This window comes from Pseudomonas sp. MD330_10 (genome assembly GCF_042610415.1).
Lineage (GTDB): Bacteria > Pseudomonadota > Gammaproteobacteria > Pseudomonadales > Pseudomonadaceae > Aquipseudomonas > Aquipseudomonas rhodesiae.
The window spans coordinates 284,810-337,208 of sequence record NZ_JBHGZU010000003.1; the positions used below are offsets into that span (position 1 = coordinate 284,810).

At 58.1% G+C, this 52,399-nt stretch carries 65 protein-coding genes and 3 pseudogenes (2 of these 68 cut by a window edge); 13 read left to right on the forward strand and 55 right to left on the reverse strand.

Annotated elements, in window-relative coordinates:
* The 4 genes from ACFZPT_RS06705 to ACFZPT_RS06720 form a co-directional block, all read left to right on the forward strand.
* On the forward strand, positions 1-541 hold the 3' portion of the coding sequence (locus tag ACFZPT_RS06705; RefSeq protein WP_034113597.1) for a protein-glutamate O-methyltransferase CheR. 269 nt of this gene lie to the left of the window's left edge; the window shows 541 of its 810 coding nt (coding positions 270-810); its start codon lies beyond the left edge, outside the window; the stop codon is at positions 539-541.
* Positions 538-1,071, forward strand: a complete 534-nt coding sequence (gene cheD, locus ACFZPT_RS06710) for a chemoreceptor glutamine deamidase CheD (protein ID WP_034097638.1) — start codon at positions 538-540, stop codon at positions 1,069-1,071. Before ACFZPT_RS06705 ends, cheD begins: the two co-directional genes overlap by 4 nt.
* A complete protein-coding gene (locus ACFZPT_RS06715) occupies positions 1,034-2,116 on the forward strand; it encodes a chemotaxis response regulator protein-glutamate methylesterase (RefSeq protein ID WP_034138321.1) in 1,083 nt (360 codons plus the stop codon). The genes cheD and ACFZPT_RS06715 overlap by 38 nt, the downstream gene beginning before the upstream one ends.
* A 219-nt stretch (positions 2,117-2,335) precedes the next feature.
* Positions 2,336-2,854, forward strand: coding sequence for an isochorismatase family protein (locus tag ACFZPT_RS06720; RefSeq protein WP_034113592.1), 519 nt, complete (start codon positions 2,336-2,338; stop codon positions 2,852-2,854).
* 52 nt (positions 2,855-2,906) lie between these two features.
* On the opposite strand, the gene ACFZPT_RS06725 is transcribed toward ACFZPT_RS06720, so the two are convergent.
* From ACFZPT_RS06725 to gabP, 3 genes are all read right to left on the reverse strand, one after another.
* A complete protein-coding gene (locus ACFZPT_RS06725; RefSeq protein ID WP_034113590.1) occupies positions 2,907-3,104 on the reverse strand; it encodes a hypothetical protein in 198 nt (65 codons plus the stop codon).
* A gap of 108 nt (positions 3,105-3,212) precedes the next feature.
* Positions 3,213-4,295 carry a GlxA family transcriptional regulator gene (locus tag ACFZPT_RS06730; RefSeq protein WP_034113588.1) on the reverse strand — a complete coding sequence of 361 codons (1,083 nt, stop codon included), beginning with the start codon at positions 4,293-4,295 and terminating at the stop codon, positions 3,213-3,215.
* Entirely contained in the window at positions 4,292-5,701 is a 1,410-nt protein-coding gene (gene gabP / locus ACFZPT_RS06735) for a GABA permease (RefSeq protein ID WP_034113586.1), read from the reverse strand. The genes ACFZPT_RS06730 and gabP overlap by 4 nt, the downstream gene beginning before the upstream one ends.
* A 307-nt stretch (positions 5,702-6,008) precedes the next feature.
* Between gabP and ACFZPT_RS06740 the strand changes: the two genes are divergently transcribed.
* Complete coding sequence (locus ACFZPT_RS06740; protein WP_244192377.1) at positions 6,009-6,260, forward strand: hypothetical protein; 252 nt, start codon at positions 6,009-6,011, stop codon at positions 6,258-6,260.
* A gap of 244 nt (positions 6,261-6,504) precedes the next feature.
* On the opposite strand, the gene ACFZPT_RS06745 is transcribed toward ACFZPT_RS06740, so the two are convergent.
* Positions 6,505-7,401: a LysR family transcriptional regulator gene (locus tag ACFZPT_RS06745; RefSeq protein ID WP_034097631.1), complete on the reverse strand. Its 897-nt coding sequence runs from the start codon at positions 7,399-7,401 to the stop codon at positions 6,505-6,507.
* Between the two features lie 214 nt (positions 7,402-7,615).
* On the opposite strand from ACFZPT_RS06745, the gene dld reads away from it, so the two are divergent.
* Positions 7,616-9,370, forward strand: coding sequence for a D-lactate dehydrogenase (dld, locus tag ACFZPT_RS06750; protein WP_034113584.1), 1,755 nt, complete (start codon positions 7,616-7,618; stop codon positions 9,368-9,370).
* 108 nt (positions 9,371-9,478) lie between these two features.
* Here the strand turns inward: dld and ACFZPT_RS06755 are convergent, their stop codons facing one another.
* The 4 genes from ACFZPT_RS06755 to ACFZPT_RS06770 all read right to left on the reverse strand — a co-directional run bounded on the left by ACFZPT_RS06755 (position 9,479) and on the right by ACFZPT_RS06770 (position 11,396).
* Entirely contained in the window at positions 9,479-9,820 is a 342-nt protein-coding gene (locus ACFZPT_RS06755) for a hypothetical protein (RefSeq protein WP_236238698.1), read from the reverse strand.
* Between the two features lie 22 nt (positions 9,821-9,842).
* The gene (locus tag ACFZPT_RS06760) at positions 9,843-10,445 is read right to left on the reverse strand and encodes a hypothetical protein (protein ID WP_034113582.1); all 603 of its coding nucleotides are present in this window, start codon (positions 10,443-10,445) and stop codon (positions 9,843-9,845) included.
* Positions 10,446-10,567: 122 nt separating this feature from the next.
* A complete protein-coding gene (locus ACFZPT_RS06765) occupies positions 10,568-10,894 on the reverse strand; it encodes a DUF2388 domain-containing protein (protein WP_034113580.1) in 327 nt (108 codons plus the stop codon).
* A gap of 121 nt (positions 10,895-11,015) precedes the next feature.
* Positions 11,016-11,396 (reverse strand): hypothetical protein, encoded by a 381-nt coding sequence (locus ACFZPT_RS06770; RefSeq protein ID WP_034113578.1) that lies wholly within the window; start codon positions 11,394-11,396, stop codon positions 11,016-11,018.
* Between the two features lie 257 nt (positions 11,397-11,653).
* On the opposite strand from ACFZPT_RS06770, the pseudogene ACFZPT_RS06775 reads away from it, so the two are divergent.
* Positions 11,654-11,939 (forward strand): annotated as a pseudogene (locus ACFZPT_RS06775) (DNA cytosine methyltransferase); the annotation flags it as partial.
* A 284-nt stretch (positions 11,940-12,223) separates the two neighbouring features.
* Here ACFZPT_RS06775 and ACFZPT_RS06780 read toward each other — a convergent pair.
* The 3 genes from ACFZPT_RS06780 to ACFZPT_RS06790 all read right to left on the reverse strand — a co-directional run bounded on the left by ACFZPT_RS06780 (position 12,224) and on the right by ACFZPT_RS06790 (position 14,117).
* Complete coding sequence (locus ACFZPT_RS06780; protein ID WP_256593227.1) at positions 12,224-12,844, reverse strand: hypothetical protein; 621 nt, start codon at positions 12,842-12,844, stop codon at positions 12,224-12,226.
* 212 nt (positions 12,845-13,056) lie between these two features.
* Positions 13,057-13,578 (reverse strand): DUF2846 domain-containing protein, encoded by a 522-nt coding sequence (locus ACFZPT_RS06785; protein WP_034113573.1) that lies wholly within the window; start codon positions 13,576-13,578, stop codon positions 13,057-13,059.
* A gap of 65 nt (positions 13,579-13,643) precedes the next feature.
* On the reverse strand, positions 13,644-14,117 hold the full coding sequence (locus ACFZPT_RS06790) for a hypothetical protein (protein WP_232925122.1): 474 nt from the start codon (positions 14,115-14,117) through the stop codon (positions 13,644-13,646).
* A gap of 230 nt (positions 14,118-14,347) precedes the next feature.
* Between ACFZPT_RS06790 and ACFZPT_RS06795 the strand changes: the two are divergent.
* Positions 14,348-14,571 (forward strand): annotated as a pseudogene (locus ACFZPT_RS06795) (transposase); the annotation flags it as partial.
* 42 nt (positions 14,572-14,613) lie between these two features.
* Here the strand turns inward: ACFZPT_RS06795 and ACFZPT_RS06800 are convergent.
* Positions 14,614-15,168 (reverse strand): annotated as a pseudogene (locus ACFZPT_RS06800) (integrase arm-type DNA-binding domain-containing protein); the annotation flags it as partial.
* A 512-nt stretch (positions 15,169-15,680) separates the two neighbouring features.
* On the opposite strand from ACFZPT_RS06800, the gene ACFZPT_RS06805 reads away from it, so the two are divergent.
* Both ACFZPT_RS06805 and ACFZPT_RS06810 read left to right on the forward strand, forming a co-directional pair.
* A complete protein-coding gene (locus ACFZPT_RS06805; protein ID WP_034097568.1) occupies positions 15,681-15,890 on the forward strand; it encodes a hypothetical protein in 210 nt (69 codons plus the stop codon).
* An 86-nt stretch (positions 15,891-15,976) separates the two neighbouring features.
* Positions 15,977-16,702 carry a hypothetical protein gene (locus ACFZPT_RS06810; RefSeq protein ID WP_286800734.1) on the forward strand — a complete coding sequence of 242 codons (726 nt, stop codon included), beginning with the start codon at positions 15,977-15,979 and terminating at the stop codon, positions 16,700-16,702.
* Here the strand turns inward: ACFZPT_RS06810 and ACFZPT_RS06815 are convergent.
* The gene (locus ACFZPT_RS06815; RefSeq protein ID WP_379555048.1) at positions 16,681-16,890 is read right to left on the reverse strand and encodes a hypothetical protein; all 210 of its coding nucleotides are present in this window, start codon (positions 16,888-16,890) and stop codon (positions 16,681-16,683) included. The two genes, ACFZPT_RS06810 and ACFZPT_RS06815, sit on opposite strands and share 22 nt — an antisense overlap.
* A gap of 83 nt (positions 16,891-16,973) precedes the next feature.
* On the opposite strand from ACFZPT_RS06815, the gene ACFZPT_RS06820 reads away from it, so the two are divergent.
* Entirely contained in the window at positions 16,974-17,654 is a 681-nt protein-coding gene (locus ACFZPT_RS06820) for an SOS response-associated peptidase family protein (RefSeq protein WP_379555047.1), read from the forward strand.
* On the opposite strand, the gene ACFZPT_RS06825 is transcribed toward ACFZPT_RS06820, so the two are convergent.
* From ACFZPT_RS06825 to ACFZPT_RS06975, 31 genes are all read right to left on the reverse strand, one after another.
* Positions 17,651-18,445: a DNA adenine methylase gene (locus ACFZPT_RS06825; RefSeq protein WP_181081220.1), complete on the reverse strand. Its 795-nt coding sequence runs from the start codon at positions 18,443-18,445 to the stop codon at positions 17,651-17,653. The genes ACFZPT_RS06820 and ACFZPT_RS06825 overlap by 4 nt on opposite strands.
* 67 nt (positions 18,446-18,512) lie before the next feature.
* The gene (locus tag ACFZPT_RS06830; protein ID WP_286800728.1) at positions 18,513-19,031 is read right to left on the reverse strand and encodes a lysis system i-spanin subunit Rz; all 519 of its coding nucleotides are present in this window, start codon (positions 19,029-19,031) and stop codon (positions 18,513-18,515) included.
* Positions 19,028-19,561, reverse strand: a complete 534-nt coding sequence (locus ACFZPT_RS06835) for a glycoside hydrolase family 19 protein (protein WP_286800726.1) — start codon at positions 19,559-19,561, stop codon at positions 19,028-19,030. The genes ACFZPT_RS06830 and ACFZPT_RS06835 overlap by 4 nt, the downstream gene beginning before the upstream one ends.
* A gap of 56 nt (positions 19,562-19,617) precedes the next feature.
* Complete coding sequence (locus ACFZPT_RS06840) at positions 19,618-20,169, reverse strand: tail fiber assembly protein (RefSeq protein WP_379555046.1); 552 nt, start codon at positions 20,167-20,169, stop codon at positions 19,618-19,620.
* Positions 20,170-20,171: 2 nt separating this feature from the next.
* Entirely contained in the window at positions 20,172-20,912 is a 741-nt protein-coding gene (locus ACFZPT_RS06845) for a hypothetical protein (protein WP_379555044.1), read from the reverse strand.
* Positions 20,913-20,951: 39 nt separating this feature from the next.
* A complete protein-coding gene (locus ACFZPT_RS06850) occupies positions 20,952-21,830 on the reverse strand; it encodes a hypothetical protein (RefSeq protein WP_286800721.1) in 879 nt (292 codons plus the stop codon).
* Positions 21,831-22,136: 306 nt separating this feature from the next.
* Positions 22,137-25,997: a DUF1983 domain-containing protein gene (locus ACFZPT_RS06855; protein WP_379555043.1), complete on the reverse strand. Its 3,861-nt coding sequence runs from the start codon at positions 25,995-25,997 to the stop codon at positions 22,137-22,139.
* A gap of 59 nt (positions 25,998-26,056) precedes the next feature.
* Entirely contained in the window at positions 26,057-26,668 is a 612-nt protein-coding gene (locus ACFZPT_RS06860) for a tail assembly protein (RefSeq protein ID WP_379555042.1), read from the reverse strand.
* Between the two features lie 60 nt (positions 26,669-26,728).
* Positions 26,729-27,079, reverse strand: a complete 351-nt coding sequence (locus ACFZPT_RS06865) for a hypothetical protein (RefSeq protein ID WP_379555041.1) — start codon at positions 27,077-27,079, stop codon at positions 26,729-26,731.
* Positions 27,080-27,233: 154 nt separating this feature from the next.
* Complete coding sequence (locus ACFZPT_RS06870) at positions 27,234-27,659, reverse strand: hypothetical protein (protein ID WP_181079773.1); 426 nt, start codon at positions 27,657-27,659, stop codon at positions 27,234-27,236.
* A gap of 185 nt (positions 27,660-27,844) precedes the next feature.
* A complete protein-coding gene (locus ACFZPT_RS06875) occupies positions 27,845-28,609 on the reverse strand; it encodes a C40 family peptidase (protein ID WP_379555040.1) in 765 nt (254 codons plus the stop codon).
* A 2-nt stretch (positions 28,610-28,611) separates the two neighbouring features.
* Positions 28,612-29,364: a phage minor tail protein L gene (locus tag ACFZPT_RS06880; protein WP_379555038.1), complete on the reverse strand. Its 753-nt coding sequence runs from the start codon at positions 29,362-29,364 to the stop codon at positions 28,612-28,614.
* 11 nt (positions 29,365-29,375) lie between these two features.
* The gene (locus ACFZPT_RS06885; protein ID WP_024075282.1) at positions 29,376-29,714 is read right to left on the reverse strand and encodes a phage tail protein; all 339 of its coding nucleotides are present in this window, start codon (positions 29,712-29,714) and stop codon (positions 29,376-29,378) included.
* On the reverse strand, positions 29,714-32,770 hold the full coding sequence (locus ACFZPT_RS06890; RefSeq protein ID WP_379555037.1) for a phage tail tape measure protein: 3,057 nt from the start codon (positions 32,768-32,770) through the stop codon (positions 29,714-29,716). The genes ACFZPT_RS06885 and ACFZPT_RS06890 overlap by 1 nt, the downstream gene beginning before the upstream one ends.
* A gap of 27 nt (positions 32,771-32,797) precedes the next feature.
* Positions 32,798-33,121, reverse strand: coding sequence for a DUF1799 domain-containing protein (locus tag ACFZPT_RS06895; protein WP_379556198.1), 324 nt, complete (start codon positions 33,119-33,121; stop codon positions 32,798-32,800).
* On the reverse strand, positions 33,118-33,498 hold the full coding sequence (locus ACFZPT_RS06900; RefSeq protein ID WP_379555036.1) for a phage tail assembly chaperone: 381 nt from the start codon (positions 33,496-33,498) through the stop codon (positions 33,118-33,120). Before ACFZPT_RS06900 ends, ACFZPT_RS06895 begins: the two co-directional genes overlap by 4 nt.
* Positions 33,499-33,500: 2 nt before the next feature.
* On the reverse strand, positions 33,501-34,172 hold the full coding sequence (locus ACFZPT_RS06905; RefSeq protein WP_379555035.1) for a phage tail protein: 672 nt from the start codon (positions 34,170-34,172) through the stop codon (positions 33,501-33,503).
* Between the two features lie 69 nt (positions 34,173-34,241).
* A complete protein-coding gene (locus ACFZPT_RS06910; protein WP_379555034.1) occupies positions 34,242-34,661 on the reverse strand; it encodes a phage tail terminator-like protein in 420 nt (139 codons plus the stop codon).
* Positions 34,658-35,242, reverse strand: a complete 585-nt coding sequence (locus ACFZPT_RS06915; protein ID WP_379555033.1) for a hypothetical protein — start codon at positions 35,240-35,242, stop codon at positions 34,658-34,660. The genes ACFZPT_RS06910 and ACFZPT_RS06915 overlap by 4 nt, the downstream gene beginning before the upstream one ends.
* Before the next feature lies 1 nt (position 35,243).
* Positions 35,244-35,636: a hypothetical protein gene (locus ACFZPT_RS06920; RefSeq protein WP_379555032.1), complete on the reverse strand. Its 393-nt coding sequence runs from the start codon at positions 35,634-35,636 to the stop codon at positions 35,244-35,246.
* A gap of 2 nt (positions 35,637-35,638) precedes the next feature.
* Positions 35,639-36,016: a hypothetical protein gene (locus tag ACFZPT_RS06925; protein ID WP_379555031.1), complete on the reverse strand. Its 378-nt coding sequence runs from the start codon at positions 36,014-36,016 to the stop codon at positions 35,639-35,641.
* A 10-nt stretch (positions 36,017-36,026) separates the two neighbouring features.
* Positions 36,027-36,332 carry a HeH/LEM domain-containing protein gene (locus ACFZPT_RS06930; protein ID WP_379555030.1) on the reverse strand — a complete coding sequence of 102 codons (306 nt, stop codon included), beginning with the start codon at positions 36,330-36,332 and terminating at the stop codon, positions 36,027-36,029.
* A gap of 56 nt (positions 36,333-36,388) precedes the next feature.
* The gene (locus ACFZPT_RS06935; protein ID WP_012724055.1) at positions 36,389-37,366 is read right to left on the reverse strand and encodes a major capsid protein; all 978 of its coding nucleotides are present in this window, start codon (positions 37,364-37,366) and stop codon (positions 36,389-36,391) included.
* A 3-nt stretch (positions 37,367-37,369) separates the two neighbouring features.
* Positions 37,370-38,107: a hypothetical protein gene (locus tag ACFZPT_RS06940; protein ID WP_266249222.1), complete on the reverse strand. Its 738-nt coding sequence runs from the start codon at positions 38,105-38,107 to the stop codon at positions 37,370-37,372.
* Between the two features lie 87 nt (positions 38,108-38,194).
* Entirely contained in the window at positions 38,195-38,938 is a 744-nt protein-coding gene (locus tag ACFZPT_RS06945; RefSeq protein WP_379555028.1) for a hypothetical protein, read from the reverse strand.
* A 53-nt stretch (positions 38,939-38,991) separates the two neighbouring features.
* A complete protein-coding gene (locus ACFZPT_RS06950; protein WP_379555027.1) occupies positions 38,992-39,477 on the reverse strand; it encodes a DnaT-like ssDNA-binding protein in 486 nt (161 codons plus the stop codon).
* 8 nt (positions 39,478-39,485) lie between these two features.
* Entirely contained in the window at positions 39,486-40,598 is a 1,113-nt protein-coding gene (locus ACFZPT_RS06955; protein ID WP_266249216.1) for a minor capsid protein, read from the reverse strand.
* The gene (locus ACFZPT_RS06960; protein WP_379555026.1) at positions 40,516-41,976 is read right to left on the reverse strand and encodes a DUF4055 domain-containing protein; all 1,461 of its coding nucleotides are present in this window, start codon (positions 41,974-41,976) and stop codon (positions 40,516-40,518) included. The genes ACFZPT_RS06955 and ACFZPT_RS06960 overlap by 83 nt, the downstream gene beginning before the upstream one ends.
* On the reverse strand, positions 41,976-43,295 hold the full coding sequence (locus ACFZPT_RS06965) for a terminase (protein WP_379555025.1): 1,320 nt from the start codon (positions 43,293-43,295) through the stop codon (positions 41,976-41,978). Before ACFZPT_RS06965 ends, ACFZPT_RS06960 begins: the two co-directional genes overlap by 1 nt.
* Positions 43,270-43,746, reverse strand: a complete 477-nt coding sequence (locus ACFZPT_RS06970) for a DUF2280 domain-containing protein (protein WP_181079759.1) — start codon at positions 43,744-43,746, stop codon at positions 43,270-43,272. Before ACFZPT_RS06970 ends, ACFZPT_RS06965 begins: the two co-directional genes overlap by 26 nt.
* A gap of 32 nt (positions 43,747-43,778) precedes the next feature.
* Entirely contained in the window at positions 43,779-44,393 is a 615-nt protein-coding gene (locus tag ACFZPT_RS06975; RefSeq protein ID WP_379555024.1) for a putative metallopeptidase, read from the reverse strand.
* Between the two features lie 75 nt (positions 44,394-44,468).
* Here ACFZPT_RS06975 and ACFZPT_RS06980 point away from each other — a divergent pair, with 75 nt between their 5' ends.
* Both ACFZPT_RS06980 and ACFZPT_RS06985 read left to right on the forward strand, forming a co-directional pair.
* Complete coding sequence (locus tag ACFZPT_RS06980; protein WP_034097511.1) at positions 44,469-44,801, forward strand: hypothetical protein; 333 nt, start codon at positions 44,469-44,471, stop codon at positions 44,799-44,801.
* A 115-nt stretch (positions 44,802-44,916) separates the two neighbouring features.
* Positions 44,917-45,282 carry a hypothetical protein gene (locus tag ACFZPT_RS06985; protein ID WP_040267822.1) on the forward strand — a complete coding sequence of 122 codons (366 nt, stop codon included), beginning with the start codon at positions 44,917-44,919 and terminating at the stop codon, positions 45,280-45,282.
* A gap of 9 nt (positions 45,283-45,291) precedes the next feature.
* On the opposite strand, the gene ACFZPT_RS06990 is transcribed toward ACFZPT_RS06985, so the two are convergent.
* From ACFZPT_RS06990 to ACFZPT_RS07040, 11 genes are all read right to left on the reverse strand, one after another.
* Positions 45,292-45,636: a hypothetical protein gene (locus ACFZPT_RS06990; RefSeq protein ID WP_253507345.1), complete on the reverse strand. Its 345-nt coding sequence runs from the start codon at positions 45,634-45,636 to the stop codon at positions 45,292-45,294.
* Positions 45,633-45,971, reverse strand: coding sequence for a hypothetical protein (locus ACFZPT_RS06995; RefSeq protein WP_010211438.1), 339 nt, complete (start codon positions 45,969-45,971; stop codon positions 45,633-45,635). Before ACFZPT_RS06995 ends, ACFZPT_RS06990 begins: the two co-directional genes overlap by 4 nt.
* A 216-nt stretch (positions 45,972-46,187) precedes the next feature.
* Positions 46,188-46,700, reverse strand: coding sequence for an acyloxyacyl hydrolase (locus ACFZPT_RS07000; RefSeq protein WP_266249198.1), 513 nt, complete (start codon positions 46,698-46,700; stop codon positions 46,188-46,190).
* A gap of 399 nt (positions 46,701-47,099) precedes the next feature.
* Entirely contained in the window at positions 47,100-47,588 is a 489-nt protein-coding gene (gene gvpU / locus ACFZPT_RS07005) for a gas vesicle accessory protein GvpU (protein WP_286800668.1), read from the reverse strand.
* A 166-nt stretch (positions 47,589-47,754) separates the two neighbouring features.
* A complete protein-coding gene (locus ACFZPT_RS07010) occupies positions 47,755-48,300 on the reverse strand; it encodes a hypothetical protein (protein WP_379555023.1) in 546 nt (181 codons plus the stop codon).
* Positions 48,297-48,875, reverse strand: a complete 579-nt coding sequence (locus ACFZPT_RS07015; RefSeq protein WP_379555022.1) for a recombination protein NinG — start codon at positions 48,873-48,875, stop codon at positions 48,297-48,299. Before ACFZPT_RS07015 ends, ACFZPT_RS07010 begins: the two co-directional genes overlap by 4 nt.
* Positions 48,872-49,342, reverse strand: a complete 471-nt coding sequence (locus tag ACFZPT_RS07020) for a hypothetical protein (protein WP_232565797.1) — start codon at positions 49,340-49,342, stop codon at positions 48,872-48,874. Before ACFZPT_RS07020 ends, ACFZPT_RS07015 begins: the two co-directional genes overlap by 4 nt.
* Positions 49,339-50,136: a hypothetical protein gene (locus ACFZPT_RS07025; protein WP_379555020.1), complete on the reverse strand. Its 798-nt coding sequence runs from the start codon at positions 50,134-50,136 to the stop codon at positions 49,339-49,341. Before ACFZPT_RS07025 ends, ACFZPT_RS07020 begins: the two co-directional genes overlap by 4 nt.
* Positions 50,123-51,037, reverse strand: coding sequence for a helix-turn-helix domain-containing protein (locus ACFZPT_RS07030; protein ID WP_379555019.1), 915 nt, complete (start codon positions 51,035-51,037; stop codon positions 50,123-50,125). The genes ACFZPT_RS07025 and ACFZPT_RS07030 overlap by 14 nt, the downstream gene beginning before the upstream one ends.
* On the reverse strand, positions 51,034-51,747 hold the full coding sequence (locus ACFZPT_RS07035) for a Rha family transcriptional regulator (RefSeq protein ID WP_379555018.1): 714 nt from the start codon (positions 51,745-51,747) through the stop codon (positions 51,034-51,036). The genes ACFZPT_RS07030 and ACFZPT_RS07035 overlap by 4 nt, the downstream gene beginning before the upstream one ends.
* A gap of 150 nt (positions 51,748-51,897) precedes the next feature.
* A protein-coding gene (locus ACFZPT_RS07040) for a hypothetical protein (RefSeq protein ID WP_379555017.1) crosses the window boundary here: on the reverse strand, positions 51,898-52,399 show its 3' portion. Its footprint extends 116 nt past the window's final position; the window shows 502 of its 618 coding nt (coding positions 117-618); the start codon falls outside the window, past its right edge; its stop codon occupies positions 51,898-51,900.

Here is a 52,399-nt window from a genome sequence, read left to right on the forward strand (position 1 = left end):
CCTGCGCCAGCAGGTGCTGCCCAACGCCGCGCCCGGCAAGGTGTTCCGCGTGTGGAGCGCGGCCAGTTCCTCGGGCGAGGAACCCTACAGCCTAGCCATGACCCTGGCCGAAAGCCTGGGCACCACGCCTTGGGAAGTGCTCGGCTCCGATATCAGCACCCAAGTGCTGGCCAAGGCGCGCAACGGCCACTACCCCATGGAGCGCGCCGCCAACCTGCCCCAGCCACTGCTGGTCAAGTACTGCCTCAAGGGCATCGGCCGCCAGGAAGGTACGCTCTTGATCGACAAGCCGCTGCGCAACCGCGTCAGTTTTGTCCAGGTCAACCTTAATGAACCCCTGCCCAGCCTGGGCGAATTCGACGTGATCTTCTTGCGCAACGTGATGATCTATTTCGACCAGCCGACCAAGACCCAGGTGGTAGCGCGACTGTTGCCGCAGCTTAAATCCGGCGGTTATTTCATCATCAGCCACTCTGAAAGCCTCAACGGCGTGAATGACACGTTGAAGCTGGTGGCGCCGTCGATTTACCGCAAGCCATGAAAAAGCCAGCCAATGCCGCCGAAGTGGTGCTCGCCCCTGGCCAAGTCAGCTTTGCCACCTGCCCGACGCGTTTGCGTACCTTGCTCGGCTCCTGCGTGGCGTTCACTTTCTGGCACCCCCAGCGGCGCATCGGCGGCATGTGCCATTTCATGCTGCCGGCGCGCAACCGCACGGGCCAGCCACTGGATGGCAAGTACGCTGACGAAGCCCTCGAACTGTTACTGCGCCACGCCCGCGCCAACGGTACACGGCCGCAGGATTACCAAGTCAAAGTGTTCGGCGGCGGCGAGATGTTCCCTGAGCAACCGCGCCAGCGACCGGCCCACAACGTGGCCAACCTGAATATCCGCGCCGCACTGGCCCTCGCAGAACGCCACCACCTGCACCTGACGGCCCAGGACATGGGCAGTACCGGCTATCGCACGATTATGTTCGACCTCTGGAACGGCAACGTCTGGGTCCGGCACCAACCAATGGGAATACTCGAAAAAGATGCCTACCAAAAAAATCAGCGTGCTGCTGGTCGATGACTCGGCCGTGGTACGCCAGGTGCTGCTGGCGATTTTCAACGACACACCGGATATCCATGTCATGGGTGCGGCTTCCGACCCGATCTTCGCCATGGACAAGCTCGCGCGGGAATGGCCGGATGTGATCGTGCTGGACGTGGAGATGCCGCGTATGGATGGCATCACTTTTTTGCGCAAGATCATGAGCGAGCGCCCCACGCCAGTGGTGATCTGTTCGTCGCTGACTCAGAAAGGCGCGGAAACCTCCCTACAGGCATTGTCGGCCGGCGCCGTGGAGATCATCACCAAGCCCACCACCGGGCTGAAAAACTTCCTGATCGAGTCCGGCCCCGAGCTGGTGGCGGCGATTCGTGCGGCGGCCAACTCCAACGTCAAGAATCTGGGCAAGCGCATCGCCAAGCCCACACCAGCCCCCGTCCCTGCCAGCAAGCTCACGGCGGATGCGATCCTGCCCGCCGCCAATGGCCAGGCCATGGCCCAGACCACCGAACGCATCGTCGCCATCGGCACTTCCACTGGCGGTACCCAAGCGCTAGAAGCGGTGCTCACGGCGCTGCCGAGGGTGTGCCCGGGCATAGTGATCGTGCAGCACATGCCGGAAAAATTCACCGCGTCCTTTGCCGAGCGCCTCAACGGCCTGTGCCAGATCGAGGTGCGTGAAGCGCGCAATAACGACCGTATCCTGCCCGGCCTGGCCTTGATCGCCCCAGGCGGCAAACACCTGATGGTCACCCGCAGCGGTGCCTTCTATCACGCCCAGGTGATTGACGGGCCGCTGGTCAATCGCCATCGGCCGTCGGTGGATGTGCTGTTTCGCTCAGTGGCCAAATTTGCCGGCAAGAACGCCACCGGCATCATCATGACCGGCATGGGCGACGACGGCGCCCGCGGCCTCAAGGAAATGCTCGACGCCGGCGCCGCCACGGTAGCTCAGGACGAAGCCAGCTGTGTGGTGTTCGGCATGCCCAAGGAAGCCATCAAACTCAACGCCGCCCAACGCGTCATGCCGTTGCAGGAAATTCATCAGGCGATTTTGCATAAGTGACGTCCAGCGGCTGCGCCCTTGTCAGCGGGCGACCGTGTTGCTAGTGTCGATTCATGACAAATTATTGCCTCACCTCGACCACCCTCACCACGACCGCTCAAGGCGGTGCGTGCGAGGTGTCGTGAGCCCATAGCCAACGAACTTCAAAGGCCCGCCAGCAATGGACAGGGCCTTTTTTTGTGCCTTGTGTTGCTGGAGCAAACGCAAGGAGATGCACCCATGTATGCACTGTTGGTACTCGATATCCAAGTCGGCCTGGTTCATGGCCCGGAAACACCCTGGCGTTGCGACGCGATGCTCGACACCGTCAATGGCCTGATGGATCAGGCCCGTCGCGCCGGGGCTGGAATTTTCCTCGCGCGCCACGTCGGGCCCGCAGGGTCGCCGATGGCGCCGGACAGCCCGCTGACGAGGCTGGCGCCGCAGCTGAAGCTTTCAGGCAATGAAGTGGTGTTTGAAAAGCAGCGGCCTAATGCTTTTGCCCAGACCGACCTGGCGAACAGCTTACGGTCTGTCGGGGCGACGGGCGTGGTGATCGCGGGTATGAAAACCCAATACTGCGTCGACAGCACCTGCCGTGCCGCCCGTGATCTTGGCTTCGATGCAGTGCTGATCGGCGATGGGCACACCTGCTCGGACACCGCAGCGCTGCAGGCCAAGGATATCGTGGCCCATCACAACGCGACGTTGCACGGGCCGTTCTGCCAGGTGGTAAAAGCTGAGGACTGGTGCTTCTAGCAGCGATGGCCAATGCGGGGAGCAAGCGCGTGCCCTCCCCGCAGACAGCACGTCAGTTGTCCGGATGCTCACTGGCGACCGAATCCGCCGCATCTACGTCTGACATATCCTCTTCCAGCGGCGCTTCGTCATCGGATGGCAATGGCAACGCGTCGTCGCCTTTGCGCGGATCATGCCCGGTCTCGTTGTCGGTGCCCCGCGTGACAGCCTGCTGTGAAAGGTTGCCCGGTGCGTTCTTATCGATATCCATGTTGGCTCTCCGTGGTGACTGAGCACGGAATACCCGCGCCTGATCATAAGAGCCAGTGGCTGACCCACGAGTGCCGAGTACTGGACGAACGGTGACCACCAAAGTCGGTCAGCCCAGGGAGGATTTGAGTCGTCGGAAACTGCCAAACGTTGCCTCGGAGCGTGCTTGCTCCAGCACACTCATGGGCATCGGCTTGCGCACGACGTTGATCACCGGCTTCTGCACCACCGTGCGCTCATGCGTCGCCAGCCGCTCATCGCTGGGCGGCACTCCGAAGTACTCTCGATAACATTTGGAAAAGTGCGGCGTCGATACAAAACCGCAGAGCACCGCCAATTCGACGATAGAGATGGGCGTCTGCTTGAGCAATTGGCGCGCGCGGATCAACCGCAGCCGCAGGTAATAGCGCGACGGCGAGCAGTGCAAGTACTTCTGAAACATCCGTTCAAGCTGCCGCCGAGAGAGCTGGACATACTCCGCCAGGTGGTCCAGGTCGATGGGCTCCTCAAGGTTCGCCTCCATCAGCGTGACGATTTCCTGCAGCTTGGGCTGCTGAGTGCCCAGCATATGCTTGAGCGGTATGCGCTGGTGGTCTTGCTCACTGCGCATGCGTTCGTAGACGAACATGTCTGAAATGGCTGCTGACAGTTCATGCCCGTGATCCAGGCCGATCAAGTGCAGCATCATATCCATCGGCGCCGTGCCCCCTGAACTGGTGAGGCGGCCGCGGTCGAGGATGAACAAGCTTGGGCTGACAGTCACTCGCGCAAACGCTTCTTGCATCGCGGCCAGCCACTCCCAGTGAACGCTGCACTCAAAGCCATCCAACAGCCCTGCCCTGGCCAATACCCAACTGCCGGTACAGATGCCGCCCAAGCGTTTGGAGTAACGCGCCTGCGCGCGCAGCCACTTGACCAGCTCGGGGGTTACCGTGTTTTGAATGCCCGTCCCGCCGCACACGAAGATAATGTCGGCCGACGGGGCGGCATCCACCGAGCTGTCCGGCGTGATGGGCACGCCGTCGCTGGCCCAGATGGGCGTGCCGTCGAAACTGGCGGTGTACCAACGATAGAGCTCCTGCCCCGACAATTGGTTGGCCATGCGCAGCGGCTCGACCGCCGACGCCAATGAGATCAGCGTGAACCGGTCCAACAACACAAACAGGATGCTGGTCACAGGTCGTGCATTCATGGCGGCGAAACCATCGGAAGTGGGCTCTGCACGCGCACGGGTTGGCGCGCAGTGATAACCCCCACCAGTGAAATCAGCAACGCCAACCCAATCGTCGAAGACACCTCAAGACGATGCTCTGGCGTCACCAGCATCACCCCCAGCGCGGCGCAAATAAAGGCGATGACCAACCAGGTCAGCCAGGGAAACAGCCACATCTTGAACGTCAGCGTGATATTGCGGCGCTGCATAAGCTTGCGCATACGCAGTTGCGAAATGGCGATCACCAAGTACACCAACAACGCGATCGCCCCGGAACTGGCCAGCAGGAACTGGAACAGCCCGGCGGGCATGAAGTAGCTGAGCAACGTCACGCCAGCGCCCAGCACGGTACTGGCGATCACCGCGGCCCTAGGCACGCTGGCTGCCGACGTCTTTTTCATCAACGTGGGCGCATCGCCGCGTTTGCCCAGGGAATACAACATACGCGAGGCAATGTAGATAGAGGAGTTCATGCAACTGGCCACGGCAATCAGCACGACACCGTCGACCAGCAACTTGGCATGGGGAATATTCATCAACTCCAGTGCCCGTTGATAGGAACCGACGGACGCCAGCAAAGGGTCATTCCAAGGCACCACGGAAATCACCACGAAGATCGACAGCACATAGAACACGCCGATACGCCACATCACCGAACGTGTGGCGCGGGCGATATTCTGCGCGGGGTTGCTGGACTCCGCTGCGGCGATGGTGACCGCCTCCGTTCCTATAAAGCTGAACATGATGGTAATGAACGCGCCCACGACCGCAGACATACCGTTCGGGGCAAAACCGCCATGCTCTTCCATCAACCGACTCAAGCCACTGGCCTCCCGCTCGGGAATCCAGCCCATCAGCACGGCGCCACCCAGGCCGATAAAGCCGATGATCGCCACGACCTTCGCCATGGCAAACCAGAACTCGAATTCTCCGTACTTGGAGACACTGAACAAATTGGTGACCACCAACAAAAAGATCGACAACAAGGCGAACAGCCAAGCGTCGATCTGGGGAAACCACTGGTTCAAGATATGCCCGGCGGCCAGGGCTTCGATCGGTATCACCAGCACCCAGAACCACCAGTACAGCCAGCCAATCGTAAACCCGGCCCAGCGGCCGATGGCCTGGTCGGCATAGGTCGAGAAGGAGCCGGTGTCCGGATTGGCCACCGCCATCTCCCCCAGCATGCGCATGACCAGCACCACCAGCAGCCCGGAAAAAAAATACGCCAGCATGACTGCAGGGCCCGCCGCCGCAATCGCATGCCCGGACCCGACAAACAACCCAGCACCGATAATGCCGGCGATGGAGAGCATGGTGACATGACGCGGCTTGAAGCCCTGCGCCAGTTGGCCGTTCGAATCCTTGGAACTCAGGCTATTCATCGTTCTTTTTATTCTCTGTGATCGACGTTAAGACGTGCTGACCAGAGGGTCAGGCGATCATCATTTCTCAATGACGGGTCACAGTACGCGGCATACCACTGGCCAAAATAGCCTCATTGCGTCATCCAGGCGCCTGATATCGACATTGGCGTCACGCGCAAGCGCTCGATCCAATGCCCACTCCCCAGCCTATTGGATCCAAATCTATTGGAACGCTGGCGCTTCTCGGGACTCTTCTAGAACAGAGCGCGAACAGCGCCGGATAAAGGCTTATAGCCAGCAAGTGCTTGTGTGTGGAGTATGGAAAGTGGTCGATATCAGCAAAGAAATGCCCACCGGCGTGAAGCGCCAGGCAGACAAAATCATGACTGAAATTCAAAAAGCTGGCTCGATGATCATGGCCGTAAAGGCCGGAGCACGGGCGGACGGTTTTGTTATAGGGTTATTGTGCTCGGGCAGCATTACAGATGACACGGCGCAATGGCTTCAGGCGCAATTCGATGCGGCAACCGAACAAAAGCTCAAGGAGCTCTCGGTATGGTCTGCGCCGCAGCATTGAGTCTAAAAAGGGAGAACATTGATCACCGTCGCCGCGACGTATGACTCGTCCGCTACCAAGTCTTCGACTTACTCAAGATACAGGGTTGTTCTTTCAAGCAGTTAGTTTGCCTCTAACTGCTGATTCGCGGTTGCCAACATCGCCTCGCAGATAACCCGGCGCAAGCGTGGCCGGAGCAACGATGCCCTACGCCACACCGCCAACGCCAACGACCCCTCCCCCGTTTGTTGCGCCGTCCCCAGAGTTACTCCTTTTTTTGTCGGCCAACGATACGCAGATTTTCCACGAAATTCCGAACGGTCACGGACTTCTCCCGGGGCCTGAAAACCAGCGCGATCGTCGTCTTCAACGTCTTGTGCCTCAACTTTTGATAGGTGACGCCGACCGCATGGATCTGGCGGATAGATGCAGGAATCAACGTCACGCCAAAACCTGCAGCGACCATATTCACCGTGGAAGATAGCTGTGGCGACTCCAATTCGATTCGCGGGGAAAATCCGGCCGATCGGCAGGCGCTGATGATCGAGTCGTAGAGGTCCGGCCCGATTGAACGGGGAAAAATGATAAAAGGGTCGCAAGCGAGTTGCGCGAGTTCCACGCTCCGCAATCGGCCCAACGGATGACCGGTAGGCAATACCGCAACCATCTCCTCTTCGACCAAAGGAACTGTTAGCAGCTCTGCGCAATTGAGGGGTAAGCGGACGATGGCACAGTCCATCTGGCTATTGACGACTTTATCCAGCAGCGCGGTGCTGTTGCTTTCTTCTGTCTTAATCAGGACACCCGGGTAGCTTTGGCGAAACTGCCGAAGAGTCGTTGCTACCAACGGATGGAACACCGTTGAGCCAGCGAATCCAATTGAGAGATGACCGCTCTCCCCCCGAGCGGCCTTCTTGACATGCTCCAAGGCGTCGTTGGCTTCGTCCAGCACCCGCTTCGCGTGCTCCTTGAAGATGACGCCCGCTTCGGTCAACTCAACGCGACGCGGATAGCGCATGAAAAGCTTGGTGCCGATTTCCTTCTCGAGCTTAAGAATCTGCTGACTCAACGGCGGCTGTGCAATGCCGAGCCGTTCTGCGGCCAGGGTGAAATGAAGGTGCTCGGCGACGGCAAGGAAGTACCGCAGTTGGCGAAACTCCATGGTTGATCCTCCGCAGACTGATAGTGGGCGTCCTTGGGATCATACGCTCCAAGACGAATATCGTCTTGAAGATGCAATCACGAAGTATTGGATCGAATGGGTGTGCGTTCTTACGATAACGGCCATGCACTCCAGCGAATAGCTTTCTGACACCGGCTGGAGTGTCCTGGCACTGCGTGACATGTGCCCGATGAACTCAATCAAGGAATCATCTATGTCTGCCGTTCCCGAATGGGCGCCCGCCGCTTCTGTTAAACCTGGCAGCGATCATAGCCATCTCGTTTCCAATCTCGCAGCAATCGTCGGGAAGAAGCATCTTTTGACCGGCGAAAGCAAGACCCGCCGCTACCGCACGGGATTTCGCTTCGGTACAGGCCGGGCACTGGCCGTCGTGCGGCCCGGGTCGCTGGTTGAGCAATGGCGTGTGCTGAAGGCGTGCGTCGAGGCAAACGTCATCGTGATCTCACAAGCATCCAATACAGGGCTGACCGGGGGCTCGACGCCAGATGGGGACGACTACGACCGCGACATCGTCATCGTCAGCACCTCGCGCATGAAGACCATCTACTTGATCGAGGGTGGCAAGCAGGTAGTCTGCTTGCCCGGCGCGACGCTAGACCAGCTTGAACGCGCGCTTCAGCCCATCGGCCGTGAGCCCCATTCGGTCATAGGCTCAAGCTGCATCGGCGCTTCGGTGTTCGGTGGCATCTGCAACAATTCAGGCGGTGCTCTGGTGCAGCGCGGGCCGGCCTATACCCAGATGTCGGTGTTCGCGCGTGTTGACGAAGCCGGCCGCCTGCACTTGGTGAACCACCTTGGCATCCGCTTCCAGGGAACAGAGGAGGATGTGCTCGCGAGCCTGGATGCGGGGAAAATTTCCGATGACGACGTTCTTCATGACGCAGGCGTCGGCCACGATCATGCCTATGTCGAACACGTCCGTGAGATCGATGAGCCGACCCCGGCCCGCTTTAATGCAGATCCTCAGCGACTCTATGAATCGTCAGGGTCGGCCGGAAAAGTCATGGTATTCGCTGTGCGCCTGGACACCTTTCCGATCGAAAAGAACCCGCAGGTCTTTTACATCGGCACCAACAAGACTGAGGAACTGACCGACGTTCGCAGGGCCGTACTGGCCAAGTTCAAGCACCTGCCCATTTCAGGTGAATACCTGCACCGCGACGCCTTTGAGATCGCCGAGAAGTACGGCAAGGATACGTTCCTGATGATCCATTACCTCGGTACGGCGCGACTGCCGGGGCTGTTCGCACTCAAGGCCCGGTTCGACGCGCTCTTCGATCGCATTCCTTTCCTACCGTCGCATTTGACGGATCGCATCATGCAAGCGGCCAGTCATCTCTTTCCGCGTCATCTACCGGCACGGATGATGGACTTCCATAAGAAATATGAGCATCACCTCCTATTGAAAGTAACCGCCGAGGGCGCAGATGAGGCGCGAGCTTTCCTCAAGGGCTATTTCTCCAAGACTCGCGGGAGTTTCTTCGAGTGCACGCCGGAAGAAGGCGAAAAAGCCTTTCTGCATCGCTTCGCAGCTGCAGGTGCAGCCAATCGCTACCGCGCCGTACATACCCGATCCGTGGAGAACATTCTGGCGCTGGACATCGCCCTGCCACGCAATGAACGTAGCTGGTTCGAACAGCTGCCGGCAGAGATCGAAGAAGCGATCATTCTCAAGCTCTACTACGGCCATTTCCTTTGCCATGTCTTCCACCAGGACTACATCGTGAAAAAGGGGAACGACTGCATGGCCATCGAACATAAAATGTGGAAACTGCTGGATCGCCGGGGCGCCGAATACCCGGCCGAGCACAACGTAGGCCATCTGTATAACGCCAAACCAGCGTTGCGTAATCACTACGTGAACTTGGACCCATGCAACTGCTTCAACCCAGGCATCGGTCACACCTCCAAGTTCGCGTTCTACCGGGACCCGGAAATGCGCAATTGATGATGCCGACCATGGCGGCAACATGGGCGGGCAAGCGCATCCGATTGGAGGTGCCTGCGAAGCCGGTTGGGTGGTCAGACCTTCCGAGGTCGCTCGATGAGTCGCGAGTCAGGGAGCAGATGGATCTGCAACGCACAGCAGTGCTATCAGTTCAGACGCCAAGGCGGCCGCTTCGTGTCGATAGTTTTTGTTCCAGCAGCATGACCAGTCATCGGGTCTTCCCTGCTCATCCCAGTGCGCCAACGCAAGCCCGTTGATTATCTCCAGTTCGAACCAAAGGCGCTGCCAAGCGACAGCGTCTTGGACCAAAGCAATGTCTTGCCACAGGAACTCGGTTTGCGCGACAAAAGCCGACCATGCGAACAGATCCTCTGATGCTCGTTCGCCGCGGTTCAGCCAATACTTTCGGACACCCAAAGACCGACTCCCAGTGTTCGTGTTGGCAGACATAAGTTTGTACTCGTCGATATTCTTATAAAACATCCACGCCGGGATAGTGATCCGCAGGTGGATGGTAATCGGGATTCTCAAAGCGGCTGTTGTTGTAATGAGTTTTGGCCGTCGGCCCTTCGCCCTTGTACGTCACTTGTGTATTTGGAGTGAGATGCCACCCGTCTCCGTCCTTGTCGCGCTCGATCAGCGACGGGTACATGGTGCAAGTGCCCGTCGAACCTGATGTCAGCCTGAACTGGTAAAAGCGCCCAGCTTGGGGCGTGAACTTCGCCGTGACGTAGCAGGATTGCGTGCGACCTCCCTCCCAGAGCATCCCAACGTGCGTTTCGATGCCTGGTCGGATCTGAGTTTCGTAGTAGTCCGACGTGAGGTTTTGCCCTGCTTTGGGCATCCCCTCATCCCGCGTCTGGATGAACGGAAGCGGCCCACTGCGAATTACTCCACCGGAACGTTTACCGTCTTGGTATTGATACAGATCGGCATGCTGAGTGAAGTTGACGATGCGTATCCAGGCGGGGTTGGACTCGTGTTCGGGTGCAGTGAAGTAATCGGTGTGTGGGAAATACTGGCAGCCTGCGAACAGCGGAAGGGTCAGCAGGCAGAGGGTGGCGCGTATCGACATGGAGCCTGTCCTTTTGCGGAGTCAGGGTAGAGACCACAAGAAAGGAGGAGCATTGCATAACAGATGAAAATCGCATCCTAGAAACCAAAGGTCTAGCGCCGTGACGCGCTTGAAGATCGGCTTCAGAATGAAGTCGCGATAGCCTGGGCGAGCTGCATGTCCGACATAAGTGGCGTGGTGTGCTTCGAGCGGTAGTACCGGGATGCTTGTTCAAACTGAGCGCCGCGTATTTCGCCGTCGGAACCGATGAAGGCTAAGGCATCGGTCTTGGCCGCTTTGAATGTCTTGGGCGGCTCGGTCGTCAGCGAAGTTATTCCGCCAATCAAGATGGTAGGTAGGAATGTGGTAATCATCAGCCCTTTATCGATAGGGTTGGCGTTTTCTGCAGCCACTGCCTGAGTACCGACTAGCGCCAATATGGCGATCGCCAGGGGCGTCCATGAATTCATTGTTGAAGCTTCCATTGCGATCAAAGGGTGTCACCCTAACAGAGTGATGGACACCTATAACAATAGCCCAGCACTTCGCCGGGCTCGATGGCAGGTGCCTATGCTGCTACCCGCCAAGGCATTACGCACCACAAGCACCCGGATCTTTGTAGGCTTCGCACCAGGCGGCCTTCAGAAGGACTCTGCATTCGGCGTCATATTTTTCACGTAGCTTGGCAGTGCCAGCTGGCGTCATCGGCCCGGGTATCTCTTTGCGCAAGTCCACCAATTTTTGCGCAACGTCATCCTGAGCTTTCGGGGTATCGCCAGCATGCACCAGCAGTGCATAGAAGGCTCTTGAGGACTGCTTGCGGCTTATATCGGGTTGGTCACCCGCTACTGAAAGCAATTCGTAGTAGGCCGCGCAATGGATGCCTCGGTCATTTTGCGTTTCAGCGTGGGCGGGCAAGGAAATGCTGGTGAAAATGGCCAAGAAGGCCAGCGGCATCAGGGATGTGCGCATTAAAACGAGTCCATTCGAGGGGGGGCTGAATCTTATCAGTTCAGGAGAATGGAAACAAAAAGCTCGGGGCTCGACCGTGCTTAGTGAATCTGTATCACTCCTTGATTCGGCTCCATGCCTGTAATCCGTAATACTCAATCAACGCCAAATTGCTATTGCCCTGGAGAACGGTATCTGCCCAAACACACACGATACTTAGCGTGGGGTTTTGCTTGCACTGCAAGGAGCGATTTGGATTACCACCAGCGCCGTAGACATCTCCAGCCTATGCCACCAAGGACCGCTTGGCCATGGGCACCGTGATGGTGAAGGGCACACCCTACGTGATCGTCGACATCTGCCTGCAGATGCAAAAGCCGTCCGAGCCGTACAAGGCCGATGGCTTCCCGGCCGACTACTTCATCAGCCACGGCGCCGACGGCAAGCCGTTCACCAAGACTGGTGCACATGTGCGGCAGTGGCATTGGCCCGCCGCCGATGGCAGCGCTGGCACGGGCCAATGACCCGTGTTGCACGGAGCAATGCCAAGCGCGCGCGGCTTGATAATCAGCTTGAACCAGGCGGAATTCCGTCCTTGTTGAAGTCCTTCAAGCGTTTGCGCTCTTCCTCGGTGGAGTGCGCCGGGGTTTCCTGCTCGGGCTCTTTGTTCTTTTCTTCAGTCATCGCTACGTCCTCGGGTGGTAGCTGTTTCGGCACTTGGTGGGATCGGCAGTTCAATCAATCTACTCCACTGCCGGACATGGCCCGGCAAGGGATGCCGTATGACTTAAGAAAACCTGATGGGGCCGACCAGTAGTGCTGGTATATCAGACTGGTTTAGGCTGCTTTCATTTGTCGAGATCTACCAACTCGCACATTCGCTCTCCTAACATTCCACGCAACCACGCACCATGAAACTCAATATTTTCCAGAGAAGTACCGTCCCCTACACAATGCTCAAAAAACTTGCCCTTCGCTCCGCGATAAGCGACGCGAAAGTGTCCATCATGAGCAGACGATGTCATCACATAAGGGCGGATGGAGATGATCTCGCTAAACGGTACGTGTACTTGAAAGGGGCTTCGACAACGACGAGTTATGGTGAGGGTCAGCAGCTGCTTGTATTCGTCGAACGTGAATGCCTGCACTTGAGGCTCAGAGACAACCCAGGCAAAGAACGCACCAATGAACACTGCACTGACCAGTATTAACAGAATGAAGGATGACGCCGTGAGGCTCTCGCCGTGGTTAGGCTGCACACCATGAATGACGTCCTGCCCTGAAAAAAGGTACATCGCTAGTCCGTAGCCCGGTAAAAGCAGAAGTAGCGCAAGAGAGAAGCCAAAAACACCCATACCGTTGTTTCCGATAATTGGTATTTCGGGGCCGTAATACCAAATAGGCGGGTGGGCAGCCCTGAGCCCGCCAGCATTGGTTGCTGTGGCGCTAGCAGATTTTTGATGATTCATCTGGCCGTCTCGAAGGAGTGCAGCGCAGACGTTAGCACTATTACTGGACAGTCTGGAACGGATCGCAGGGCTTTCTCATCGCGCTCTGCCCTTCGACTACTCACGTCACCCCGCAATAACCATACTGGTTTGCCTACTCGCTCTCATCCTGGGTTAGCCCAACGTTGATGGCTGGGCTTGTGGTGGCCAGGCCGGGCATGAGTTACGCGTGGTTACGGTGCAGGTGCCGGCAACTCCTGGCACCACTTGATGGAACGCAACGCTTCCTCGCCAGGCACAAGCGCGTAGCGCGAGTAAAACATTGTTCCACTGAAACGACGGCCGTCGACTTCACCCAAGGTCTGCCCATCCGTGTAGTCAGAGGTGCTAAGTTGATCGGCGATGTAATACACCTTTCCATTTTCGACGGTGATATCGAAACGCTGGTTAACCATACCGCTGATGATGGGTGGCGAGGTGGAGGTGACGCTGTGCTTGCCGGCAGGAATACCGGCCTTGAAAAAACTACCGGAAGGCAAGCTGCCGATGGCGCGGCCATCGACCTCAATGGTCGGGGCCACACCGCTACCGATGCTGGCCGAGGTGCGATAGAAGTACACCGTGGCCTCATCCGCACGGGGTTCAGCCGGTGATGTGAAGAACGGTTGACCTTTGAGGTCCGGACCGCTGATGCAGCCGGTCAGTGAGGCCAGGGCTGCGAACAGGCCGACCCAGAGTAGCGTACAGCGCTTCATAGCATGGAACTCCTTGAACTTGGATCAACGGCCGTCGGGTTGGATGACTGTCACCGCTACCGAATTCAGATCTTGCACAGCCCTTTACCGAAGTCAGTGGCATCAGAACTCGGCCAAGGCGCAAAACCGCTCTTCGGCGTCAGATTCACGATGTTGCGGTCCTTGAGCATCGGGTACTTACGCTTGAGCGCCTGCACCGTGTCCTCGGCGTTGTTCACGTTGGACAGGCAAAAGCGCAGGGCATCGGCGCGCAGATCGCCGATATAGAGAGTTTCCCCGGCCTTCACAGAGAAAACCGCAGGCACAGGGCGCGGCATCGATTTTCCTGAGTAATACACGTAATGCCACTGCGTGTACTCATACTCGCCAGGCGGCACTTCATACATGAAGTAATGGCCCAACAAAGAGGGTGATGGCTGATCATCTTCATTGCCCAGCGTCGTCAGCCGTATTGCGGTACCGGGTGCTCCCTGTTGGTCGATTTCAACCACCAGCCCATGGGGCTGCATCATCGGAAAGCTCTCACCAATCGAACCCATGATGATCGCCTTACTCGGGTCCGGTGCGTGCCTGCCGTCGTAGCGTGACGTAGCGCACCCGGACAGAAGGGCCGCGCAAAGTGCGCCCGTAACCCAGACAAGACGTTTACTGCTGACTTTCCCTAGCATTGGTCTTTTTTCCGATCAGTAATCTTGCAGTTTGTAGATCCCAGCCGAGCGAACCGAAAACGCATACATAGTCCCACGTTGGCGGCTCGTTCGGGCCTATTGTCCGCCAAGAAAAAGCCGTGCCGGTAATGGATAGGTTGTATGCCTGGATAATCGCCCAGCGTGACGCTGTGCCCGAAGGTCGGGCTATCAGCAGGGCGTTCGATTGTAACTTAAAACCCTGGGCAGGACTGTCCTTCTAACTCGATAACAGCGCCGTCCCCATTGACAACAACTGGGCTGAGAACAGGATTGACCGTGGGCTGTTGGGCGCTCGAACTGGCTGTGTGAATCGCCCCGGATTTTTAAACACACCTTGCAATCTCATCCAGGGTTTCGCATCGCCCGCAGAAACCAGGTCGAACGTGCCGGTAAGGGTGTGAATCTGCTCAAGCAATGCCACAACTTGCGGTGACAAAGGAACGAAGTTTACATCCCCCGCCATTTTCGTTCCCCGTGTTGAGTGGCGTACCTCGTGAAGCTCGGGTCGCGTATCCGGGCTCTCCCACAACCCGTGTTTGAGGTCGAACCCGCACCAGCGGGAGAAACGCAATCCACTGGATCGAACAAACACATGCAACGACAACATAAGCGTCAGCCGGGTCAGCTCTCCTTCGGTTTTGGTTTTGGTTTTGGCTTTGCGTTTGTGTTCTACAGGGTCTATGCCATCTGCGCGCATCAGCTAGTCCAATTACGGGCTAGCTTCCGGGGGAGGTCAGCCCTTCCCGGTTATCTGGCTTTACATACCTGAGGCGCCAGCCTTTACGGCCATTGGGCTGGACAAGCAAGTACAGACCGTCACCGTCGAGCAGCTTGTAGGGACGCCCCTAGGCTTGGCTAAGCGGCAGGCAGAATCAGTAAGCGGAGCAGTTGTGCGCGACATAAGGGTACTCTCCTTAATCGAACCAATTACTACCCCTAAAATCACCCCTAAAACGGCTTGATTTCAGCAAACCGGACCAGCAACCGACAGAATGCAAAAACTAAAAAACCCGCCAGAAGGCAGGTTTTTCAAGGCTTCCACGGAGCTCGAAAGCTCTCAGTGGAATGTAAGATGGTGCCCGAAGCCGGAATCGAACCGGCACGCCCTTACGAGCGGGGGATTTTAAGTCCCGCGCCAAAATCAAGCGGGCTGGGGCTTGCGCTCTATTTTCCGGTCCGCAATCCATTAATTTTACGCCTAATTTACCTCAATGTATTCAGATAGTTATAGTTCGTTGCGGCCCATATAATTGGCATAAAATTGCTTTTTCGTTCTCGCGAACAGGACAATCAAATCTGGCGCTTCTTGCACCGATATGCCGGTGGTGCATACCCTCCTCGGCGTCCTGCCGGCCGAACCTAAACCAACCCAAAGCCCCACTGCTAAGCTGGTCACTCAAAAGAGGAAAAAGCATGCCGAATTCAGACCTACTCCCCTCTCTGGTTTCCAAGCTCTATGAAAATCAGCTGGCACTCGAAGCATCGATCATGGAGTTATCAAACTGGGTGGAGCAGCGCGGCTCCGCTGAGGTTGCTGCGAATGTACGCGGCGCACTGGACACGCTCAGTCACAATGAGGAATTCATCAAGCTCACATTGGCGGTGTTGATGTCGCCAGAGTGATGCCTTACAGCTCGTCGCCTCGAATCGCATCAGTGACAAACCTCGATTACTGTATACGCATACAGTAAAAATAAGCAGTCACTCACATGCTCCCTACAGAACTCAAAAAGGAATGGCTCGCCAAATGGCGGAGAATCCTCGACGACAACGCGTCCCGGATGGGTAACCCGGAGGCTCATCGGACGATGTGCCGGTGGGAGACTCGTGACATGTTGGAGGCAGGGGTAATTGATGAGATGGAACAATTTGAGATGGATGAGCTGGCCGACGCGGCTTACTGGCATGCCGTTGAAGAGCTGGTCACGACGCCCGCTGGGTACACGTATGGCGGCTACTATGACGTCATTCAACGAGGGACGGCGGAGTGCGTCGGTTACATCCGAAGCAACACTTATTACTCAGCCATCGGCCCAGGTGCTGATGGGTTTGATGGAAAGGTATTTCGCGATAAGAATGACCTGCGTTTGGTTTTCCGCAACGACAACCAGACTTGGCCGATAAATGGGTTGGTGCTTACCGCGCCATCTGGTGAGCTATACGATCTGGTGCAGACGGCGCAATTTATCTATGGGCAGGTCTACCCAGTCATCTGCGATACCGACACCTATCGTGCGCTGGTAGATTGCGCACAGGTTGCCTTGGAATGCCGCGATTTTGAGAGCTATCGAAAGGCCCGCCCCCTACTCCTCTCTGCCCAGTTCACCAAATGCGATGCCTGCCTGGACCGATTCGGACAGCGCGAGGATTGCAGCAACTGCGCAGGTAACGGCTTTGTCAGTACAGCTGGCACTCAGCCGACGTCGCCCGCATAACCAGCAACGGCCTTCTCAACCAGCTCTCGCCATTCAGCGCAATCAATCACCCTGCGCTCAAGCATATTGTCAGCAAGGGCCAGGCGCGTTTCATAACGATATTCTGGTGAGCCGGCTTCAAACTCCGAATCGTTCAGCAGCGCGTGCCACGCTTCCATCTCGTTGACCTGCTGTATATCGGTTGTCATGACGAATCTCCGACTCCGGTGTCTACGCTTTAGAGATCGGCCGGCGCGCGGCTGTTCATCAAGCCCGACGAGCGGAGACAGTCATGTGCGGACGCCTTTCACAGTACAGCGGCATTCATGACTTCGTCGCGGCCCTGGGCATGCCGAACGCCATGGTCAACTCAGTTGGCGAGCTGCCCCTGGAGCGATACAACGTCGCCCCCACCACCCAGGTCGCCCTGCTCCATGTACAGGGCGAATTGCTACTTGCTGATCCAGTGCGCTGGGGATGGCGACCGCAATGGGCCAAGGACCGCGCCACGCCGATCAACGCCCGTGTCGAGAAGGTGGCGCACGGCCCTTTCTTCCGTGCAATCTGGCCGCACCGAGCAATCACACCGATCAATAACTGGTTTGAATGGGTCGATGAAGGAGGCTCGAAGAAGCAGCCCTACCTGATCCGCCGTCGCGACGGGGCGCCGATCTACTGCGCGGCTATCGGTCAGTTGCCCAGCACCGAGGAAGGCCCAGGTGAGCATGACGGCTTCGTGATCATTACCGCGGACAGTGCCGGCGGCATGGTGGACATCCACGACCGGCGGCCCGTGGTACTGAATCCTGAACTTGCCCGCGAATGGCTGGACCCGGCCACGCCCAAGGAGCGCGCCGAACAGATGGTACTGCACCAGGGCGAGCCAGCCGAGGCCTTCGAATGGTTCAAGGTCGATACGGCCGTGGGAAACGTCCGGAACAAGGGGCCCAACCTGATACAGCCTGCACCCTAGAACAACCCGCCGAGGTCGGAGGGTTTCCAATTCATGATCACAAGCTCGCCGCTGACCTCGGCTTTTCCCTGGCGCTGATTGGCGGTGCTGTAGCGGATTTCCAGCGTTTCAAAGTGGAACCCTTCAAACACCCGCCGAATATCAGGATGATCGTTAATACTCACCATGACCTTGCCTTTGCAACGACGCATGAAGTCGGCCATTCGCTCATAGTTTTCGAACGGAAAGTCCACCCCGTAGCCCGCGGTCTGCCAGTAAGGTGGGTCCATGTAGTGGAAGGTGTGGGGCCGGTCGTAGCGTTCGGCGCATTCGAGCCATCCTAAGTTTTCGACATAGGTTCCGGAGAGGCGCTGCCAGGCTGCGGAAAGGTTCTCTTCGATCCGCAACAGATTAATAGCCGGGCCCGTAGTGGCAGTGCCGAAGGTCTGGCCGCTGACCTTCCCGGCGAAGGCATGGTGCTGCAAGTAGAAAAAACGGGCAGCTCGCTGGATATCGGTGAGGGTTTCCGGTCGGGTCATTTTCTGCCACTCAAACACTTGGCGCGAGCTCAGGGCCCATTTGAATTGGCGTACGAACTCCTCCATGTGGTTCTGCACAACCCGGTACAACGTCACCAGGTCGCCATTGATATCGTTGAGAACTTCGACCGGGGCGGCCTGAGGGCGCATGAAGTAAAGCGCAGCACCACCAGCAAACACTTCAACGTAGCATTCGTGCGGTGGGAACAGAGGAATAAGGCGATCAGCCAAGCGACGCTTGCCGCCCATCCATGGAACAATTGGGTTTGTCATTTTTGCAATCCTTTGCAAAGTGGGTGTTTGTTGGGGTCATGCTAATTTTTGCGACCGGGAATCTATGTCAGGGCGCAATGGCCCTGACATACGCCTGGCACGCCCGCAGCGCGATCAATCCTTGGTCGCCGGCATCGGTGATGGCGATAATTCGTTGAGCATGCGCTGGGTCAAGTTGGGCTCGACGCGTTGCATGAACCACGCCGACGGCGCCGGCGGCGGTAGGCATGTTGCAGCCACTGGCTGTATCCGCTGCGTCGACAAGGACTGACAGCCGCACATCAGCAGTGGCAAGGCGATCGCGCAGAGCAGCTTGGGTACGTTGGACATCGGATAATTCCTTGGTGTGTTGTTGGTCCTGGATGGCGAGCTGTTGCTCGGTGGCCAGTCGCTTGCTCTGATCAGCGCGGGCCTGGGCGGCAGCGGCCATGCTGATCCTGGTCAGATCTTCTTGATGCAGGCCGGCCTGCTCGGATAGCTTCTTGCCCATCCGCCAGTCCTGCACCTGCCAGGTCACGCCCGCGGCGCCAGCCATTAGCACCAATACCAGCAGCACCAGGCCAGCCAGCTTCTGCACCGGCGTCATGCCAGCACCTTCAGCGCTTTGTCGTACAGCGCCTGTCGGTCGTCCTGGCCGGTCAGCCCACCATTGATCCGCCGGGTGATCTTCGCGAACTGCCCCTGATCCGCCAGCGTGTTCAAGCCCTTGGTCGACCAGAACCAGGCCGCTGACATGGCGGCGTGCTGGGGCAGCTCAAGCAATTCAGGCTTGTTGATCAGGTCCAGGCCCAGGGCCTCGCCGCACGCGGCATAGTTGGCGCGCCCGGTGACCTGGATCAGGCCACGCCCGCGGAACTTGGAGCCGTCTCCCTTCACGGTGTTGCCCAGATCGGCACGACCTTCGTACCCGGCCTGTTGCTTCGTCGGCCCCCAAATCTCTCGCACGTATCGCAACTGGCCCGACTCATGCCCGACCTGGGCGATGAATGCGGCGATGCGCAGCGGGATCACGATCGCGTGCCGGCCCATGGCCGCATTCAACACAGGAGCAAAAACGCCGGCATTGCGGCCGGCGTTTGGGAGTATCTGCAGCAACTGCTGCTCGGTGATAGCCATGGCTTTCTCCAGACGAAAAAAAACCGCACAAGGCGGCTGGTGGGCGGCTTCAGCAGTTACGCAGGAACATCAGGCCATTCGATCGATTGAGGGTAATCCGCTTGGTCGGGAACGCGGCTGAGTGCCACGCGGTACTTCTTCCAGGCCTTCAGTGCGGCCAGGTCGGCATCGGTCGCTTCGTCGACATCGACCGCGTCCTGAAGAGGTGCGATCGCGTAGTCGGCGGCAGCGCGCAAGCGATTGATTTCGGTCTGCGCCTCCACCAAAGGGTCAGCAGCCGGCGGCGGAACGACAATTGCCTCCAGGTCCGGCACAAGGATGTGCAGCGTGATCATTGTTTTCAGATCATACGGCTGGCCATCCATCGTGACTGTGATGGTTAACAGCCCGTCGGAGAACGACGTAGCAACGAGTGCCTGGTTTTCCGACGGGTGCAGCGAGAAGCCCCAGCCCTGGTCCAAAGGTGGAAATGGAACCATGCCCAGCGCACCGGTCACGCAGTACACACCCATGTCCTTACGGTAACTGCCCACGTCGATCCCGCCAAGCGAGGTCAGGTCGAACATTGCGCCAGTAGCGCCCACGATATTGATTGCTGCTCTTGCCATGATTAAATCGCCTTGAGGGTGCCGTCTTGGGCACGGGTGGTGTTGCCGTCGTGGTAAATCTTGCGCCACGGGTCGCCCGCCCCACTTGGTGCGACGGTCCGGAACATCAAGTTCATGCTGTTTCCCGTAACCACTTGCGCAACGAGATCCATAGCGCAGTTTTGGAAAGGGTACTGAGCGCGGACGCCCGCCCAGTAAGCACCGCCTGCGGGCACCACCGTCGTGCTGTCCCCGTAGTTAATGAAGTGACTGCCTTGCTCGATAAATGCGGAGTTACCCACCATGGGGGCTGGCGAGCTAACGTCCTGGATGTTCCCCGCAGCACTACCCACTGACTTCAGCGCCGCCGTTCCCAACCCAAGATTCGCACGCGCGGCCGCGGCCGAGGTTGCCCCAGTGCCACCATTTGCAACAGGGACAGTAGTCATGCTCGCCACCGGCCCAAGTCCGGCGAGCGTGGCCCCCCACTGCTGAACCAGCACGTTGACCGCATCCGCCAAGGCCTTTGGGTAACCATTTACCGGCACGATGCCGTATGACGCGCCAGCAGCGGTTGCTCCACGATAAGCCGGTGAGATCGATACGGATGTATCGCTCGACGGATTGATCACTTGATAGATGCCGTTATCCGGTCCGACGAACATGTCGCCCGATCGGCAACTGGAAAACTTCGTACCAGCACCAGTTACAGTGGCGCTGCCATTGGTAACGGTGACGCTACCTTCTGAAAACCAAGAAGCCATAGTTACTCCCAAAGCAGTATGCGCAGGAAATCTGCTAATTCAATTAAAAGGAAATGGAAGCCCTTCGGTTTTGATTACCAAGGCTGATGGGTACCGGGCTGTTGGCAGATTCAAAAAGGAATAGCCAACGCCAGTGTTCGTTGTCGGCCAATAATCTTCAGTGGTCCTACCTGGTGGGGCGAAAAAGAAACTGATTCCGCCCACTCTTCCAAACGCACCTTCAGTTAGCCCGTATACCAACGGTGCGCCCCCACCCGCCTGCGGGCTAGCGTCGATAATACCGCACGACCTATTCCAAGGCAGAAAGGCGGCGTACTCGGTACCTGCATCTAAATTAATATCAACTAAGCTGTGGGCAATTGCGGAACCGGCTCGCGATTGAAATGCTATTCTTTCGTTCCGCCCCCCCAGATATGTGTAAGCCGGCCTTCCAAACCTATCCAATGGGCCAGGATCAGGTGCGCGTATTGAAGCAACAACATTCATTGGGTTTTGATTGGAATTGAAGGTAATTTGGCCGGAGTCTTTGGATTTAGTTTTTAGCCAGGGGCTGGGTAAGCTATCGTTCCTCATCAAGTCAAAGCAGTAATACTTGGTTGCAGCACTAGCTCCAGCATACAGAAATGATTTTGCGCTTCCTGACACTACCACACCTGTAGCGGTCCCTCTTCCCACAAGGAAAACAATGGGGGATTGTGGGTTTTCAATTGTAAAACCGAATTGATCATCCCCCGGCAAGCCAGATTCCGTCCAGCTGCTAGCCAAGTTCGGATCCACATTAATGCCTTTGAGGATCCAACGTCTCCAATTTGAGTTAAAAAATAGAAATCCGCTTTTCACCAAACCATAACTTATATTCCCCGTATCGTATAGCAATGAGCCGTCAGGTTTTCGGGCAACAAGTTTGGCGTTAGACATTAGTAATACCCATAGTAAATTCGGCAATTCGCGGAGAAGAAACCCCACCCTGCCGTATTGTATGAATAGACCCAAGATAGGGAAGTGCCATCTAAAGCAACGCCGGGCCGCTTGCCCTTATCCATCTGCAAGTCCACAAGCGGTGTGACCGTGAAGAACAATGATCGACTCACCGGTGGGGCAGGTATTTGAATAGCTCCGTTCTGACCATTGGTCTCCACAAAGCCCATTGTCTGGCTAATGAAAGTTGTCATGTCGATTTTGACAACGCCGGTGTTCTTATCCCTAATTACCAATCCGACCATATCAAAGACTCAAGTCAATTCCATCAATACCGTTGGAATAAGTGAATTTGATACCGCTACTATTCAGAACCGATGTATTGCCATCCTTGACTCCGCGAAGGGCGAACGAGCCTGTTGCCATATTCAACTCAATCAATGGATTTCCGTAGGCGTCTACAGCCGCGGACCTAAGGCTCATTCCGAGAATTATCTGCTCGATAAACGCCTTGCTGATGATTGCGGTATTGAAGATGGCTTGGCCGTTCTCAATTACAAACATCGGATCAACTTTTCCGCTTATCTCATTCACGACGGCGAACCGCTGAGCGAAGATCAAAAACTCCGACTGGTCCCCGTTCGCACCAAAGGCCAGGCCTGATACAACCCTCCGGCCATCGACAATTGTCTGGGCCTTCATGGTCGTCTGAGCCAGCACCTTGCCGTTGAGCTGCACCACTGTCTCGCTCACCGATTGCACTGAAGCACTCGTCTGCCCGATGCTCGACTGCAGCGTTTCCGAAACCTTGGCCTGCGCCTCGAGTTCAGACGCTCGCACCTTCTTCTCTGTGCTGATGGCTGCGGTTGACTCCCAGGCCTTAATGGCTCCCGCCAGCTCGCCTGATCCGATGTCACCGCGGACAGAAGCACGAAGCGCCTCATTGCTCGACGCCTGAGATGCGATCTTCCCGTCCAGGTTGGTGACTTGAGTGTTGAGGCTCGTGATCGACTGAGCATTGCCGGTCGCCTTCTGATCGACCGCAGACAGATCGCTCTTCAACTGGGCGACCTGCGCTGCCGACGTCTCGCGGTTGCTGGCAACCACCTGCTGCAGGACGGTCAGCGACGACTTGTTGTCGCCTACCTGGGCGCCCAGGGTCAGCAGTTGCTGGGCCATCGCGTCGTTTTCACTACCTCGGGTTTTACGCTCAACGGCAAGATCTGCCGTGGACGTCCACCCTTTGATCGCGTCAGCAAGTTCGCCGGCGCCGTCACCACCACGAGCGGCGGAGCGCAACGCCTCCACCGAGGTAGCAGTAGCCACGATCTGGCCGTCGAGCTCCTCGATCTTCGTCTCGATGATCTGCACCTGGGATGCCAGCGCGTTCGCTGTTTCCAGGATGGTTCCGATATCGGTCCAATAGTCTGCGTCGGGCGGCGCCTCTCCCACGGGCACCGGGCCTTTTGCTTGGTAGAGACGTTGATCAAGCCGGACTATATCGCCCTTAAGATAGGGCTTGGCCGGGTCGTAAGCGAGCGCATCGGTCACTTGCTGGATCAGGTCTTCCAGTTCCTGCTTGGCTTCCTCAAGGCGCTCATTTACAGAGCCTGGCCCATTACCAGAAATCAGTTCGATCTCTTCGCGCAAGCTCTGATACAGCGCCCCCTTGCCGATCTTATCGGCGTAGTACGCCTCATAATCGCTCTGCTTCGAACTGGCCTGGCCATTGACGGCGCCGGGCACCGGGAAAAACGGGCCGACGTTACCGGTTCGATCTACCAGGCGCGCCCAGAAGAACAGGCTCGCACCGGCAAGCAGGCCGTGCATCTCATGCGAGGCTTGCGGATAGCTGAGGTCGCTCAGCTTGATCGCAGTCGTCAGGTCCGCCGATTGGCTGTACCAAAGTTCCGTCCGCTGGGCGTCTTCGGCACCTGGTGGAAATCCCCACTGGATACCGATGCCATATACCAGGCTGGTCGTTGTCAGGAATGACACCGCCGGCGGCAGGCCAACCTTCCCTTGCAGGTCGGTGAGGACGGAGTTTTTCCACACCGACGAGATGTCGAACGCGCTTACCGCACGCACCCGGGCCAGATAGGCGCCCGAGTAGATGCCGGTGATGTCTACACTCGTTGAGCCCGTGCGCTGCACCTTGATCCAGTTCCCGTTGTCCTTGCGCCACTCCACGTCGTACGCGACGGCACCGGTAACGGCTGGCCATGAAATGTTCATGGTGCTGATGGCGATACCCTGGTTCACGGCATAGCTCGACGTCAGCGTGACGCTTGCCGGCGCCGGAACCACGGTGATCGGGATCACGCTGATGGGTCGCTCTTCCAAGCGCGCGCCAGTGTCGATGTGAGCGAATTTGCTCGGATCGTACTGAACTGCCGAGATCTCGAACACGCCAGGCTCCGGCCGCGCCACGCTGACCACGCGATAAAGCGGGATGGCAAGGTCGTCAGCATCCAGCGCCCACACCAGTTCGCGCTCGGGCGGAACGGAGTAGGCAACGGTAACGGTGACCTGCCGGCCGCTGACCAACTGCACGGTTCGCCCCTCGCACTTGCCGTCTGGCAGGTTGAGGATCAGCCGGTCACCGGGCTTGGCCTGAGTATCGCGGTCCAGCGTGATGACCTTGCCATTCACTGCGGAGATACGCCCACCCACGGGGCGCCCAGCCAGCAGTTCGTCCGCGATAGGAATTACGTAGCCAGGCAGCGGGATACGCCCGTCCAGGCCGACCTTGAAGGTAACGGCCCGGTCCTTGGAGTTGGTGAGCAGCGCCCACTTACCTCGGCGCTGGGCCTCGGATTCGCGGGTACAGCCGATGGCACTGATCTCCAGCGGATTGTCGCCGTAGCGGCGCTGCAGCTTCTGGTCGGTCACCGCCGTGACGTCTGTGTCGTAGTTGTTCAGTGGGTTGTCGTAGCTGATCAGCGCTCTGGTGTACCGGGTGCGCTCCGATGCGCTGGAGTAGGTGAACTTGCCATCGATGACGTTCGCCTTGGTGTAGGCGAAGTCGAAGTCGGTGGCGCGCGGCATATCCGCCAAGGTGAAAACCTGGCCTTGGGCCCAATAGGTCATACCCCGGTAAATGGTCGAGATATCGCGTAGTAGCGACCAGGCGTCAGCCTTGCTCTGCAGGTTCAGGTTGCAGATGAAGCGCGGCTCCTGGCCACCCTTCCCGTCCGGCACCAGTTGGTCGCAGTACTGCGAGATGCGATACAGCTCCCACTTGTCCACCATCCACGGCTTGATGCGACGGCCGAGGCCGAAGCGGTCTCCGGTTGTAATGTCGTAGGTCATCCAGACTGCGTTATCGGTCCAAGCCTGCTTGAATGTGCCGTCCCAAACGCCCGAGTAGGTGCGTGACACCGGGTCATAGTTGCTCGGTATCTGCATCTTTTTCAGCCTTGTCTCGACGGTCACGGCCGGGATACTGCGGAACTGCTCGGCGGAGAACTCAATGTAGAGCAGCGCGGTGTTTGGGTATCGAACCTTCGCATCGATGACCTCAGTGAAGCCTGAGATCTGCATCGTGTCGGAGATTTTGTTGTTGTTCTGGTTGATGGTCAGCCGCGTGATACGCATCAACCAACCGGTTGTTGCTTTGGGAAGATCAATGCGGCGGGTGCGCTCGTAAAGGCTGGTGGTCTTGCCGTCGACCGCTTCACTGAGCACCTGTTGGTAGGCGCCGCCGTCGGTGGCCAACTCAACTTTGTACTCAATCCGGTAACCGTTAATGTTGCCGCTGGCGTCCACAGACTGAAGTGCCGGCCAGGCGAAGCGCACGCGAACAGCAGAGAGCTGCGTGTTGTTGATAGCGCGAACCCATGGCGTCCCGCTGTGCAGCTCGGTACTGATCGTGGTCTCGTTCTCGATCGAGGGGATGCCCTGGATATAGCTCTGATCCACCGCTCCGGTGCGCCACTCCCACTTCACGTTCGGGAAGTTCATGTTTCCCTGGGGATCTTGCAGCGGGGTGTTGTCGAGAAAGATATCGCGCGCGGTAGGCGTGCCTTCGAATTCTCCTTCACCGATAGCGATTAGCATTTTGGCAATGGCGATAGAGCGCAGGCTGTCAGGGGCCTCGGTGGGCGTTTTTGGCTTCTCGGAGCCACCCTTGGCGCCGTAAATATCGAGCTTCTGTGCTGCGCCCATGCTTTTCTCCAGGCAATAAAAAACCGCCTCGGGGGCGGCTGCGGTGCTACGAATGTTGGCTACATTTGGTCTTCGGCGTAGATCGCGGCGCTGATGATTGCGCCGCCCACCCGGCGCTTGCCATAGCACAGCGGGACCGGGTTACCGGATGCGGTGGTGTTTTTGGCGCTGCCGAAGGCGTAGCCGGGTGTGTTCCCCGGCGCGGCGCTAGTTTTAAGGCCGCCAGCTTGGGGGCTGAGCATTTGGATCACGCCGCCCAGCACCATCGATCCGCCCATCATGATCAGAGCTGAGCCGAAGGGGGCGCCGGCGCCGAATGTGCCCCCGGTGATGACAAGGCCGACAACGATCAGCACAGCGCCGATGATTGTTTGCAGCGCACCGCCTCGCTTGCTGCCGGTTATGATCGGAGCAATTCGAATATCGCCGCCGCCCGCAAACCCAAGCTCCTTTTCTGCCAGATTCGTCCTTCCTCGGAATACGGCAAACTCAATCCCTCGGGATTTGGCGTTCGACAGGAAGCGTTCAAATCCGGGGATCTGCACGCACAGCGCCTTGATCGCTTCTGCGGGCGACTTCACTGCCATGCGGAAGGATCGGCCAAACTGTCGAAGTTGACCGTAAAGCAGGATCGTAGTCATGGGCTGATAATTGATGGCAAGTGCCTCCATGTGCTTTTCTCCAGGCAATAAAAAGGCCCGCCGAGCGAGCCTTTGATGAAGTGGTGCGGACTATAGGCAGCCTTGCAGCGCGGCCAATCGCTTATTCGCAATCCAGTTTCCGACCACCACGTAATACTTCGCTTCGGCCCCCGAGCCTTTAGGCTGGATGTCAACGAAGTACTGGGACCCCTCGGTGAACACGGTGTAACCAGTATCGCGACCAGGCTGAAGAGTTGCGCCAGGCGTACCGCCGAAGATCGACTGGTTCTGCCATTCGTACTGGATACATTTAGCCAGCGCGGCGTCCGTTTTTTTGGAAGTGAACACCTTGTACGGGCCGGATTGGCGAGCCTCGTTCATGGTTGGCGCCATACACCCCGCCAGCATCGCCACCGCTACAGCCGCTATCAAAATTCGCATGTCGTTCCCTCTTTGATTTGGCGGGACTGTAGCATTTCCGACGTCGAAATCTCTCAAAGTGACTTTTCCAATGCATCGTCGCTGCTGAAAACTGATGTATTAGAGGTCGTATTTTATATTGTTCGTGCACCAAGACCGCTCTCGTGATCTTCAATCAATGTTTCAATGCTTCACATTGCGCACGCAAGTCCCTATCGTTGATTGGACCGCAAGTACCGTTATTGGTTTTGGCATTACATAAATAGCGCTGATCGTGATCATCAATGCTATTACAACTGCCTCCGTTCGTTTCCGCATTGCAGGCACGACGCAAGTCCCTATCGTTGATCGAACTGCAGCTACCATGGTTGGTTCTTGCATTACATAAATAGCGCTGATCGTGATCATCAATGCTATTGCAGCTACCTCCGTTCGTTTCCGCATTGCAGGCATGACGCAGGTCCCGATTACTGATCGAACCGCAAGTACCACTGCCCTCCTTAGCTCTGCAATAAGCGCGCTGGTCCGAATCACCAATGGTGGCGCAGCCGGCAAAGGCGTAGCCGCTAATCATCAGCAGTACTACAAAAATCAATTTCATCGTTTTCTTCCTTGGTTTGCCGGAAATCCGACCGGCATCGTCGGCATCCCTGGCGAGCTGCACAGACACATGTCAAATTGACATTATCGCAAGAAAAAGTTCCCTCGCATCTTCAAGTAGTCTACCCGCTGTCCTAGCGGTCAGCGTGGATGGAATGCCAGTGGCAACCGGGTGGCGCTGCCGCGTCATGTTGATTGTTTCGCGTCTTTGTGCCTGAGGATCAGGCGCGTCCTGTCATGCCAGGGTCCGCCGTAGACGATAATTTCTGACGGCCTGCCGTATAGGTGGTGCAGCAGGAACGGACCTGGGCCGACAACGCAAGATTCCTCGCCAGGCAACGATGGATCGGCGCCAAGGTATATGCCAGCGTGGTTCGGATGGGCTGTCCGGCCGACCTGCATAACGATCATGTCGCCGCGTTGTGGCATGTCGACACGCATGAAGCCGGCGGCCTCGTAGTTCTGCTCGTAGAGGCTTGCGTTACCCGCGCTTTCCCACCAGCCATCGGTGCGCTGGAAGGCTTCGAATTCCAGACCCCACTCTCGGGCATACCAATCAGCGCAAACCTGCCAGCAGTCCCAGGCGCCGTGCACGAACGGGCGCTTGAGTAGCGGCGTGCTGCCGGTTGGCGTGATCGTGCGCACGTCGCCTTCGGGCCACGACAAAATGTGCCAGGGCAACGCCGTGGCTTCGCACATGGCCAAGTCATGCGGTGACGGCCTGCAGGTGGCGTCCGGATGCGAGTGAACGATGCCGATCACTTCGCCCAAGTCTTCCGCCGCGGCGTAGTCCTCGGGATCGAGTCTGAACTCTTCGTTCGGATCCGTGGCGATGTTCCGGCACGGGTAATACTTCTGCGCTCGCCCGACGGCCAGTAGCAGGCCGCAGCACTCGCGCGGATATTCCGCCGCCGCGTGCGCCTGGATGGACGCAATGATGTGTTTGCGCATGGTCAGCTCCGGGCTATGAGGGAAACGGCAGGGAAGCCACCGAAGGAGAGTTCGTTGTTCTCGCCGAAGCGCAATTTGCACGACGACAGACAGCCTTTGCACTGATCCTTGGCCGGGTCATCCGTGGGGTTGTCCTCGTCGTCGAACATGGCCACGCCGGTATAGCCGCAGTCCGGCCCCCGGTAACCATTGGTCATGGCCCAATGGCAGAACGTGGTCATCTGCCGCCCGGGCAGGCCGTGGTTATCGATCTCGCCCGGAGAGGACAGCTCCCAGACGACGGCCTCGCCGTCTTCACTGGTTTTCTGGTCGATGTACCAGATCTCCAGCGCCTCTTGAGTCGGGTCTGCGGTGGGGTTGCCCTCGGAGAAGTTGGCCGCATCAAGGTACTGGGCCAGAGTCTCGCGGACTGTCAGCTTGAACTTGAGCATGTCCTCGAAGGCCAGGCACAAAGCTGTAACCCGTCCATTCACGTTGCCCGCGGCGAAGGTAGGCCGAGAGGCGGTTCCGTCGCTGCTCGAAGAGATCCCCTCAATCTGCACCGGCCAGGCCGCGTACTCCTGGCCCTGCCAGATAATCGACTTGGCGGGCAGATCCTCTTCGGAACCTTCGTAGGCCAGCAATTCCTCGGGCGTGTGCGGAATGGCATGACCGTGGAAGCGCAGGTAATCGGCGCCGTATTCGGTACCGTCAATTTCGAACAGGCGAATCTCGCCGCCGGGCTCCAGTTTCTGGATGTCCGTGATCAGTGCCATGGGCAGTTATCTCAGGGATGAAAGGTTTGCTGGAAGGTCGCGGTGATGGCGTAGACCTGGCCGCCGCGGTGCACTGGCTTGTAGCCGTTGCACTTGTAGAGGCCAAGCTCACCCAGGGGCGGCTCCCAGAGGAAGCCCTTCGCCCCTTTGTGCCGGTCGAGGAAGGCCATGATGTCCTTGATACGTCCCTTCAAACCGGTGAAGGTCACCGGCCATGATTGCGACCGGTTATTGAGGCCATCCTCGACCGACTGCTCGTAGCCATCGCCAAACTGCTTGGAGCGGACGCGCTGGGTAATATCGCCCTCCGCGCCCTTTTCCGTCGCCCAGGTGAATCGTTCGATAGCCATCATCGCCCCTTAATTGCGTTGTTGATGACGCCGCCCTGGCGCATGTCCCTCGAGCGCAGTTCCTGGTACTTCTGCTCCACGAACGTCGCCAGTTCCTTGCCGAACAGGTCATAGCCAGGAGCATCAGCCGAGGACGAGGCGTTGCCCTCACCATCGATGTGCACCTCGACATTGATCTGTGTTCCGCCAGTCCCGCCGCCGCCCATGGCCATAACCCCGAGCTTGCCGCTCGATGTCCGGGTCAGCGGCATGATTGCCTCGGCACCAGCCTCACCCATCACTCCAGTCTTGCCGTTGGCCATACCAAAAGCAGTTGGCTTGCTGACAATGGAGTTAGTGAACGCCCCCCCGTCGGCAAACATTTGCACGCCGCCGGACCAGGCGCCGCCCGTTGCCTGCGGAAAGTAGGAACTGGAGTAGCCGGCTGCGGAAGCGCCCAAGTTAGAGGACGTTGCTCCTGCAGATCCCGCCGCCAGCCCGTTGCCTCCACCAGCAGCACTACCACCGAAGTAACTCGCCGCCGCACCGACCAGACTGCCCAGCAGCGCCGAGCTGGCCTGGCGGGTAGCGATACGTGCCATGTCGGCCAAGATCGACTTGGTGAAGTCGCCGAAGGACGCCTTACCAGTCAAAACGAAGTTGGTGATCGAGTCTTCCATGGACCCAAAGGCCTTGCCAAACAGGCTCTTTGTCTGGCCGGCAATATTGCGTGCCGAATCAAGGTAGTCGTCCCAGGCAGCTGTCGCACCCTTCGTCCAGTCGCCCTGGGCATTCTCCACATCCGCATAATTTTGCCGGATCTGGTCGGTGGCGGCCTTGTTCGCGTCTGCGAGCGCCTGCGACTTCCGTTTAAACTCTTCCTCAGACATGTTGCGCGACGGGTCGGACTTCTGGTTGGCAAGCTCCAGCGACTGCTGAGCAAACCTGTCTTGCTGGCTGTTCAGCTGTCCGCTCAATGCGTTCCGGCGATCGCCCTGGCCAACGCCCAATACGGCACGCTGCCCCGCAAGCTCCAACGCGCGCTGTTGCTGACCCAGCGCCTGTACATACGAACTGATCGCCCGCTCCTGTTTGGCAAGTCGACCGGTCTCATTGGTTGCAAGCACTTCAAGCTGGCTGTCAGCATCCTTCTGCGCCTTAGCCATCCCCGCGCGCGCGTCGGCGATCTTCTGGTCGAGCTGGATGCTCTGCGCAGCCGACGTTGTCTTCTTGCCCTTGGCGGCCTCCAGCGCTGCAATTTCAGCCTCGTAGGCTTCCGTCACCTGGTCCAACTCATTGCCGATCAGGGCCTGGCGCCGCAGCAGGTAATCTTCCTCGGAAAGCAGACCAGCCCTCTGTAAGGCTTCCAGTTCCTTCTGATAATTTTTGTACGTGTCGGTGATGGACGCCAGGTCGTTCTTGGCGTTGTTGAAGCTGGTCAGATCGACCTGAGTACCAGTAGCTTTCGGGTCTTTGAACTTGTCATTGATGTTAGCGATGTTTTTGTCGACCGTTGCCTGAGCCAGGCGAGGATCGTTCGGCGCTACCTTGCGGATATCGTCGAGTTGTTTTTTGTAGTCCTTGAGAGCGTCGGCGCGTTTTTGCTCATTCGTCCACGAGGACTTGGTGAGAGCGTCAACCTTTTGCATTGAGGTGATGGCGGCTTGTTGGGCCTTTGCCTGATCGCCTTCCAGCTTTGCAATTTCAGCCTGTGCCGCCTTCTGGTCCTCAAGCATATTCAAGCGGTTTTGATAGAGATCAATCATCTCCTGCTTGTTTTGGAACAGACCAACGTCGCCGGACTGCGCACTTGCCAGGTCTCGGCGGGCCTGTTCGATACCGGCGCCGATGTCCGGGCGGCCGATATTCTTGAGGCTGTCGGCGGCCCGTGCGACTGCGTTGTAACCTTTCTCCCAGAAACTGAGGTTCTCCAGGATCTTCGGCGTGCGCTCGTTGATGGCGTCGGCATAGGACTCGGTGGCCAGCTTCACGGCGCCGGCGTGATCGCGCTGCTCTTCCAGAGCGGCGATCTGAGAGAAAACCGAGGCGGTTAAGTAGTGATACTGCTCGTTCAGCGCCGCGGAAGCCTTGACCGGCTCGTCTGCCAACTTGACGAACTCGGAGACCGTATCGCCTACAGCCTTGCCGGTAGCTTCCCGCATCGATACGGCGGCCTGGGCGATGCTGGCGAAACTCTCGCCGGCGATCTTCCCTTTGCCCGCTAACATTTCTAGAACGTCGGCAGCTTCGCCGGTGGTGCCTACAGTTGCGCCTACCTGGCGCGCCATGTCACCCAACTGCCCCGCGCTCACCCCGGCATAATTGCCAGTAAGGATCAGCGACTTGTCGTAATTGCCCTGCTCTTCGCTGCCCTTGTGGTAGGCGTAGGCCAGGCCGCCGACGGCTGCGGTAGCCAGGGCCAGAGGCGCCAAGATGGCAAGCAACCCGGCAGCACCTGCACCGGCGCCTGCGCCCAACTGAGCTACCGCGCGAACTCCGCTACCCCAGTCGCCCGACGACAGCGCGTTACCAAGCTGTACGACGTTTTCCTGTGCCTGGCGGGTGCCAAGGCGAAGCTTGTCGAAACCGGTGGTGGTCTTCTCGAGCTTTCCGTAATCCTTGTCGATCTTGCTCAGGGCGCTGTTGTACTGGTCCTGGCTGATTCGCCCTTCGTCGAGATGCTTGCCCAATTGCTCGACCTGGTTGTCCAGCTTTGCCAGTGCGGCGCGGGCCGGGTCAATCGCCCCCAGCAAGCTGTTCAAGGCTTTCTGCTCATCCATCGCAGACTTGGCCAGGGCCACCTGCTGCTTATCGAGCTGAGCGGATATCTTCGCCGCTTCGGCCTCGCCATAGGCGCCGGTCTTGGTCAGCTTGGTTAGCGCTTCACGCTGCTTAGCCAGGTCCTGGGTGGTTTTGGCGCTGGTGGACAGCGACTTTTCCAGGGCCTGCATTTCGTTCATCAGCGAAACGGCGGACTGCTCGGCCCGGCCGCCAGCCTTCGCCATTTCATCCAGGCTCGTTTTCGCCTGGATTGCATCGGCCGAGTCGATCTTGACGCCGAGTTCTGCAATGTTCATCGACTCACCTTGAATAAGTGCCCGTGGTTACGGGCTGTTTTCCCTTTCCTCCGCCATAACGCGCAGGGCTTCGCCTTCCAGGACCTGAAGGTCAGGGAAGATGTCAGCGAGTTTCTTTTTCTTGATGCCGAGAAAACCGGCCACGTCGCGGATGCTGCTGTAGTCGAGGCCAATCGCGCCGCCGGCGCCTGCTCGCCACTGGGTGGACATCCGGTTGAATAGGAGGAAGGCAGACCAAAGGCACGGCCAAACCTCGAACTCTTCTTCCATGTCCTCTGCGTCCCAGCCGAAAGCCGCGATCTGCTCGGCATCCGGCGGGGACTCATACAGGGCGCGGGCGGCGCGGATCAGTTTCCCGTGCGAGCCTTGGCGAAAGCTGCCTGGTACGCATCCACGACGGCCTCGGTCGCCCCATGACACGAAGTCACCAAGGCCTTGATGCTCTCGTCATCGAACTTGTCGTCGAACTCCCAGCCTACGACCAGATCCTTGATCTGCTGCATCTGGTTTTCGGTATCCACGGCAATAATTTCCGATACCGTTGGCTTTTCACCAAAGCGCTCTTGGCCGTCCTTGCGCCGCTGATTCCACTCATCGAACAGGGCTGCCAATTCGATACGGTTTCGATACTTGAACGTGAATTCAACCTTCACTGGCTCCTGGCCAACGACGGGGATCATCACCGCGCCCAGAAACGTCGGCGCCTGGGCAATCTTGAATTTCGCCATGATTAAGCTCCGCCGCCAGCAGCAACTGGCGCGCGATACGCAGTGATTTCCGCGTTGATGGTGAACCCGAAGGAGACAGCAGCGCCTTCGTTACGCACCAGCGTCGGCGTCTTGTTGAACGATGCGTAGCCAGCGTAGTAGATCGTTTTGCCGTTGGGCAGCGACATACGCAGGATGCGGACTTCCTTCTCGCGGTCAGCCTTATCGAGCTCTTCGTACCAAGCCAGGCTGTCATCGTCAGCCAATTGGAAGGCGAAAGCCTGTGCGTTTTTGGTCGTTGGGATCTGCTTGTCGCGACGAGCCTCGAGCGGCGCATAAGTCCAGTACTGCTGCTCGCCGCCGGACATGGAGTTGCCGATCACCTGGTTGACGGCTACCCAGCCGGTAACTTTCTTGGCAGTGCCGCCGCTGATGCCGTCCGGGAAGAAAGCAACATTGGATGTGTCGATGCCCTCCAGGGTAAATGCGGCGGCGGCGGCGTTGGATACACGCACGGCGCGCTCGTTGATGTCCTCCCAGCCGGAGGTGATCAGCAGAATATCGCCATTGGCAAAACCGTTCGCCGCGCTGGTAGCGACACCCGGGTTTGCGTTGCTGATTGCGGAAATCAGCTTGGCGGCGGCGAACCCGCTGGAGATCGAAAGCGTTGCCCCGTTGGGGAAATAAACAGACACGGGTTTTCCTCTTTGCATAAATGACAAAACCCGCTCAATGGCGGGTTCAGGATTTGCCCAACGGGCGGGTTATGGCGTGGTGTCGGACCGGTAGGTAAACGAGAGCGGCACGGTATAGGTTGAGTCGCCAGTAATGCCTGGACGAACATCTACAGGCGTCATAGGCGTCACCACGAAACCGTTCTTCACGTCGCGCACATACAGCGGGAATAGCGCGATGAGTTCGGCGGCAATTGGGTTGGTCTTGGCCTTCCCGGTACCCGCCGGCGCGATGATGCTGACCTGAAACACTCCGGTATACAGCCGGTGATCACCGCCGAGCGTGTTGCTCGCGGTGTCGCCCGGGATAGTGAAAGCTCGAAGATATGTCTCCCCCTCCCCCGGCGTGTAGGCCGTGTTCTCGAAAACGATCTTGAGCTTCTCGGCCCTGCCAGCGTTCCAGGCGATCAGCTTGGCCTCGTAGATCGAGGCGATGATTGCGTGACTCATACCTGGTTGTTCCTGATGGCCTCCAGCACTATCTGCTGGAAGCGAGCCACGGTTACCCGAACCATGCCGCCGGGGGCCTGGGTGGAATGGCCGAACTCTAGCGGGATTGCATAAGGCAAGTTGTTGATGATGTAGGCCATCTGGCCGGCGGTGAAGTCGCTCATTGCGGCCACCAGTGCGGCAGTGGTTTCGGCGCCGCTCGGGTCCACCTCGTCGAAGGTGACACTCTCGACTACGCCCAGCGAGATATGCCAGTTTGCACGGAACCGGCCGCCCACATAGCCTTCAGGCGCCTTGACGTCCATACCGTCGTTGAGCTTACGGCCTTTCTTCAACCTACCGCCTTTCGTAAGGTTGGCAGGATCACTGCGCAGCGCGCTGTTGTGATCATCGACGGCCTTGTTGTACTGGGTTGCAACAGCGTTCTGCGCCCAGATCTCCGGGTTGCCCACGGGAGACATCCGGATCAGGCTGCTGCCCACCTCGATGATGATCTCGCGCACACTGGCGTCAATGGCTTCACCCGTTTGAGCGGCGAATTCGGCCAGGCTCAGGGCGAAGCTGCCGGATTTGGTCGCCATATCACTTCCTCAGTTGCGCCGTCCACGTTGCGTCAGCAGGGTCCGCAGAGACGTTCATTACCCGCAGGCCATTGACGATATCGCCGATGGCCGGGGCAGCCGGTACCGCCGTCGGAACACCGGCCTCAGACACGTACAGTTCGTTTTGCAGCACCAGCAGCTTTTTGTCGGTGGTTTGGATGAGGGAACCGTCGATTTCCTTGGATAGGTAGCTGCCAAGGACGCCGCGCCCCGTGTATGTCACGGTGGTCTCCGGCGTTTCGCCGCCCAGGTCGGGGTCATAATCTCCCGCAACCTTGCGCACGCCCGTCACCGGTTTGACCGCGTCGGCTAGACCGTCAGGATCGTCGAACGCCTCGGCCAGATCGGCCTGTATCTCCTCGCGCATGCCCATGATCAGATCCTTTTCAGCATCATCACGCCGGAGCGCGTGATCCACGGCGCAAGCAGCGCCAGGGCGAAGTTCACGCCCGCCGACTGATCGGTAGAGCCTGCCACGTAGGTCTTGCTCACGGACGTACCGGACTGAGCCGATACCGTCTTGCTCTGCACTTCCTTCTGCGTGGCCGTGTATAGCTTGCCCGCCGCCGCCTCTTTGGCAACCTGGGCGCCGGCTGTTTTGATCTCGGCCGGGACCGGATCGGGAACAGCCCGCTTAATCTTGGCTGTAAGCCAGGCGTTTGCCATGGCTACAGCAAGGACCGGATCACCGGTGCCAGCCCAGCCAGGACCCAGCGAGGCGTCAACATCGGCGACGGTGATGAAATCGGTCATGTGCTTGTCCTTATTCCGCTGGCACCAAGGCCTGCAGGTCTTCTTTCTTGGCGGACGGGTCGAAGGCAATGCCCTTCGCGGTCAACCACTCTTTCAGCTCGGGGACCTTGATTTTCAGAGGGTCGGTTTCAGGGACTTCCTGCTCCTTGCCGTCGGAAACCTTGATGCCGGCGGCCTGGTAAGCATCGAAGATATCCGGCGCATCGCCATCGACGACCACCTCAGTGGCGGAACCGATGACACCGAAGAATTCGCTCAGCAGGCGGTAGCACACACCGCGCTCTTTGCCCGGCGTGTCCGTGTAGATCACTTTCATGAGTCACCTCAAAAGCACCCCAGCGCCCATAAAGACGCCAGGTTGTGTGGGTCGAATTACGGCGTGGTGGTACCGCTGATGACAGCGGCGAATGGGACCTGCTTGCGGCTGAACACACGCTGCCAGTTCGCAGCTGCTGCGTATTGGGTGGCGGTCGGGCTGAGGTTCTGAGCCTCGGAGCCCTTCCAGCTGAAGCCAGCAGGCTGGAGGATGTAGGTCTTCCGCTCCCACAGCACTTCGGCACCGCCGCCGTTACCTCCGCCGGGCTTACGCTCGAGCTCTACCGGCACTTTCGGCGTGCCTTCTCCGTAGCCGAAAGCGCCCTGGCCGAAGAACACGGACAAGTACTTGCCCGCGCCGTACACCAGGGCGTCGTCCATGAACACTGGCTTGCCGAGGTAGGTGGCCAGGATGATCTTGCCGTCGGAGTCACGCAGATACTCGATGAGGTCCTGCTTGACCATCTGGTTCATCACCACGGAGTGCACGCCGATAGCGCCGAACTGGTCAGCCGCATCGCCGGCGGTAAACGCGGCATCCTGGAAGGCATTCGCACTGATGGTCGCGCCCGCGTCGATGACCATGTCACCGCCGTTGTTCGCAATGTTCGAGGCGATGATGCCGCGAGCCGCGCCCAGGGTGTAACGCTGCCACTGGCGGGTCCAATAGGTGCCGAAGCGGTTGCGGATCTGCTGCTGAGGCTCGCTGTTCGCAAGTTCAGCGGTCAGGTCAGTAACACCGTAGCCTTTGTTGAGGTACAGAACCCGGGCACGCATGCTGTCCTGGGTGACCTTTCCGACTTCGCCCTGGTCATTCGGGTCGTCATTGCTGATGTTCGGGGCTTCATCAGCGTTCAGATCCTGCCAGTAGCTGATCTCGGCGGTGCCCTGGCTGCCGGAGGCGATCGCGTCCAGCACAGGCGAGCGAGTCACGATGCCCGATTCGTAAACAGCGGTCTTTTCCGGGCTGTTAACCGGCGCCAGCGAGGCGTAGTAATCGCCGACAAAGATGTCGGTCAGTTGGGTGGTTGCCATGAATTAGGTTCCTTTGGTGGCCTGGATTTTCTTGAACAGATCGGGATTGTCACGGGCGATCGCAGCGCGTTCGGTTTCCGTGTACTCACCCCACTTTTTCGTGGCCTTGCCACCGTTGTCGCCGGTCTGTCCGGCACCCTGAGCCCTTGGCCACAGGTGTGTTGCTGTTTCACGCAGCGATTCCGCCCATTCGAGCGGAGACAGCGGGGTTTTCCCGTCCTTCCCGTAAACGACCTCGCCGTCACGGTCGGTGGCAATGGCCTCACCGTCTTCACTGAGTTTGAAAGTGCCCCGGGCGCGCAGGATGATGTCCTCGGCGGCCTCTGGGAGCGCGCCGGCCTTGATGGCTGCAGCGCGGATGGAGTCGGCCAGCACCTTGTCGCTGTACTTGGCAGCGAAGGCTTCGGCCTTGTCGGCACGGGTCTTCTCGGCGGCCAGCTTGGTGTCGTAGTCGGTGCGCAGGCGCTCTGTGCGGCGAGTGATGACCTCGTCCAACTTGCCCTCGGCAATCAGCTTGGTCTCTTCATCCTGGCCAACCTTGGTCAGCAAACCTTTCACTGCGGCGATGTCCAGGCCTTCGAACTGGGACTTGAAACCGTCCAGCTCGGTCTTGGTGGTACGGAGCGAGCCAAGTAGCTCGGTGTTTTTGTTCTTGAGGCCCAGGGTTGCAGCCTCGACAGCTGCAGCAATGGCGCCCTGAACTGCCGGGTCGTCAAGATCAATCTGGTTTTCGTCTGCCACTTGGTGCACCCCTTGGGTTTGTTCGGCCCGCTTTGCAGGCATAAAAAAACCCAGCGTTCGCTGGGTTTTGAAAATCTCTTGTCATGACTACTTCGGAATAAAATCCGGCTGAAGCATTCTACCAACTTCGTCGTATCCCACTTGTCGCTCTCGCAGCTTTTCCAGCTGATCCGCTTTATGTCGCTCGCTGAAATCCATAACAAGCCTATTCAGAAGATTACTACTTACAACATGAGAGATACTTTCATGAGCAAAGTGAATTGCAATCTTTAACTTGGACTTAGACAGCGAATTTAAAGCATCAAAGTAAGCATCATTAAGTTGAGCACCAACTCGCCCTTGATGGATACCTTTCGAGCTAAGTTCGCTTACAAAGGGTGCTAGGAGCCAATCAGCAAAATCTGACAGGCTTTGCTTCTCCATAGAGATGAGCTGAAGCACCTCGCCGCGCTCAAGCTTATGCGGAAAACTCAATTGTAGGTTCTTCTTCTTTTCAAGCTTCGACTTATAGGATCCTTTACCAACAATTAAATCCACATCAACAACAGTAACAGGAATCAACCCCTCAGAAACAACGCTAAGGGACCAGTCCTCAATTGCATTGTTATCAAGAACCCGAGCTTTCATTCGCTCTTTATGTCTGTTCTCGTGGGATTGCCATAGAGCAAATACCACTGCAGAAAAGGTAGCCAGGCCGGCAAACCATTGCCCAATCGTTCCAGTAACGGATACATGATTAACTAGCCCGTCAACGTTGACCACTCCAACAACCATACCCAACGTGAAGGAAATCAAGACCATTGCAAAACTACTAATCAAGCGCTCACTCATAAATCCTCCTTGTGATCTCTTGAATGATAGCCTACTGCCTGCACCTGTTGAAGTCATCGAACGACGTAAAAACCTCGCATCACCAGGTAATCGGCGAATTGCGTCCTGCTAGGCGCGTATGGCGGCGGCCGCATGCGAAAGCCTGGCGTATCTCGGTTGAACCGCGTGCGCCGGCCATTCGGCTCAGTGCAATGCGTCGGCTCCTCGATCTGGAAGCCCTGCTCGACAGCATATAACTCGACGGCCAGCCGCACCTGGCCCCATTGAAGCTCAAAGGGGACGAATGTCTCCGACAGCGTCTGGTATTCGATCTTGCAGTCACGCCGGGGCCAGGCCATTGCCTGCTCAGGATTGGCTTTGCGACCCTTCCACTGGCGACCGTTGATGTCAGCGGCAGCACGCAGCAGGAGTTCGACCTGGTCAGCCTCTTCTTCAGGTATCCGGAATCCGTAGTAGTCGCGGTAGAAGGTCAGCTTCTCCAGCGGTACGAAGCTATTCGCGTCTGGCCTGCCCTTCCCATCCTCAACAATGATCTGCATGTGGTATCTCAATCCGGTGGAGCGCCGAGTGTAACGCCTGCTCGGGTGAACATGTCGGGCTCTGCGTTCTTCAGCTGCGCCAGGGTCAGCGGTTTGAACGACTTGTCGAGCTGCAGCTTGGCAAACTTCTCCGGAGTCAGCCCGCCATCGCGGAACAACTTGCCCCGGACCGGCCCAAGAGCATGGTCTTGGAACCTCGCCGGTTGCGTTGCCAGCCACTCGTAGTAGTTCAGACCTGCATTGACCTGCGCGCCCCCATTGTCGCCCACCGAAGCCCGCGTGGCGTCCTTGGCGAACATCTCCGAGAGCCTGGTGGTCGGCACCGTGGTTGACCGGCAGTTGATGTGCGCTGGCGGCAGCGGGCCTTTGCCAAGGTCGAAGCGCATCCCATCCAGGCCCTTGCACTGTTGCGAGGTCTTGCGGTCAAGCGTCGACACCCAACGATAGCCCAGCACCACGTCACTGTTGGCCTTAAGCGTCTCCATTCGTGCCGTGGTGGCCACATGCTGGATTGCCGTCTGCACCACGGCGGCAGCGTTGCGGTTGCTCACCGCCAGGACGCCGTCCGTGAAGTTTTGCGCCGCGGTGCCGCGAATCGCCTGGATGATCTGGGCATTGGTCTGGCCCTGGCCGAAGCCGAGCCGGATGGTGTTCGTGACACGCATCGTCTCGGTCCGCGTCCAGCCGCTGACGAAACTCTTCAGCAGCTTGCCGCCGTCGATGCCCTTTACCTGAAGCGGATAGGAGAACACCGCCGCACGGATCAGCGTGTTGGTCGGCACCACTGCGTCGATGGAGAGTGCATTGCTCAGGCTTTTAGCCTCGAAGGTTGACTCGTACAGCGCAATATCGACCAGATCGGCCTGCACCAGGTCGCCGTAGGCCTTGTAGATCTCCAACAGTTTGCCGTCCACCCGGGCCAGGAACTGCTCAAGGCGGTCCCGGCTGTAGGTGGTCAGCTCCTTGCGGGTGAGTTGATCCCGCACGAGCTTGTCGATCTGGCGCAGGTACTTCTCGAACTTCTTGACCTCGCCGGCCTTAAGCCGCTCCAGCATTACCGTGTGGCGGGTCGTCTGCTCCAGCAGTTGGCTGTCCGCCTGCGCCAGGTTTGTCGATGGCATCGTCTTTGTCCAAGTTGATGCCGGCCGACTCGCGCTCATCGCTGATCAGTTCGGCTTCGTCTTCGTATGGGCGCTCCGGCAGCTTGCCGGTGGTGAGGTACTGCCAGTAGGTGTCGGCGCTGATCGTTCCGGCCATCACTCCTTTCAGCAGTTCGGCGAGAACCTGGGCGTCGACCACTGGGGTCACGAACTCAGGGTTCACCTTGAACTTGACCTGCTTGGGGTCGTAGCCCTTCCACTCGGCGGCGTATCGCAGCCCCTGCTCCACCGCCTCGGCCACGGTAATGACGATGCTGTGCAGCGTGGCGTGCTGATCGTTCTGGCGCGTCTTCCGCGCCTCGCCCGACTCTGTACCGCCGACGTCCATGACCTTGGCGCCCGCCTCAAGCGCGGCGTTCTTCTGGTCATCCATGGCCTTGCGCACGGCTTCGATGCCGGCGCCCTGGAACTCCAGGTAGCCGCAGGAACCGGAAGGCCCAAGATCCCATGCCGCCGATGGGCCGGTAACGCTCAACTCCACCGCCTCATCCAGACCAGAGACCCACGGCTGCGGGTGGCTGGTCTGATGCAGCGACGTGAAGTAGTCAGCGCTCAATTGGTAGGACTTAAGCGCGGCCCGCGCCATGGTCAGCAGCGGCACCTCGTCGACGTCCGGGGAATTGTCGGTGGAACCGCAGTAAATCACGGGCAGGTATGGCAGGCCTTTGACGAGCCGGTTGTCGGTACCAGTGGTACCCAGCGGCCTCTCGTCCTCGACCAGCTCACCGCCTTCATTCCGCACGGCGGTGTAGCAGACGTCGTTCAGCATGAAGAACTCACGGAAAACGGTGTCGCAATCATGGCTGTATCGATCGCCGCCCTTCTTGCGGAACTCGCGGAACACCGAAAGGACCAGATCCTGCCGTCCGCCCTGATCAGCAGTGTCCCAATTGATGGCGTTGCGGGTGGCGTACGTCGAGAAGTATGGCTCGCCGCTCTCGTCGATGTTCACCACCAGCGGTACCCGGCCGTGGGAAATGGCCTGGCGCACCATCCGGAAGAACAACTGCTTCAGGCCGAAGCCGTCGGCTGTGGCGTTGTCCTCCAGCCCTTTCAGGCCAGACGGTAGTTCGATCTCAGGAATCAGCCGAGACACCAGCCCCATCATCGAGCGCAACGAGTCGCGCACCCAATGCTCGTACTGAGCCCGGCTGGTGTAGTTCTCGTAGAGGTACTTGTTGCCGGCGCCGTCGAGCTTTTCCGCCTCAACCATACCGCTCGGCTTGGGCAGGTTGCGCTCGTTGCGCTTCACGGCGCACTCACCCTCGAGCGCGTCGTCCATCATCTCCCACTCCGCGATGTGCGCGCCGTAGTCGGGGTTTGTCGATTGCACTGGCATCAGGCCAAGCCTCCAATTCGGCGTGTTCCGCCTGTGCGTGTTTTGATCGGATAGCGCTTGGCAATGAAGTAGCCAGGGGCGTCCACGAGGTGGTCGTATCCGGCCTTCTTGTCGGGCTCACCCTTGTCCGTGTAGATCTGCCGCTCCAGGCACTGCGTATATTTCGGGCATTGGTCAACGTTGACCAGGTAGCGGTGCTCGCCATACGTGTTGGCGAACATTGCGCACATGGCGTTGACCCTGTCTTTAACCGCGGGGTTGGTCGAATCCACCACTACGGTGAAACCAGCCTTCCTGAGCAGTGATAGATCAGACTCGCTCGCGCTCTTGCTGCTTGTGTTCTGGCCGCTGGCGTCTGGGTAGATCGCAATGCTGTGATCAGGGAAGCGAAGCTTGATCTTCTCAATCATCTCCGGTGTGTCACGCACCTCGGAGAACTCGCTGAGGGCCAATGGCAGATCGTCACGGATGACATGAACCACGGCGGCCATCTTCATGACGTTGAAGTCCATGCCGATGTGAAGCGCCTCGCCGCGCTTGATCGTCTCACTGGTTCGGTTCACCTCACGATTGAACGTGTAGTAGACAACGCCCTGGTAGTTCTCGAAGCTGGCCTCGTATTCTTGCCGGAAGGTCCGAGGGTCCATCTTGCGGCGGGCAGCTTCCAGTTCTTCAGCCGGAACGTTGCCGCCGTCGAGTGAGGTGTAGAGCCAACTCTTGTGATCGGGCTCATGGCCTGGCCGACCATCAAGGAACGTGTCGTAGCAATGGTTGAAGCCCTTCGGCGTGCCGATGCGCAGCGCGTGACCACCTTTTCGCATGCCGATGCCCGGTATCGAGTATTGGCAGGTCGAGAGCATCGGCCGAAGGACTTCTTCCCATGCTTCCCACGGGCAGTCCGCCCATTCATCCACCAGGACGAAGAACAAACCGGAGCCGCGCAGGTTGTCGTAGTTGTCGAGCCCGACCACGCGCATAACGTGTCCGGATTTGAGCGTGATCGAGCACTCAGTCTCGTTTGGGCGGTGCGCGCGCCATGCTTCAGGGATCGCCTGCTTCAGGCGGCGCCAGAACACACGTTTGGCCTGTTTGAACGTCGGTGCGCCGTACCAGATCTCGTCCTCAACGCTTACTCCCCACTCAGCAGCGAGCCGAGCAGCGCGGCGCATTTCAGCTTTGCCCAGAAACGTTTTGCCGAACCGTCGACCACACACCGCATCGCGGAAGCGGGCCTCAGGCTGGAAGCCCCAGCAGTAAATGTTCGCCTGCTTGGGCGTCAGTTTTACCGGTGGGTCAAAGGTACGGGGCAGCGGGGACATTCTCATCAGGCTCCAAGGTGTACTCAGCAACGGCGTGCTGCTGGTCAGCGTGGGAGCCCAAAGGCTTTTCAGGTTCAAGGCGGCGATTCACGTAGGCATCGCCCACTTCTTTGGCGGCCTGCTCATACAACTGAGCAGTCAGCGCCAGATTGCGCATGCTCTCAGCCTTCTCGGCCAGCCGCCCAAGACCGCGAAGTCGGTACGCGCGATTGGCAATGGGGATATCGGTTGTCTCTTCACGGAATCGCTTGCGAGCAGCGTGGAACAGGTCCACCCAGGTCTTGCCGAGCTTCTGCCCGGCAAACTTTGTCGGGTCGTGCGTTTCGCATTGCTGTCGGGTGATCTCAATCCCGAATTCTGTCTTGACCGCTGCTACCACCTGGGACGGCGTATCGAAGCAGGCCAGAGCCTGAACGATGAAGGCTTTGACCTCGCTTCGTAGTACTGCCATATGGTTGTCATCCGTCAATACCTGTCATGGAATCAGGCCGACTTGAGCAGACAGGTTCCGCAGGCCCTCGCAATGTTCAATTTCCCCACCTCAGCAGGTCTGTTTGCAGCATCCACCAACGCTTGAACGTCAGGGCTCGCACCGTAGCGGCGGACCACACCGACGAACTCTTCGACGTCGTGTGAGCGCATCTCAAGCTTGGGCAATCCTTCCTGCGTGAACTTGGGTGCACCGTACTGATCCTTCGCCTGGGCGATGTGATACAGCTCATGCTCTACCAGGGCACAGAAGTCGGTGTCACTGCACTGGGCGCAGTAGTCAGCGGCCAGCGTGATGATGTAGGCCGGCACATCGCCGAACCAGTCACGCATCTGCTGCTCCATCCGGGCTTTCTGCCAACCACCGGCACGAAACGCTACCTGCTCGGCCTGGCCCAGAACTGTACGACCCTGCTTGTTGAAGCTCGACGACGCCCACATGACACGGATGTCAGCATCCAGTAGGTGGGCATGGTCTTCGTTGTGAATGATGCCGGTGTCGGCAAGGATCTCGGCTTGGAGCCATTCCCATACCTCGGGAGCTGGGGTAATGCGAACACCAAAGTCGGACAATTCAAGCAGCGATAGTGGCGGCATTGGTCGAATCATATCGTGACCTTCTCTTGCCGCCTTTCAAGCTTGCGGGTATTCATGAACAGTTTTCTTATTTAACAAAGAGAGATCATGGATACGTTATTTACCGTCTTCGCGGCCGGCGTAATGCCAATAATGGCAATCGTGCTTGCAGTCCTAGCGTATCGACACAACATGAAAAAATGGCGATCACGGATTGACGCAGAGCTGCAGACAGCTTTGGAGAAGCTGGGAGTTAGCGCTTACACGTTAATTGTGGACAAGCTGACTTCGCCAAGCACTGACAGAACAGCTGACGTCTACCGTATCCTGCACGATGATCAGGACCATTATTTCCTGTTCATGAAAATCGGAGAGCAACCCGCGGTGCTCAAACCTCTCAGCAAGGAGCGAGCCTTACTGGCGGCACGTATGAATGGATAAGTAGGTTGACTGAGCAGGTAACTCTAATCCGCGCCACGATTTGGCGCATTCGAAAACGTGGCGCGGATGAGCCAGGTATACTCCGCCAAATTTGATTTTTTCGAGACTCAAACCCATGCACGGACGCCTGTATCTCATCGCTTTACTTATCGCTGGCCCAGCAATGGCTGTGGAGCCCTCTCGCTACAGCTACGACGAAGCCCCAACTGACGGCTACATGTATGCCGTTAGGTATCAGCAAGCCAAACTGGCTTGTGAATCGCTGCCTGATGACCTTGAGGCGGACTATGCGAAAGCCATGCGCCTTACAAAAGAAGCGAATACCGAATTTGAGCGATCTTACGCCAAAGGTTTAACGGCAAATCTCAGGTGGCGCAAACCCGCAACGCCCGAAGATCAGCAGTTGGAGTGTGATCAAAGTCAGCATGCTTTGCGTGTGACGGTAAGCCTCGCCCGTCAGTGGTTTCCAGGGGGATGGTAGGCCCTCGCATTACTTGGCTCTGCGCTCGACACCGCCAGGTGCCTTGTTACAGTTCAGGCAGTGCTCGCAGTTCAGCGTCCGGCACAGCCAGACCTTCACCCGCTGCCAGTACGTGACCATGAAGATATGCCGTGCACCGGCCAGGGCCAGAGCGACATGCAGCGTCAGTCCGGCGGTAGTTGGGCCGAAGAAGATGTTCTGGCTGCGCACCATCACGACAAAACCGGTGATGGCGATCGTCGAGTAGATCAGCTTCCCAAGGATGCCGTCCCTCACCTTCCCGCTCAGTACGCACCAGGCTGCCCACAGCGCGATAAGGCCGCAGGCGATGGAGTTGATCAGTTCAAGATTCATGGTGGATTGCCTCCCCCGAACCGCTGGCGAATTAGCGCCCAGAGGTCAGCGGCTTTGATGGCTCGGTTGATTGCTGCCAGGAGCGAGCCGCCGAACGTACCCAGGAGAAAACCAATCCCGGCGACTATTTTGGGCTCCGTGACATTCAGGTAGGCGCTGACCATGCTCGTCAGGTACAGCGAGCAGGCAACCCCGGTGATCAAGAACACCATCCAGGCGCGCCAGTCAGACAAGTCGTCCTTGTGCCACCAGCTCGCAACGACAGCCCCAATCAGGCCCGCAATCAGCAATTCGAACCTGTCGATCTTGTCGAGCAGGCGCTGTAGATACTCCATGCGCTCGACTCCGTGGGGCATGTTTGGGAATTGAATCGGCTCCAGCAGCACTCCCTGCTCAGAGCGAAGGGTGTGGTGGGGCCGAAAACGAAAAGGCCTCGCACGATGGCGAGGCCCTGAATAGGTCTCTCATCAGCGTGACAAGTCAGAGGCTCTGAGGGCTTTGGGAAATTTAGGCAATAAAAAACCCGGCGCGGTGGCGGGTTCCTGTGCACATCAAATCGAATGACTGTAGAAAAGTGCGTAAGACTCAATGCCATCGTTCGGTTCTTTGATGCCGGCGTTTGAATAGTGAGTAACCCGGACACCTACCTTCTGCGTATCACCGAACTTCAAGCCTGCGCCAATTCGGTCTTCGAAGTTGAAGGAAGATCCGAATTTCTGGTCGCCAGCGTTGGTGCCCGAAAATATTGCAACACCGACGCCGGCCTCGATGAACGGCTTGATGTCGCCTTGACCAAACTCGTAAACGAACACAGGGGAGAAGGAAACAGAGTGGCGAGCACCAGCCTCTTTTCCCGACTCCCAATATGTATAACCCAGGTCCCAGTATCCGGTCAGCTTACCTGTAGAGCTTTCCAGCCATGCCTTGTCCCAGTTGAATCCCAGTGCTGTACGGGCAGTCAAGCCGCCTTGGCTAGTCGCGCCGAGGGCACCTGATAGTTCTACAGCTTGAGCGCCGTTACAGACCGCGCAAAATAGCAACGCCGATAGGATAATTTTCTTCATTTTGTGACCAACAAGTTCTAAGGAAAGATCGCTTAAGTGACAGCGGCACTATGAGTCAATGTGCCATCAATTCGTTCTCAAAATTCCTTAAATAGCGTTTTTGCCACCTTCGTTGGCAGAAACAGCGCAGGTACATTTCGCTTTTTCCGAGCTTGGCGCTTGGTACAGATGCGGGCGAAAGGGGTCTAGGACCGGTGCACGCTTTATCGGGGTTAAGGGCGCTTGAATTAAGAAATACAGATGTCGCCTATGCAAATTCAACTTCCCTCCCTTCGCTAGCCCAACGGAGCTGAATGCAAAAAGCCCCGCGCAATCGCGGGGCCTTCAATACTGCAGAGCTCAACTGCGCCGAGATAAACGTAAAGAGGTGAGTTGCACGGTCGATTATATCGATATGGCTTAATCGTTATTACTAATTAATCCAAGCGTAAAGCCATCTATGGATGAAATTTTCCCGCGCCAAAGCGCGCCTGTCTCGCCAGGAATTGACGACGATGTACCTAAGTAGGTTCTAGCATCTTCGAGGTGTAGGAACTGGAAGGGGGCGTCCTCTTCGGGAGACTCAGCTCCGGGAGTCACATTGAAACCAAGAATTATGTCTTGGATCGCATCTGCATTGTGATCACCTTTCTCCCTGAAGGGGGCGGAAAAGCTTTCGGCAAGCCTCTCAAAATACACTGCGTGGGGGATCAATTTGCCCGATATTACTGACCCACCGACAGATAAGGTGAGACCAATGCTTAGCGATGCTCGATTGGAGCTTTTAACAAGCCACTGCAATAGCCAATCAGTCTGGCGCCCTTCCCACTGTGTTTTTGTGAAGGCTTTGTCGTTGAGTAAATCCAATTCCTCTACGACAGTTTTGGTCTGACCTTGAGATTCGTGCATTAGAGACTCCATCCGGCTGGAAACTGAGTCTCATCTATACATCAACTTGGCACCCACAAAAAAGCCCAGCGTGTTTGCTGGGCTTTCAGTGTGAATCCCTAACGCGTAGGATCGACAGATTGAATAAATAATCTCTCACTTTCTCATTCGTTGCAATGGCTATTTGCTAAGCGGCACAACTTTCGATCAGGCCTTCCGCATCAAGTAGTTCCTGAGCGGCGGTTAGCGCCTCGTTCACCTGGTCATCCAGCACCTTGCGAATCGTCGAACGCCACCGGTACCGAGTCGACTCTGGCTTGCCGTCGTTGTCCCAATTTGTGATGTCGTACCAGGCGGCGGGCAGCACCGCAGCGGAGCGCTTGCCTTCGGCACCGGCTACTTGTGGAATCGCCCAGGTCAATACCGCGCACTCACGGAAACGTTTCGGCGCAGGCGTGCGCACGGAGTTGAGCAGTTCCAAGATGGCGCCGTGCTTGCGCTCCTCATGCGTCGAATACTTCGCCACTAGTGCCCGCCAGTGCGGCGGGGCAAGCGACTTATGCAGCCGACCGAACACCCAGCAGTCCTGAAGAAACGCCGCTTCTTTGCCGACGATCTCGCCCTTCTGCTTGGCGTACTGCACCTTGGGCTCAAAGTCGCAGCCGCCAGCGGAACTGATGGTCTCGGCCGCAAGGGCTCGAACTACTGCTGAAACAACGTTGCGATAGGTCATGCGGCTTCCCCTTTTTTCAGCTCTCTGGTCATTGCCCGGTATTTGGCCTTGATTGCCTGCAACTGCTCGATGGTGTGGCGCTGGGGATCATGAGGCCCTTCCAGCCAATCCACTTTGTCGGCGCCGATGCGCCTCACCAGCTCCAGCCGGTAATTCACGATGTCGCCCGACTTGTGGTTGTTGCACGGCGCGCACTGGCGCCAGACGTTCAGCGGCTCGAAGCGAAGCTCTGGGTTGCCACCGACGGTGCGGTAGTGCCCGGCGTGCCATTGGCCGTTATGGTGCCGCCCACAGCTCACACACGGCAGACCGACGTCCCGTTCGCGAATCCATGCGTTGAAAGCTGTTTGGGCTTCCTTCATGTGCTGGGCGCGCGTCTTGATCTTCACCTTCGCCGCGCGCAGCTCCTTGCGGCCGATATCGGCCAGCGACTTACGCGCTTTGGCCTGGTTCACGTCCTTGATGGCCAGGCCGCATATTGGGCTGCATACAGCCTGGCCCAGGCGCTGCGGCGAAAAGCTGATGCCGCATGCTGGGTTCTTGCACTTCTTCGGTTTGGGTTGCTTGGCGATCATGCAGCCTCCTTGCTGAGTAGATCAGTGAAAACCACACCTTGGCCTGTGAAGTAGGTGGCGATGCGGTCGGTGTAATTGATGCCCTGGGCGCGATTGAACAGGCTGGTCACCGGGAAGCCGTCAGGGCCGAACAAGTGGCACTCCCCCATCATGGCCAACTTCGTTTCGTAGGGCAGATGACGCATGACCCGGTACCATTCAGCCTGAAACCCGGCATCCTCGTTCAGTAGGATCTGCACGCCGAAGTGCAGCTTGCAGTAACGGCGAGCGTCGGCCGCGTCGCCGATCTGGGTCATCTCGGCGATGCGCTTGTACATCCCGAACCACAGCCGGTTCTGGTCGAGTGTCCGGTCCTTGCCCGGGCGCAGGGAGACCACCACAAACTTCTTGTCCCGGTACATGGTGGTCAGGCATGTGATGGCCTCGGTGAGCTTGGCCTGGCAGTTGACGCTGATCTTGTCGGTCATTGCGCCGCCCTCTTCTCTTCCACTTCCTGCGCCTGCTTGATCAGCAACGCCCGGCGATCTGCCAACTCGTTGGCTGCCTGAATACGCATCTCGTCTTTTTTCTCAGCACTGGCTGCACGCATCTCCCGCATCGACGACTTCACCAGTTCGAGCTTTTCGCGGAGAGCCGGCGCTGGCCGTGTAACAGTGCCAGTGAGCAAACCAGCAATTGCGCGGCCGTCTTCGGTGACTGGCTCGGCACTCAGATCCGCCAGGTACTTCTGGGCGTGTTCGCGCGGGATTCGCTTCAATTCCATCGCCTTGGTCACAGCCTGGATACGGCGATTGGCGTCGAAACCTACGGATACGTGCCAGTTGACAGGCTTCGCATCCTCGCGGGCCTGGCCCACGAACCGCTGGTAGGCGTCGATGAACGCCATGCGCGCACCGATTTTGTCGCCGCCATCCAGAATGGGTTTCGCAGCAGCAAGTGCCAGCTGGATCTCGTCGGTCAGCACCACAGTTTCGAATTCATCGTTGGTGGTCATGGCGATTGCCCAGGCCTCGTCCTTCCCTGGGCGACCGTCGGAGGTCTGAACACGCTGCAGGATGTCAGCCATAGCCAGCTTGCCCTTCACCTCAAAGCGACATGCTTTCAACGCGGCTTTGACGACGGGCACCGGGTAGGCGCAGAGGTCTTCAGCCATCATCGCGGCGGTGCCTGGGTTCATTTCCTGCCCCATGGCCTCGGCGGTTGCGCAGATGGCAGCGGCCAGCCCGGCAACCTGCTGATCATTCATTTCAGAGGTATTCATTGCGGTCACCTGCTTGGCGTCTGGCCAGAACCATCTGAGCGGCCTGCTCGGCTGCGGAGTGGTTCGCCTCGGTCCGTTCCATCTGGCGGGCGGTTATGCCGTTGATTCGCTGCCCGGTGACCCACTGGGTGTGGTAGCTCTCAGCGTTGGTCAGAAGCTCGTTGAGGCTGTGGCACTTGCGTAGAACGGCGGCATCGCTGGTTTTCAGGAAGTGGGCGGCGACGTGGTGGGCTACGTCGGCGCCGAGGCGGTCGACGAGCAAAGCCATCTGCTTGCCTGTCTTGGCGTTCCATACCGGCCAGGCGTGGTAGCGTTTACGGTAGGCCATGGCGTAGTTGGCCCAGACTTTGAACGTCTTGCAGGTCTGGTCCTTCGGCCCGGGCATGTCGGCAGGGATCTCAACTCGTGGTTGCTGCGGAACGAATGGCACGACCTGCGCCGTCACGACCTTGGCGGTAGCCTGGGGCGTAATTGGTTCAATGACCGGTTCTATGACTGGTTCAAGAGAGTTACTGATTCTGGGTGCAGCTGCTGCACTACCCCCTGGTGCAGGAGATTCACTAGGGGGTGAACCTGCTGCACTACCCTGGTGAATCTGCTGCACTACCCCTGGTGCAGGAGGTGCACCACCACCATCAAGGGTCAGGAAGTAAACGTTCGATGAGTTCCCCTTCGGGCCACCCTTTCGGATTTCCTTGCGCAGCAGTCCTGCCTCACAAAGCGCGGTGATGTGGTTCATTACAGAGCGCTTGCTGATCTCGCACTGATCGGCAATATGCTGATAGGACGGCCAGCACTCGCCTACGTCGCTGGCGTTGTCAGCCAGCTTGATCAGCACTAGCTTGCGCAATGGGTTGCCGACGCGAAGCTTCATCGCGGCTACCATAAGGCCCATGCTCAAGCGGCACCTCGCACTGCTTTATCGTGGGTGAACAGGCCGTCCCAGGTTTTCTTCATGGGCAGCTCGCCGGCCAGGTACAGGTCGTACGGGCGTGCGGCGCCCTTCTTCAACAGAACGGGCGTGTAGGAGATAAACGGGTCTTTGCCGTGCGGGGTGACTTCGACCTGGTGCTCGGTCATGTACTTGTCGCGGGCGTACGAGCCAACACGGTGACGGGTACCGGACTTGCTCTCGTTGTAGAGCCAACTGCGTTCTTCCAGGTAATTACCCACCTGCATGACATTGACGCCATTGAGACCCTTGCAGAATTGGGTGTGTGTCATGCCTTCCTTGAAGAGGTTCTCCAGGGAGTGGATCTTCGCGGCCTGCTGCTCAACTTGGGCGGTGAGCATCAAGCGGGCCTTTTCAGACTCCATGGCGATCTGCAGGATTTCGATTGTGGAAAGCGGTTGAGTCTGAGCCACCTGCGACTCCAGTTCGTGCCAGCGGCGAATCACGGTCATGCGCATAGCGGCGCTGTAACCGGTCAGCAGGCAGTCGGTGTGCTCGCGATCAAGCAGATACTCCGTCTGCTGACGATTCATGCTGTCCAGGTAGATGGCACGAAAACCTGTGGCATCTTCTTTCAGTTCGGTCAGCATCTTCTCGATGTCTGTCGTCACATGAAAATGGCGCTTGCCGGTAAGCTCAGCGATTTCCCGAGACGACATTGTCCGCGCCACGTTTTCAGAATGCGAAAATCGTGGCACGGGAACGTTGGGGCTATTGATCGATTCGGTGTGTTGGTGCATGATTCGCTCCAGTTATTTACCGCTGTAGAAAAAGCCGACCTCGTACGTCGGCTTTTTTGTGCCTGGCATTCAGGCAATGGATTTCAAATTCGGCCGGGCGTCCTTCATCAGTTGCTCAGCTTTGCGCCCCAACTCCCCCGCCTTCGCTTCAACCTGGCGGCACTGCTTCGCGAAAGCTGGCAGGTGCGGCAGATCCAGTTCGCACATCACCTGGTCGTCGAACACTTCGCTGCCGGTGTCGATCACATCGCCCAGCGCGCGGATTAGCGCACCGAAGCTTTTGTTCGCACATTGGTCGCTGGTCATCTGACGGGCGCCGGTCAAGCCGTGGCGGCTCGCCAGTTCGTTAAGGCAGTGATCGCGGTATTCAGGCTCAAGGGCGTTGACCCACGACTCTTCCAGCCAGGACGGCATTTCTTGATCGCCGTTCAGCCACCGCTGTACACGCTTGAGCCAACGGCCGGTCGCCTTCACGAACTCGCTGACGTCGCCGGTCAGTTCGGGAGAATTGAAGTCAGGTACGACCTTCTCCTTGGCGCGATCAGGGATTGACAGGTGCAGCTCGCGGCTC

What these genes read in the sequence shown, in the direction of transcription:
- cheD (WP_034097638.1), top strand. Translation starts at nt 538, where the DNA reads ATGAAAAAGCCAGCCAATGCCGCCGAAGTGGTGCTCGCCCCTGGCCAA.
- ACFZPT_RS06715 (WP_034138321.1), top strand. Translation starts at nt 1,034, where the DNA reads ATGCCTACCAAAAAAATCAGCGTGCTGCTGGTCGATGACTCGGCCGTG.
- ACFZPT_RS06720 (WP_034113592.1), top strand. Translation starts at nt 2,336, where the DNA reads ATGTATGCACTGTTGGTACTCGATATCCAAGTCGGCCTGGTTCATGGC.
- ACFZPT_RS06725 (WP_034113590.1), bottom strand. Translation starts at nt 3,104, where the DNA reads ATGGATATCGATAAGAACGCACCGGGCAACCTTTCACAGCAGGCTGTC.
- ACFZPT_RS06730 (WP_034113588.1), bottom strand. Translation starts at nt 4,295, where the DNA reads ATGAATGCACGACCTGTGACCAGCATCCTGTTTGTGTTGTTGGACCGG.
- gabP (WP_034113586.1), bottom strand. Translation starts at nt 5,701, where the DNA reads ATGAATAGCCTGAGTTCCAAGGATTCGAACGGCCAACTGGCGCAGGGC.
- ACFZPT_RS06745 (WP_034097631.1), bottom strand. Translation starts at nt 7,401, where the DNA reads ATGGAGTTTCGCCAACTGCGGTACTTCCTTGCCGTCGCCGAGCACCTT.
- dld (WP_034113584.1), top strand. Translation starts at nt 7,616, where the DNA reads ATGTCTGCCGTTCCCGAATGGGCGCCCGCCGCTTCTGTTAAACCTGGC.
- ACFZPT_RS06755 (WP_236238698.1), bottom strand. Translation starts at nt 9,820, where the DNA reads ATGTCTGCCAACACGAACACTGGGAGTCGGTCTTTGGGTGTCCGAAAG.
- ACFZPT_RS06760 (WP_034113582.1), bottom strand. Translation starts at nt 10,445, where the DNA reads ATGTCGATACGCGCCACCCTCTGCCTGCTGACCCTTCCGCTGTTCGCA.
- ACFZPT_RS06765 (WP_034113580.1), bottom strand. Translation starts at nt 10,894, where the DNA reads ATGAATTCATGGACGCCCCTGGCGATCGCCATATTGGCGCTAGTCGGT.
- ACFZPT_RS06770 (WP_034113578.1), bottom strand. Translation starts at nt 11,396, where the DNA reads ATGCGCACATCCCTGATGCCGCTGGCCTTCTTGGCCATTTTCACCAGC.
- ACFZPT_RS06780 (WP_256593227.1), bottom strand. Translation starts at nt 12,844, where the DNA reads ATGAATCATCAAAAATCTGCTAGCGCCACAGCAACCAATGCTGGCGGG.
- ACFZPT_RS06785 (WP_034113573.1), bottom strand. Translation starts at nt 13,578, where the DNA reads ATGAAGCGCTGTACGCTACTCTGGGTCGGCCTGTTCGCAGCCCTGGCC.
- ACFZPT_RS06790 (WP_232925122.1), bottom strand. Translation starts at nt 14,117, where the DNA reads ATGGGTTCGATTGGTGAGAGCTTTCCGATGATGCAGCCCCATGGGCTG.
- ACFZPT_RS06805 (WP_034097568.1), top strand. Translation starts at nt 15,681, where the DNA reads ATGCCGAATTCAGACCTACTCCCCTCTCTGGTTTCCAAGCTCTATGAA.
- ACFZPT_RS06810 (WP_286800734.1), top strand. Translation starts at nt 15,977, where the DNA reads ATGCTCCCTACAGAACTCAAAAAGGAATGGCTCGCCAAATGGCGGAGA.
- ACFZPT_RS06815 (WP_379555048.1), bottom strand. Translation starts at nt 16,890, where the DNA reads ATGACAACCGATATACAGCAGGTCAACGAGATGGAAGCGTGGCACGCG.
- ACFZPT_RS06820 (WP_379555047.1), top strand. Translation starts at nt 16,974, where the DNA reads ATGTGCGGACGCCTTTCACAGTACAGCGGCATTCATGACTTCGTCGCG.
- ACFZPT_RS06825 (WP_181081220.1), bottom strand. Translation starts at nt 18,445, where the DNA reads ATGACAAACCCAATTGTTCCATGGATGGGCGGCAAGCGTCGCTTGGCT.
- ACFZPT_RS06830 (WP_286800728.1), bottom strand. Translation starts at nt 19,031, where the DNA reads ATGACGCCGGTGCAGAAGCTGGCTGGCCTGGTGCTGCTGGTATTGGTG.
- ACFZPT_RS06835 (WP_286800726.1), bottom strand. Translation starts at nt 19,561, where the DNA reads ATGGCTATCACCGAGCAGCAGTTGCTGCAGATACTCCCAAACGCCGGC.
- ACFZPT_RS06840 (WP_379555046.1), bottom strand. Translation starts at nt 20,169, where the DNA reads ATGGCAAGAGCAGCAATCAATATCGTGGGCGCTACTGGCGCAATGTTC.
- ACFZPT_RS06845 (WP_379555044.1), bottom strand. Translation starts at nt 20,912, where the DNA reads ATGGCTTCTTGGTTTTCAGAAGGTAGCGTCACCGTTACCAATGGCAGC.
- ACFZPT_RS06850 (WP_286800721.1), bottom strand. Translation starts at nt 21,830, where the DNA reads ATGTCTAACGCCAAACTTGTTGCCCGAAAACCTGACGGCTCATTGCTA.
- ACFZPT_RS06855 (WP_379555043.1), bottom strand. Translation starts at nt 25,997, where the DNA reads ATGGGCGCAGCACAGAAGCTCGATATTTACGGCGCCAAGGGTGGCTCC.
- ACFZPT_RS06860 (WP_379555042.1), bottom strand. Translation starts at nt 26,668, where the DNA reads ATGGAGGCACTTGCCATCAATTATCAGCCCATGACTACGATCCTGCTT.
- ACFZPT_RS06865 (WP_379555041.1), bottom strand. Translation starts at nt 27,079, where the DNA reads ATGCGAATTTTGATAGCGGCTGTAGCGGTGGCGATGCTGGCGGGGTGT.
- ACFZPT_RS06870 (WP_181079773.1), bottom strand. Translation starts at nt 27,659, where the DNA reads ATGAAATTGATTTTTGTAGTACTGCTGATGATTAGCGGCTACGCCTTT.
- ACFZPT_RS06875 (WP_379555040.1), bottom strand. Translation starts at nt 28,609, where the DNA reads ATGCGCAAACACATCATTGCGTCCATCCAGGCGCACGCGGCGGCGGAA.
- ACFZPT_RS06880 (WP_379555038.1), bottom strand. Translation starts at nt 29,364, where the DNA reads ATGGCACTGATCACGGACATCCAGAAACTGGAGCCCGGCGGCGAGATT.
- ACFZPT_RS06885 (WP_024075282.1), bottom strand. Translation starts at nt 29,714, where the DNA reads ATGGCTATCGAACGATTCACCTGGGCGACGGAAAAGGGCGCGGAGGGC.
- ACFZPT_RS06890 (WP_379555037.1), bottom strand. Translation starts at nt 32,770, where the DNA reads ATGAACATTGCAGAACTCGGCGTCAAGATCGACTCGGCCGATGCAATC.
- ACFZPT_RS06900 (WP_379555036.1), bottom strand. Translation starts at nt 33,498, where the DNA reads ATGGCGAAATTCAAGATTGCCCAGGCGCCGACGTTTCTGGGCGCGGTG.
- ACFZPT_RS06910 (WP_379555034.1), bottom strand. Translation starts at nt 34,661, where the DNA reads ATGAGTCACGCAATCATCGCCTCGATCTACGAGGCCAAGCTGATCGCC.
- ACFZPT_RS06915 (WP_379555033.1), bottom strand. Translation starts at nt 35,242, where the DNA reads ATGGCGACCAAATCCGGCAGCTTCGCCCTGAGCCTGGCCGAATTCGCC.
- ACFZPT_RS06920 (WP_379555032.1), bottom strand. Translation starts at nt 35,636, where the DNA reads ATGGGCATGCGCGAGGAGATACAGGCCGATCTGGCCGAGGCGTTCGAC.
- ACFZPT_RS06925 (WP_379555031.1), bottom strand. Translation starts at nt 36,016, where the DNA reads ATGACCGATTTCATCACCGTCGCCGATGTTGACGCCTCGCTGGGTCCT.
- ACFZPT_RS06930 (WP_379555030.1), bottom strand. Translation starts at nt 36,332, where the DNA reads ATGAAAGTGATCTACACGGACACGCCGGGCAAAGAGCGCGGTGTGTGC.
- ACFZPT_RS06935 (WP_012724055.1), bottom strand. Translation starts at nt 37,366, where the DNA reads ATGGCAACCACCCAACTGACCGACATCTTTGTCGGCGATTACTACGCC.
- ACFZPT_RS06945 (WP_379555028.1), bottom strand. Translation starts at nt 38,938, where the DNA reads ATGAGTGAGCGCTTGATTAGTAGTTTTGCAATGGTCTTGATTTCCTTC.
- ACFZPT_RS06950 (WP_379555027.1), bottom strand. Translation starts at nt 39,477, where the DNA reads ATGCAGATCATTGTTGAGGATGGGAAGGGCAGGCCAGACGCGAATAGC.
- ACFZPT_RS06955 (WP_266249216.1), bottom strand. Translation starts at nt 40,598, where the DNA reads ATGCCATCGACAAACCTGGCGCAGGCGGACAGCCAACTGCTGGAGCAG.
- ACFZPT_RS06960 (WP_379555026.1), bottom strand. Translation starts at nt 41,976, where the DNA reads ATGCCAGTGCAATCGACAAACCCCGACTACGGCGCGCACATCGCGGAG.
- ACFZPT_RS06965 (WP_379555025.1), bottom strand. Translation starts at nt 43,295, where the DNA reads ATGTCCCCGCTGCCCCGTACCTTTGACCCACCGGTAAAACTGACGCCC.
- ACFZPT_RS06970 (WP_181079759.1), bottom strand. Translation starts at nt 43,746, where the DNA reads ATGGCAGTACTACGAAGCGAGGTCAAAGCCTTCATCGTTCAGGCTCTG.
- ACFZPT_RS06975 (WP_379555024.1), bottom strand. Translation starts at nt 44,393, where the DNA reads ATGATTCGACCAATGCCGCCACTATCGCTGCTTGAATTGTCCGACTTT.
- ACFZPT_RS06980 (WP_034097511.1), top strand. Translation starts at nt 44,469, where the DNA reads ATGGATACGTTATTTACCGTCTTCGCGGCCGGCGTAATGCCAATAATG.
- ACFZPT_RS06985 (WP_040267822.1), top strand. Translation starts at nt 44,917, where the DNA reads ATGCACGGACGCCTGTATCTCATCGCTTTACTTATCGCTGGCCCAGCA.
- ACFZPT_RS06990 (WP_253507345.1), bottom strand. Translation starts at nt 45,636, where the DNA reads ATGAATCTTGAACTGATCAACTCCATCGCCTGCGGCCTTATCGCGCTG.
- ACFZPT_RS06995 (WP_010211438.1), bottom strand. Translation starts at nt 45,971, where the DNA reads ATGGAGTATCTACAGCGCCTGCTCGACAAGATCGACAGGTTCGAATTG.
- ACFZPT_RS07000 (WP_266249198.1), bottom strand. Translation starts at nt 46,700, where the DNA reads ATGAAGAAAATTATCCTATCGGCGTTGCTATTTTGCGCGGTCTGTAAC.
- gvpU (WP_286800668.1), bottom strand. Translation starts at nt 47,588, where the DNA reads ATGCACGAATCTCAAGGTCAGACCAAAACTGTCGTAGAGGAATTGGAT.
- ACFZPT_RS07010 (WP_379555023.1), bottom strand. Translation starts at nt 48,300, where the DNA reads ATGACCTATCGCAACGTTGTTTCAGCAGTAGTTCGAGCCCTTGCGGCC.
- ACFZPT_RS07015 (WP_379555022.1), bottom strand. Translation starts at nt 48,875, where the DNA reads ATGATCGCCAAGCAACCCAAACCGAAGAAGTGCAAGAACCCAGCATGC.
- ACFZPT_RS07020 (WP_232565797.1), bottom strand. Translation starts at nt 49,342, where the DNA reads ATGACCGACAAGATCAGCGTCAACTGCCAGGCCAAGCTCACCGAGGCC.
- ACFZPT_RS07025 (WP_379555020.1), bottom strand. Translation starts at nt 50,136, where the DNA reads ATGAATACCTCTGAAATGAATGATCAGCAGGTTGCCGGGCTGGCCGCT.
- ACFZPT_RS07035 (WP_379555018.1), bottom strand. Translation starts at nt 51,747, where the DNA reads ATGTCGTCTCGGGAAATCGCTGAGCTTACCGGCAAGCGCCATTTTCAT.